The following is a 55,848-nucleotide window of genomic DNA, read 5'->3' as shown; positions in this document are numbered from 1 at the left end:
TGACGGTCGGCTATAAGCTCATCCGGGAAACCTTCACCAGCCAGGTGTTTCTCAACCCGGAAGAAAACATCATCGACGTGAAATATATCAACGGACCGTTCCGCTATCTCGACAATCGCTGGGCTTTCCGGCCCATTGGCGACGGCTCGTCCTGTGAGATAGAGTTCTTCATCGACTATGAGTTCAAGAGCCGTACGCTCAGCCTGCTGATGGGAACGATGTTCGACATCGCCTTCCGTAAGTTCTCAGAAGCCTTCGAACGACGCGCCGACGCGATTTATGGCTAGATCATCCGCCAGGCGGAAAATCTATTCGAGCGCCTCAAGCACCAGATCGAGCGCCGCAAGCACGGTCGCTTGGCGGATGCCGTCGCGTCCTATTTCGCCGAAACGGCATTCGCGATGAAGTGCAGCGCCGTTTTTGCGCGCTGCCGCAATATGCACGAGGCCAACGGGCTTTTCCGGAGAACCGCCGCCCGGCCCGGCAACGCCGGTGACCGCGACCGATATATCGGCGTTGGAATGGGAGAGTGCACCTTCGGCCATGGCAAGCGCCACCTCCTTCGATACCGCGCCGAGCCTCGCAATAAGCGGGGCGGGGACGCCGATCATCTCTTCCTTGGCTTCGTTGGAATAGGTGATGAAGCCGCGATCTACCACGTCGGACGATCCTGCGATATCGGTCAGCGCTGCTACGATCAGACCGCCCGTGCATGATTCCGCTGTTGCCAGCATGATGCCGGCCCGGCGGCAGGCATCGAGCACGGCGACGGCTTTTTCCTCGGCGATCTTGCCGCTCATTCCGGCACCTCGCCGGGGTAGATGACGGTTGCAGTGGCGATCGCGGCGATGCCTTCGCCGCGTCCGACGAAGCCGAGCTTCTCGTTGGTCGTCGCCTTGATCGAGACGCGCTCCGGCGCGATGCCCAGCATCTGCGACAGGACCGCAGTCATCGCCTCGCGGTGCGGACCTATCTTCGGCGCCTCACAGATCAGCGTGATATCCGCATTGGCGATGCGCCCGCCGGCCTGCCTGACGATGCTCGCTGCATGCTCGACGAAGATGCGGGAAGCCGCGCCCTTCCATTGCGGATCGGATGGCGGAAAATGCGTGCCGATATCGCCGGCGCCGCGCGTGGCGAGCAGCGCGTCCGTCAGCGCATGCAAGCCCACATCGGCATCCGAATGGCCTGATAGTTTCAATGTGTAGGGTATTTTCACGCCGCACAGCGTCACGTGATCGCCGGGCTCGAAGGCATGGACGTCATAGCCATTGCCGGTCCGGATATCGGGAAATCCGCCATGATCCTGCGCAAAACGCTTGTCGGCCATTTCGATATCCTTTGCCCAGGTCAGTTTCGTGTTGTCGGCCGAGCCTTCTACCACGCGCACGGCCAATCCGTGCCATTCGGCAATGGCTGCATCATCGGTGAAATCCGACCGCCCGGCGCGATAGGCGGCTTCATGGGCGTCGAGAATTGGTTCGAATGGAAAGGCCTGCGGGGTCTGTGCAGAATAAAGTCCGGCACGCGGCACCGTGGCAAGCACATGCGCATCGGGACCCGCCTGCTTCAGTGTGTCGGACACCGCGAGTGCCGGAAGCACGCTGATCGCGGGGTGGAGCGTCTGGATGATGCGCTGCAGCAGTTCCTGCGCGATAAAGGGTCGCACGCCGTCATGGATCAGGACGAAATCCGGCTGATGCTCGATCAGCGCCAGCAATCCGAGCCTGGTCGATTCCTGCCGCGTCGGGCCGCCGATGACGGTGATTGCCTTTGCGCCGAGCGCGCCGGTCGCCCGTTCATAGAGATGCCGGTCCTCCGGATGGATCACCGAAACGATCTGATCGACATGCGGGCAGTCGAGAAACGCCCGTAGCGTGCGCGAAAGCACGGCTTCGCCGCCGATCCACCGATATTGCTTCGGTCCTTCGGTGCTCTGTCCCGCCCGTTCCCCCCGGCCGGCTGCGACAATGACGGCTGCTACTCTTATGATCGTATTGCCTTCTGATTTGATGCTAGAGCGAGTTGCGATTAAAGCCTGTGGCGTCCAAACACCAGAAGGAATCAATAGCATCCATTGTCAACGCTGCTTTTCCTTGCGGAAAGCCCTCATCCTGTCTAAAGACTGTGCGACAGGAAAAATGCACATGAAACAGGCATAGTCGACGTGACCATTCTGGGTGAGGCTTTATACGTAGGCGATGTCCGTTTGCGCAACCGGGTGTTTTTGGCGCCGATGTCGGGTGTCTCGGATCTGCCTTTTCGCCGGCTTGCCTGGGCGGCGGGCGCCGGCATGGTGGTTTCGGAAATGGTGGCGAGCGCGGAACTCTGCTCGCGTGACCGGGAAAGCCTGATGCGCATGAAAGGCGAGGGGCTCGCCACGCACGTGGTGCAGATTGCCGGACGCGAGGCCTATTGGATGGGCGAGGCGGCCCGCATCGCCGAAGCCGAGGGTGCGCATATCATCGACATCAATATGGGCTGCCCCGCCAAGAAGGTTACGGGCGGCTATTCCGGATCGGCGCTGATGCGCGATCTCGACCATGCGATGACGCTGATCGAGGCGACGGTCGCGGCGGTTCACGTGCCCGTCACCTTGAAGATGCGGCTCGGCTGGGACGAACACAGCATCAACGCGCCGGAACTGGCCCGCCGGGCCGAGGATGCCGGCGTCCGGATGGTAGCGGTGCATGGGCGCACGCGCTGCCAGTTCTATGAAGGCAAGGCCGATTGGGATGCTATTCGAGCGGTGCGCCAGGCGATCAGCATTCCTCTCGTCGCCAATGGCGATGTTCTGTCTTCGGCGGATGCCGAGGAGATTCTTGAGCGATCCGGCGCGGACGGGGTGATGATCGGCAGGGGATGCTACGGCCAACCCTGGCTTGCCGGGATGATTGCCTGTGGATTGACCGAACAGACCGCAAAACCAGACACAATCTGCGACTATGTGATCGCGCATTATGAAGCAATGCTCAATCACTATGGCTCTTCCACCGGAACCCGTCACGCGCGCAAGCATCTCGGCTGGTATCTCGACCGCCATGCCGGTAGTGAGCTTTCCACCGCCGGACGCGCCGCAATCATGACGGAAGGCGATCCGGCCATTGTCATCAAGAAACTGGCGCAGGCCCTTTCCGGCGGCTCGCAACCAACCGAACTGAAGAAGGTGGCGTGATGACCGCACGCGGAAACTCCGTATTGCCCGACACGATGGCCTCGATCGTTCTCAATACGATCAGCCATCCTGTCATCATGGTCGACCCGGAAGGCTATATTTCTTTCGCCAATGCCGATGCGGAGCAGTTTTTCCGTTCGAGCTCGAACATTCTGGCGCGCAACAAACTGCAATCCTTCCTACCGTTCGGCAGTCCGCTTCAGGCACTCGTCGAGCAGGTGCGGGCTCATCCTTCACCGGTAAATGAGTACCGCGTCGATATTTCCTCACCGCGGCTCGGTACCGACCGTGTCGTCGATATCTATGTGACGCCGGTGAGTGAATTTCCGGGTTCCGTCGTTATCCTTTTCAAGGAAAAGTCGATGGCTGAGAAGCTCGACCGGCAGATGACCCATCGGGGTGCCGCGCGTTCGGTCACGGGGCTTGCCTCGATGCTGGCGCATGAAATCAAGAACCCGCTCTCGGGCATTCGTGGTGCGGCGCAGCTTCTCGAAAGCGTCGTCAGTGACGAGGATCGCTCGCTGACGACCCTGATCACCGACGAGACGGACAGGATCGTCTCCCTCGTCGATCGCATGGAAGTTTTTTCCGACGAGCGGCCCATCGATCGCGAGGCGGTCAATATCCATGTCGTTCTCGATCATGTGAAGGCGATCGCCCGCAACGGTTTCGCCAGCCATATCAGGTTCAATGAGGATTACGATCCATCGCTGCCGTCGGTTTATGCCAACCGCGATCAGCTGGTGCAGATATTCCTCAATCTGGTCAAGAATGCCGCCGAATCCATCGGCCATGAGGAGCCGGGCGAGATAACGCTTTCCACCGCCTATCGTCCGGGCATCCGGCTTTCGGTGCCTGGCGTGCGCGACCGGGTGGCGCTGCCGCTTGAGTTCTGCGTGCATGATACGGGGCCGGGCGTCCCATCAGATATAATGCCGCATCTTTTCGATCCGTTCGTCACGACCAAACCCAACGGTTCCGGGCTCGGCCTGGCCCTCGTCGCCAAGATCGTCGGTGATCATGGCGGCGTGATCGAGTGCGATTCACAGCCCCGGCGCACCACTTTGCGTATCCTCATGCCCGCATGGCGCGGACAGGACCCCGAAAGCGACGCCGGTACCTCTTCTCTCCTCAATACGACAGGAACTGACGAATGAGTCTTGGCAGCATACTTGTCGCCGATGATGATGCAGCGATCCGCACGGTCCTCAACCAGGCGCTGTCGCGTGCCGGTTACGACGTGCGCGTCACCTCCAATGCGGCTACGCTTTGGCGATGGATCTCCGGCGGTGATGGCGATCTGGTCGTTACCGACGTGGTCATGCCGGATGAAAACGCCTTCGATCTTTTACCGCGCATCAAGAAATCGCGTCCGGATCTGCCCGTCGTCGTCATGAGCGCGCAAAATACCTTCATGACCGCGATCAAGGCTTCCGAAGCCGGCGCCTACGAATATCTGCCGAAGCCGTTCGATCTGACGGAACTGGTCAGCATCGTTGGAAGGGCCCTGGCGGAGCCGAAGAAAAAGCCTGAAGCACGCAGTGCCGAAGAACAGAACGACACCATGCCGCTCGTCGGCCGCTCGCCTGCGATGCAGGATATCTACCGCGTCCTGGCGCGCATGATGCAGACCGACCTCACTGTCATGATCACCGGCGAATCCGGCACCGGCAAGGAACTCGTGGCCCGGGCGCTGCACGAATATGGCCGCCGCCGCAAGGGGCCGTTCGTCGCCATCAATATGGCGGCGATCCCGCGCGATCTCATCGAATCGGAACTTTTCGGCCATGAGAAGGGCGCCTTCACCGGCGCGCAGAATCGGTCGAGCGGACGGTTCGAGCAGGCAGATGGCGGCACGCTGTTCCTCGACGAGATCGGCGACATGCCGATGGAGGCTCAGACGCGGCTTTTGCGTGTGCTCCAGCAGGGCGAATATATGACGGTCGGCGGGCGCACCCCGATCAAGACCGACGTGCGCATCGTGGCGGCGACCAACAAGGATTTGCGCATCCTGATCAACCAGGGGCTATTCCGGGAAGACCTTTATTACCGCCTCAATGTGGTGCCGCTACGGCTGCCGCCGCTGCGTGAGCGCAGCGAGGACATTCCCGATCTCGTGCGGCATTTCTTCAAGCAGGCCGTGAAGGAGGGACTGCCGGAAAAACGCATTACTACGACGGGATTCGATTTGATGCGCCGTTATCCATGGCCGGGCAATGTCCGCGAACTGGAGAACATGGTGCGCCGTCTGGCGGCTCTTTACCCGCAGGAAGAAATCACGCCGGAAGTCATCGAAGCAGAGCTGAAATCGGATGTGCACGGGCCTGATCCTGTCAGCGGCGCGCTCGTTTCGGAAGATGTGACGATCGCACAGGCGGTCGAACTCAACATGCAGCGCTATTTCACGTCTTTCGGCGCCGACCTGCCGCCTCCGGGTCTCTACCAGCGCGTGCTGACCGAAGTCGAATATCCGTTGATCCTGGCCTGCCTTACCGCAACGCGCGGCAATCAGATCAAGGCAGCAGATCTCCTCGGGCTCAACCGCAATACGCTGCGCAAGAAAATCCGCGAACTGGGTGTGAATATCTATCGCGGTTCAAAGGCCAGTTAGGTTTAAGCTATTTCAGCTGTGAAAAAACACTGACGCCATCGAAAATGTTGCATTTTCGCCACATTACGTTGCATCAGTGCAACGCATTCGTTTAGCGTGGTGATCATGGCAGCATTTAACCCGGTGAGTCTCTTCGGACAGTTGAGCGCTGCCTCGCATAATGGCGAGGGGCGCAAGCTGTTGGCCTTGCCGGGCATCATCACCGTCGTCACGGCTCTGGTGACCGCCGCTGTCTCTTTCGTCATCCTTCTCGATCTTACGCCGATCACGCCCGACCGCAACGTCACGCTGGTGCTGACCACCATCAACGTGGCGTTGATCGTGTTCCTGATCCTGCTGATTTGCCGGGAAGTCTACCGCATCGTTCAGGCGAGGCGGCACGGCAAGGCTGCGGCAAGGTTACACGTACGCATCGTCGCGCTTTTCTGCCTGATAGCTGCGGTTCCGGCGATCATCGTGGCGATCGTCGCATCGGTGACGCTCAATCTCGGCCTCGACCGCTGGTTCGAGACAAACACCAGGACAATCATCGAATCCTCGCAGAGTCTCGCCGACGCCTATATCATCGAGGCGGCGCGCAACCTGCAGGGCTCGACCTATTCTATGCAGTATGATCTCGACGGGCAACGCGTCCTCTACAACCTCGACCGAGGCGGTTTCGCCCGGATGCTGTCGCTGCAGGCACGTGGGCGTGGGCTTCTCGGCGCCTTTCTGCTGCGCGACAATGGTGATGTCATAGTCAAGAGCAATCTCGGCACTGAGGATGGGCTACCGCCGCCACCACCGGGTACGCTCTATACGGCGAGGGACGGAATTCCCGTCATGATCCCGCCCGGCGACGCCGACGCCGGCCAGTTTGTCGGCGCAGTCATCAGGATGCGGCAAATACCCGACGCCTATCTCTATACGGTCCGGGCCATCGAACCGAAATACACCGATTCGATGAAATTGATGAAAGCCAATACGGAACTCTACCAGGAGATGGAGGCCAACCGCGTTCCCACGCAGGTTGCCTTCGCGCTGCTCTATTTCGGCCTGACGCTGGTGGTACTGCTTTCGGCGATCTGGACGGGCATTGCGGTTGCCGACCGATTGGTGCGTCCCATCCGCCTGTTGATTGGCGCAGCAGACGACGTGGCATTGGGCAATCTCGACATATCGGTGCCGGTCAAAAGCTCCGATGGCGATGTCGGCGCATTGTCGGGCACGTTCAACAATATGGTGGCGGAGCTGAAAAGCCAGCGAAACGAACTGATCTCGGCGAAAGACCAGATCGACGAACGCCGCCGTTTCTCTGAAGCCGTTCTCTCCGGCGTTACCGCCGGCGTCATCGGAATCGATACGGACGGGCTGGTCAGCATCGTCAACCCCTCCGCGGAGCAGATGTTCGGCATCAATCCCAATGAAGCCATTGGCAAGGATTTGACCGGCATCGTACCGGAGATCGGACAGGTGTTCGAGGTCACGCGGGCGACCCGGCGTTCCGTCCATCGCGAACAGGTTACGATGACACGCGGCGGCACCTCGCGGACATTCAACGTTCAAATCACCGTTGAAGACGCTGATTCTGATCAACATTCCTATGTTGTGACAGTGGATGACATCACCGATCTCGTCCAGGCGCAACGCTCCTCAGCCTGGGCGGATGTGGCGCGGCGCATCGCACACGAGATCAAGAATCCGCTTACGCCGATTCAGCTGTCGGCGGAGCGGATACGCCGGCGTTACGGCAAGGTCATCACCGAGGATCGCGAGGTGTTCGACCAATGCACCGAAACCATCATCCGCCAGGTGGGCGACATAGGCCGCATGGTCGACGAGTTCTCGGCTTTTGCGCGCATGCCGAAGCCTGAAATAAAGTCGATGGACCTGCGCGAGGCGCTGCGCGAGGCGTCTTTCCTGGTCGAGGTGAGCCGCAACGATATCCGTTTCGAACGCGATTTCAGCGACGAGCCGCTGATCGGCGAATTCGATACAAGGCTGCTTGGACAGGCGTTCGGCAATGTCATCAAGAACGCCAGCGAGGCGATCGATGCTGCCGCGAAGGAGGAGCGCGGTGTCGGTCATATCCTCGTGCGCGCGTTCCGCGAGCGCGATTCGCTCATCATCGATGTGATCGACAACGGCAAGGGCTTGCCGGGCGAGAACCGGCAACGACTCCTCGAGCCCTATATGACGACACGGGAGAAGGGGACCGGCCTTGGTCTCGCCATCGTCAAGAAGATCGTCGAGGAGCATGGCGGCCATATGGAATTGCACGACGCACCGTCGGATTTTCATGATGGCAAGGGAGCAATGATCCGCATGATCTTTCCGGCAGCGGAGGGAAGCAGTGAGAAAATCCATACGAAGGCAGGGCAGGTGAACTAATGGCGTCTGATATTCTGGTAGTGGACGACGAAGCGGATATCCGCGAACTTGTTGCTGGCATTTTGAGCGATGAAGGCCATGAAACGAGGACGGCCCACGATGCCGACAGCGCCCTGGCCGCAATCGACGACCGGGTGCCGCGGCTGGTGTTTCTCGATATATGGATGCAGGGCAGCCGACTCGACGGCTTGGCGTTGCTCGACGAGCTCAAGAACCGGCACCCCGAACTTCCGGTGGTGATGATTTCGGGCCACGGCAATATCGAAACGGCCGTTTCCGCCATCCGCCGTGGTGCCTATGACTTTATCGAAAAGCCATTCAAGGCGGATCGCCTCATCCTTATCGCCGAACGGGCGCTCGAAAACTCGAAGCTGAGGCGCCAGGTTTCGGACCTGCGCAAACGGAGCGGCGACAGCCTGGAACTGCACGGCAGTTCCCTTGCCATGAACCATCTGCGCCAGACCATAGAACGTGTTGCACCCACCAATAGCCGTGTGATGATTCTCGGACCTTCGGGCTCCGGCAAGGAAATGGTGGCGCGTGCCATCCACGCCCTTTCGAGTCGTATGCATGGCCCCTTCGTCACCGTGAACGCAGCGACCATCACACCGGAACGCATGGAGATCGAACTTTTCGGCACCGAGATGGATGGCGGCGAACGCAAGGTGGGAGCGCTCGAGGAGGCGCATGGCGGCATCCTTTATCTCGACGAGATCGCCGACATGCCGCGCGAGACGCAGAACAAGATCTTGCGCGTGCTCGTCGATCAGCAGTTCGAACGTGTCGGCGGCACCAAACGGGTCAAGGTCGACGTCCGAATCATTTCATCGACGGCTCAGAACCTGGAAGGCATGATCGCCGAGGGACGTTTCCGCGAGGATCTCTTTCACCGCCTTGCCGTCGTGCCGGTGATGGTTCCAGCGCTGGCGGCGCGGCGAGAGGACATTCCGGTTTTGGTCGATGTCTTCATGCAGCAGATAGCCGGACAGGCCGGCATCAAGCCGCGGCGTATCGGGCCCGATGCCATGGCCGTTCTTCAGGCTCATAGCTGGCCCGGCAATGTGCGCCAACTGCGCAATAATGTGGAACGCCTGATGATCCTGGCGCGCAGCGACGATCCCGATGCGCTGATCACGGCCGACCTTCTGCCCGCCGAAATCGGCGATGCGCTGCCGCGGGCGCCGACCGAATCCGATCAGCACATCATGGCGCTGCCGTTGCGCGAGGCGCGCGAACTGTTCGAAAAGGAATATCTGATCGCACAGATAAACCGCTTTGGCGGAAATATCTCGCGTACGGCGGAATTCGTTGGTATGGAACGCTCCGCATTGCATCGGAAGCTTAAATCCCTCGGGGTATAATATGCGGGTTATCATCTGCGGCGCGGGACAGGTCGGTTACGGCATCGCCGAACGTTTGGCCGCGGAGCAGAATCATGTCTCCGTGATCGACACGTCGGCCGACCTCGTTCAACGGATACATGACACGCTCGACGTGCGCGGCTTTGTCGGACATGGCTCCCAGCCTGACGTGCTGGCAGCTGCAGGTGCCGACGAGGCCGATATGATCATCGCCGTCACCCTTTACGACGAGGTCAATATGGTGGCCTGTCAGGTAGCCCACTCGCTTTTCAACGTGCCGACCAAGATTGCGCGTATCCGCGCCCAATCCTATCTTCAGGCTCATTACCAGGATCTGTTCTCGCGTGATCATATGCCGATCGATGTGGTCATTTCGCCGGAACTCGAAGTCGGCGAGATGGTGCTGCGCCGCATCTCGCTGCCCGGCGCCATGGACGTCCTGCGTTTTGCCGACGATAAGGTGGTGGTTCTTGCCATCGAGTGCCTGGAGGAATGCCCAGTCATCAACACGCCGCTTGCGCAGTTGAGTGATCTTTTCCCCGATCTGCCGTCAACGGTGGTCGGCGTGGTGCGCAATGATCAACTCTTCATCCCGCATTCCACCGATCAGCTTATCGCTGGCGATCTGGCTTATGTGGTGACGACACGCGAGCAGGTACGCCGTACGCTGGCGCTGTTCGGCCATGAAAAGCCCGAAGCGACCCGGATCCTGATTGCAGGCGGCGGCAATGTCGGTCTTTATGTCGCCAAAACCATCGAGGAGCGCCAACCGCGCGTCAAGGTGAAGATCATCGAGGCCGACCGCGGCCGCGCCATGGCCATCGCCGACCAACTGAACCGGACCATGGTGCTGCATGGCAGCGCGCTCGATCAGACCCTGCTGCGGGAGGCTGATGTTCAGGATGCCGATCTGATGGTGGCGCTCACCAACCAGGATCAAATCAATATTCTGGCGAGCATCATGGCCAAGAGTCTCGGCTGCAAGGCCAATCTGGCCCTCATCAACGATCCCGCCTACCAGGGGTTCACCCGCACGGTGGGGATCGACGCGTATATCAATCCGCGCACGGTGACGATCTCGCGCGTGCTGCAGCATGTGCGGCGCGGGCGTATCCGTGCCGTGCAGAGTGTTCACCGCGGGCTTGCCGAGGTCATCGAGGCGGAAGCGCTCGAAACATCACCGCTGGTCGGCCCCCCCATGCGTGATCTTCACCTGCCGGATGGTTTGCGTATCGGGGCCATATACCGTGACGGCAAGGTGTTGAAGCCCGACGGTTCGACGCGCATCAAGCCGAAGGACCGGGTGATCATCTTTGCGACATCCGAAGCCGTGCGGCATGTGGAGCAGATGTTCCGCGTGAGCTTGGAGTTTTTCTAGAAAATCAAATAGTTTATGCTGAAATATTGATATATTGCATGGTTGGGGTAGTCGCGGGGGCGATCAATGGACATATGCACGTTCTGGTATGGAGTGTCGTTGCGTGAGGTAGACAGGATTTGTCTTGCTTCCATGGTTGCGACAGGACAGAGGGTCAAGCTGTTCAGTTATGACGTGATCGGCGATGTTCCGGAAGGCGTGGAATTGCACGACGCCGAGCCAATCCTGCCGAGACGCATATTTTGCCGTCTCGATCCGAATTTCCCAGGCTTCAAGCCCAGCCGGACGATCGTGCAGTTCAGCGATCTGTTCCGCATCATGCTGATGAAGCATCGGCAGGGCGTATGGCTCGATACGGATGTGTATCTGCTGAAGCAGTTTCATCCGGCGCCGGATCGGCCTTATTTCGCACGCGAAAACCGCAGCCGTGTTGGCGTTTCAGCGCTTTATCTTCCTCCCGACAACCCCATCATCGGGGAATTCGAACTATATATCGAGGGAACGTGCGTGTTGCCGTCATGGCTGGGAGTGAGGCGCGGAATTCTTCGTCCAACATGGTTCCGGATGATGGGGCAAGAGGTGACACCTTCAAAAATCGGCATCACCGTTTTTGGGAATGACGGCATCTCGCGGCTCGCCAAGAAATACGGGTTCTTCCAGAACGCTGCTCCGAAGGAAAACTTCTACTATTGGACCGGCAAGGAGGCGCTTCGGATTTTCGACCCGGCTTATGGGCTGGAACCTACCCATCATCCGAATTGCATAGGGTTTCACATTCACAAGAAGCATCCGTCCGTTCTTGTCGCACGTGAGGGGAGTTTTTACGATTGGGCGGTGAAGCGCGTTTCGGTCCCGTCGTCATCTGCGGCGTGAGAGGTGTGGGCTGAAAGCAGGTTGTTGAGAATGAACATCTGTTCGGCAGCACTTTCACTGCACAAAGCATTTTTGAGATTGCAGAAAAAACGCCATCCTGTTAACCGGAATATCGTGGGTTAGATTTGGCGTCTCGCATATTTTGCCACTAGCCGGTCCGTCTGTCTGTCACGGTGCTTGATTTTAGCTAGGTACCATGAGTTACATGAACGTGTGAGTCAGTTGCTGATCGAATTAAAGGAATAAAAACAATGGCTGAGCGATCGCAAAATCTTCAGGATCTCTTTCTGAACTCTGTTCGGAAGCAAAAGATTTCATTGACGATCTTTCTCATCAACGGCGTCAAACTGACCGGAATCGTAACCTCCTTCGACAATTTCTGCGTGCTGCTCAGGCGGGACGGTCATTCGCAGCTGGTCTACAAGCATGCGATCTCGACCATCATGCCAAGCCAGCCGGTGCAGATGTTCGAAGGCGAAGAAGGGTAGCAATCGTCCGCATGCGCATTCGTTCGCATGCCTGATGGTCGAGCCCAGGGATTAGACATTGAGCAAATCGAAAGGGCGCACGACCCGTGAGGGAGATGCGGATACCGGCTTCGGTACGTCCGCAAAAGGCCCGACACGCGCCGTCGTTATCGTTCCGATCCTTCCCGAGCGTCTGCAGGATGCAGGGCAGGGAGATGATGCAAAACGCCCGCAATTCAGCCGCAGCAGCGAAGCGCGGCTAGAAGAGGCGGAAGGTCTGGCGCGGGCCATCGATCTCGATCTCGTTCATTGCGATATCGTCACCGTCTCCAATCCACGGCCTGCCACACTTCTAGGCTCAGGCAAGGTCGAGACGATCGGCGAAATCATTGGGGAAAAAGAGGCGGGGCTGGTCATCGTTGATCATGCGCTGACGCCGGTGCAGCAGCGCAATCTCGAGAAGGAATGGCATGTCAAGGTCATCGACCGGACAGGGCTGATTCTCGAAATCTTTGGGCGGCGGGCGCAAACCAAGGAAGGCTCGCTGCAGGTCGAACTGGCGCATCTGAATTATCAGAAGGGGCGCTTGGTCAGAAGCTGGACCCACCTTGAGCGCCAGCGCGGCGGCGGCGGCTTTCTCGGCGGTCCGGGTGAAACGCAGATCGAGGCCGACCGGCGTATGCTGCAGGAGAAGATCCTGCGCATCAAACGCGAGCTCGAAACGGTGGTGCGCACCCGCACGCTGCATCGCCAGAAGCGCAAGAAGGTGCCGCATCCGATCATCGCGCTTGTGGGCTACACCAATGCGGGCAAATCGACATTGTTCAACCGCCTGACCGGTGCGGAAGTGCTGGCGGAGGACATGCTGTTCGCCACGCTCGATCCCACACTGCGCCGCATCCGCCTGCCGCATGGCGAAACGGTGATCCTGTCGGATACGGTCGGTTTCATCTCCAACCTGCCAACCCATCTGGTGGCCGCCTTCCGGGCGACGCTCGAAGAAGTGGTGGAAGCGGATCTGATCCTCCATGTGCGCGATATTTCCGACCCCGACAATGCCGCACAGGCCGAGGATGTCGCGAGCATCCTTGAAAGCCTGGGCATCGAACGCGGCGACAACAGGCGCATACTGGAAGTCTGGAACAAGATCGACCTGCTTGATGAAACGGGGCGCGAGGCGGCGCTGCGGCTGAGCGCGGCAGATCCGGAAGATGCACGCCCGATCGCCATTTCCGCGGCGACAGGGGAGGGCATCGATGGTCTTCTGTCCGTTATCGAACGCCGTATTTCCGGTGCTCTTGAGCATATCGCGCTCGATCTGGCGCCCAATGATCTGCACATGCTCGACTGGATCTATCAGCATGCCAGCAATATCCGTCGCGACAATCTGGACGACGGATCGTTGCGGATCGAGGCGGATATGACCGCCACGGCGCGAAAGACCTTGCGCGAGCGCATGAAGGGCTCGAAGTAGAGGCTCTATTTCCTGGGCTTCTTGGCTCTTTGCCAGAGCTTTTCCATTTCATCGAGAGAAGCCTCGTCGAGCGAACGCTTTTGTTCTTCCAGCGATTTTTCGATGAAGTGAAAGCGCGAGCGGAATTTCTCGTTCGTCGCGCGCAGCGCGCTTTCCGGCTCGATATCGAGATGGCGGCCAAGATTGACGATGGCGAATAGCAGATCGCCATATTCCTCCGCGATATCGGACTTCCTGCCGCTTTGGAGAGCATCCCGCAACTCGACGGCTTCTTCAGCGATCTTGTCCAGAATGGGTTCGGATTCGGACCAGTCGAACCCGACTTTCGCAGCCTTTTGTTGAAGCTTGAGCGCCCGCATCAGCGCCGGCAGCGCTTGTGGCACATCGTCGAGGAAGCCGCTCTTCTCGCCGTCATCAAGTCCGAGTTCGGCGCGGCGCTGCGCGCGCTCGGTCTTTTCCTCGGCCTTGATGCGGTTCCAGGCGCCTTTTGCCATGCCCGCACCGCGTGCATCCTCATCCCCGAAAACGTGCGGGTGACGGCGGATCATCTTCGTCGTGATGGCATCGACGACGTCACCGAAATCGAAGGCTTTCTGCTCGTCAGCCATGCGCGCATGAAAAACGACCTGAAGCAGCAGATCGCCCAGTTCCTCCCTGAGATCGTCCATATCGTCGCGCTCAATCGCATCGATCACCTCGAAAGCTTCTTCGAGCGTATAAGGCGCGATGGAGCGGAAATCCTGTTCCAGATCCCACGGGCATCCGGTTACCGGCGTTCTGAGGGCGGCCATGATCTCGATCAGGCGGTCGATGTCGCGGGAAGGCTTCATGGCGGAAATCCGTGATTGGCGTGAGGCAGAACGTTAGCTGATTCTCGGATATGCTGCAGTGCGGGCTTGCGGCACGCGGGACATTTTGCATAAGTCGCATCGGTCTAATGGATGCTGCTGACATTGTAGCGAAAGGCAGAATTTAATGGCGATTCTCGTGACCGGCGGTGCCGGCTATATCGGCTCTCATACCTGTGTCGAACTGCTGAAAGCCGGCCATGATGTGGTCGTTATCGACAATTTCGACAACAGTCATCCGGAAGCTTTGAACCGCATCGCTAAAATCGCGGGCAGGGCGCCGGCAAGCGAGGCCGGCGATATTCGTGATCAGGCCTTTCTCGAAGATGTGTTGCGGCGCCATGACTGCACCTCGGTCATCCATTTCGCCGGGCTGAAGGCAGTCGGCGAATCCGGCGAAAAGCCATTGCTTTATTATGATTACAACGTCGTCGGCACCCTGCGCCTACTGCAGGCCATGCAAGCCGCCAATGTGCGCAAACTCGTCTTCAGCTCCTCCGCCACAGTCTATGGCGAACCGCAGAAGCTGCCCTTGGAAGAAGATCATCCGCTATCGGCCACCAACCCCTACGGCCGGACCAAGCTGGTGATCGAGGATATGCTGCGCGATTTTCATAGGAGCGACCCGTCATGGCATATCGCGATCCTGCGCTATTTCAATCCTGTCGGCGCGCATGAAAGCGGGCTCATCGGAGAAGACCCGAAAGGCATCCCCAACAATCTGATGCCGATCATCGCGCAGGTCGCCAGCGGGCGGCGCGAGAAGCTCAATGTGTGGGGGAACGATTATCCGACACCCGACGGCACCGGCATCCGCGACTATATCCACGTGGTCGACCTTGCGAAGGGACATCTGAAGGCATTGGACAAGCTGGATCAGCCGCAGTGCTTTGCCGTCAATCTGGGAACAGGGCAGGGCTATAGCGTCATGGAGGTGATCAAGGCTTTCGAGCATGTCTCGAACCGCGAGATCAATTATGAGGTGGCGCCGCGCCGTCCGGGCGATGTGGCGTCATGTTATTCCGATCCGTCGCATGCCAAGGGATTCCTCGGCTGGTCCGCCACCAAGAACCTGCGTGATATGTGCCAGGATATGTGGAACTGGCAGGTCAAGAACCCGAACGGTTACGAATAATCCGCTGGCGCACCAGCCCGAAAACTGGAATGGTTTTCGGAAAGCACGATGCGCCGATTCAATGCTCTACAGCCCCATGCGTCCTAGAGGACGCATGGGGCTGTAGACCCGTTTCATTTTATTTCCGGTAGCTGTTACATCATCATGCGGTTTCTCCCCGACAAATTCACCACTGCGCTTATCGCTGCAATCATCATATCGTCGTTCCTGCCGGTGAGGGGGCAATATGCCGAGTGGTTCGGCATCGCCACGAAGATCGCGGTCGGATTGCTGTTCTTTCTGCACGGAGCGCGATTGTCTCGCGATGCGGTCGTGGCGGGGCTGGTGCATTGGCGGCTGCATCTTTTCGTGCTCGCCTCGACCTTCGTGCTCTTCCCGATTCTGGGGCTGGCTGCGGGATGGCTCGTGCCGGGGCTGGCGGCTTCCGCATTCTATACCGGCATCCTGTTCCTATGCGTGCTGCCGTCGACGGTGCAGTCCTCCATCGCATTCACCGCGCTGGCTGGCGGCAATGTTTCCGCTGCCGTCGTTTCGGCTTCCGCCTCGAACATATTGGGCATGTTCCTGACGCCGGCTCTGGTCGGTCTTTTATTCGCCGTGCGGGGCAATGGCGTATCGCTCGACGCGCTCGAGTCGATCCTTCTGCAATTGCTGGCGCCTTTCATCCTGGGACAATTGCTGCAGCCATTGATCGGCAATTTCATGCGCCGCCACCAAAAGCCTCTGAGCCTCGTCGACAGGGGCTCCATCCTGATGGTGGTGTATCTCGCCTTCAGCGAGGCGGTCGTCGCGGGATTGTGGCACTCCGTGTCCTGGCACGATCTCGCCATGATGATCTCGGTCGATGTGGTCCTGTTGGCGCTCGTCCTGCTGATCACCGCCTATGGCAGCAAATGGCTCGGCTTTTCGCATGAGGATCAGATCACCATCATGTTCTGCGGATCGAAGAAGAGCCTGGCCAGCGGCGCGCCCATGGCGAATGCCATTTTCGCCGGTCAGAATGTCGGCAGCATCGTCCTGCCATTGATGCTGTTCCACCAGATACAGCTCATGGTCTGCGCTGTCCTGGCACGAAAATATGCCGACAGGAAGCTCAAGCTCGAAGCAGCCGAGGCCACAAAGGTAACGGTATAGATTATCGTGAAATATCAATGCGATGGAAAGTTTTCTTGAATTGAGACGGTATTTTGAAAGCCCGTATTGAAGATTTCGACGTCGTGGTGCTTGGCGCCGGGGCAGCCGGCATGATGTGCGCGATCGAAGCCGGCAAACGGGGAAGGTCCGTGCTGATCGTCGACCATGCGAAGGCGCCGGGCGAGAAAATCCGCATTTCCGGAGGAGGGCGCTGCAATTTCACCAATCTGAATGCCGCCCCGGAAAACTTCCTTTCCACCAATCCACGGTTCTGTATCTCGGCCCTGCGGCGCTATACACAGCGCGATTTCATCCGGCTGGTCGAACGCCACGGCATCGCCTATCATGAAAGGACGCTGGGACAGCTGTTCTGCGATGGCTCTTCGCGCCAGATCATCGACATGCTTGTCAAGGAGATGCGCGAGGCCGATGTGACCTTGCGGCTCGCGACGCAGGTCGGAAAAGTCGACAGAGCCGGAGAGGGGTTCTCCGTCAGTCTGACGACGGGCAGCCTTGCAACGGGCGATATCCGTTGCCGTTCGCTTGTGGTGGCGACCGGCGGAAAATCCATTCCCAAAATGGGCGCGACGGGGTTCGGCTACGAGCTTGCGGCGAAATTCGGTCTGCCACTCGTGGAAACACGCCCGGCGCTGGTGCCGCTGACATTCGAGGCGAGGACGCTGGAACGGCTGAAGGAACTCTCGGGCATCGCGGTCGATGCGGTGGTCGGCTGCGGCAAGACGCGCTTTTCCGAAGCGGTTCTGTTCACCCATCGCGGCTTAAGCGGCCCGGCCATCCTGCAGATATCGTCCTATTGGCGTGAGGGGCAGGAAATCTCTGTCTCGATGCTGCCCGGCATCGATGTTTTCGAGCGCCTGAAGGCGGCGCGCGCGCAAAACGGACGGCAGGCTTTGCAGACCGCGCTATCGGCATATCTGCCGAAGCGCCTGGCGCAGCATATTGCCGAGCAGGAGAATGGCGCCGGAAATCTCGCTGATTTTTCCGACAAGGATTTGCGAGGCATAGCGGCGGCCGTCAATGAGTGGCGCATCAAGCCGGCGGGATCGGAAGGCTACCGTACCGCGGAGGTGACGCTTGGTGGCGTCGATACGCAGGCGCTCGATTCCCGGACGATGCAGGCAAGGACGATTCCCGGGCTTTACTTCATCGGCGAAGTCGTGGATGTCACGGGCTGGCTGGGCGGCTATAATTTCCAGTGGGCCTGGTCATCCGGCTGGAGCGCCGGGCAGGCGGCCTGAAAAGACGCTTTATGCTGATGGTGTAAGTTATTGAATATGCTTATAAAGAGCGCCAGTAGGAAACGATATAGATGACCGACTTCGATGAGAAAGCGCTGGAAAAAGCCTATAACCGTGCGCTGAATCTCGAAAAATCCGGCGATCTCGAAGGCGCAGCGCTCGCTTATACCGAGGTGCTGAAGATCGACCCCGACGATCATGGCGGCGCAGCAGTCAGGCTCGCCAGCATAGGCCATGGCGCGGTGCCGCCGAAGGCGCCGGACGCCTATGTGCAAACCCTGTTCGACCAGCACGCCGAAATGTTCGACAGCATTCTCGTCGACCAGCTCGGCTATGACGTGCCACTGCAATTGCGCGACATGCTGCTGACGCGCGATTCCTCCGTGCATTTCACGCGAATGCTCGATCTCGGCTGCGGCACGGGACTGTCGGCCGACGCGCTGGATGACATGGCCGATCACAAGACCGGCGTCGATATCTCGGAGAACATGGTCGAGATCGCCTATGAAAAGGGTGATTACGACGTCCTGTTCGTCGGCGAAGCCGTCCGCTTCCTGCAGACGGCGGAAGGCCCGGCCTGGGACCTGATCGTGGCAACGGACGTGCTGCCCTATATGGGAGAGCTCGACGCTTTCTTCGCGGGCGTCGGCAAGCATCTCATCCGCGGCGGAACATTCGCGTTCTCAAGCGAAACGCTGAGCGACGAGATTTTCAAAGGACGGCCGTTCGTGGTCGGCCCATATCAGCGCTTTGCCCATTCAGCGGCTTACGTGCGCCAGATGCTTGAGCGCAACGGCATGGAATGTGTCGAATGCATGGATATCGTGGTGCGCTATGAACAAGGCCAACCGGTGCCTGGGCATCTTATGCTTGCGATGAAACGGTTGTGATGAGCTCTCAGGGTAACGGACTAATCAATTGATTTCACAGAGAAATGACTTTTCACGGATACTCATCTGCCGTCACTGCGGATGGCAGTTCATTGCTGCATTAGTTCCATAATCTATCTTATGTGATCGATTGATGAAGCTGGGGTGCGGTCAGGTATGATGATCCCCGCGCCGGCCCTGAAGCCGTATCGCCCAGCGCTATATCTAACCAGCCTTATCGATTTTGGACACATCCACCTCGAAACGCATTCCGTCATAGGCGGGTTCGATATGATCAGGCGTCTCGCGCAGAACCGTCTCATAGTCGAGCGGCACATGCATATGCGTCAAAATCGCGCGCTTCGGCGCGAGGCGCTCGATCCATTCCAGCGCTTCGCCTAGTGAGAAATGGCTCGGATGCCGACGATATTGCAGCGCGTCGATGATGAGCACCTCCAGGCCATGAAGACGCTCGACGGTCTTCTCCGGAAAAGCGCTGACATCGGAACAATAAGCGACATCGCCGATGCGGAAGCCGAGGGACATGATGTCGCCATGGACCTGCGGCAGCGGCAGGAACGGAATGGTGCCGCCGGCGCCCGTGATCTTGAACGGCGTGTCCTCATCGATCTGGTGCGCCTGCACGATCGGCGGATATTTCGATCCGGGCGGCGTTTCGAAGCAATAGCTAAACGCTTCGTCCATGCGCGACAGGGTCACGCGATCGGCATAGATGTCCATCAGCCGCCGCTTCTCGACGACATAGGTTCGCAGGTCGTCGAGGCCATGAATATGGTCGGCATGGGCGTGGGTATAGACCGCCGCGTCGAGCAACCCTGCCCCCGCATCGATCATCTGCGCCCGGAAGTCCGGGCCTGTGTCGATGATGACGGTGGTCGTTGCGCCGTTTTCGGCGATACGCTCGACCAGCATTGCCGCGCGGCGACGTTTGTTCCTTGGGTTCTTCGGGTCGCAATTTCCCCAGTCGCCGGTGATCCGCGGCACACCGGGCGAAGATCCGCAGCCGAGAATGGTGAAGCGGAAACGGTCAGCCATTTTCGGCATTCGCCGGATTCGGCATCCTGGAAAACAGCCGGAAGACGTTTTCCGTCGTAATCCCGGCCAGTTCCTCCGGCTCGACACCGATGGTTTCGGCCAGAACGGCGGCCGTATGGCGGACGAAGGACGGTTCGTTGCGTTTTCCTCGATACGGCACCGGCGCCAGATAGGGCGCGTCGGTTTCGACGAGCAGGCGATCGCGCGGCACGATGCGTGCGATGTCCCGCAACTCGACCGAGTTCTTGAACGTCAGAATGCCTGAGAAGGAGACATAGCCGCCAAGGGCGATCCCCGTTTCGGCCAGCGTCTTGCCTGAGGAAAAGCAATGCAGGATAAAGGGGAATGCGCCCTTCCCCGTCTCCTCGGTCAAGATGGCGGCCATATCCGCATCCGCACTGCGCGCGTGGATGACCAGCGGCAATCCCGTCTGGCGTGCAGCCTCGATATGAGCGCGAAAGCTCTTGGCCTGCACGTCGGGCGGGGCATAATCGTAGTGATAGTCGAGACCAGCTTCGCCGATCGCCACCACCTTTGGATGCTCGGACAGCCGAATCAGTTCCTCGGCAGTGACATCGGGCTCCTCATGCGCATTGTTGGGATGTGTGCCGACGGAGCAATAGACCTGATCGTAATTTTCGGCGATTTCGAGGATCTGGGCAAACCGGCGGACGCGGGTGGAGATGGTGATCATGCGGCGAACGCCGGCATCGAGGGCGCGCTGCACGATGGCATCGCGCTCCTCGGCGAAATCCGGAAAGTCCAGATGGCAATGGCTGTCGACAAGCATCGCCATGCCCAATCAATCCTGCCCGTTGGCCTGCTTCTCGGCTTCCACATAGCGTGGAAAGATCGCCTGCGGCGCCGGCAGTGGTGCGCCGCCGGCAAGCTCCCCGCCCCTGAGATCGGCAAAATTGCGCCGGTCTGCGGGAACTGCCAGAATATCGAGCATCTTCGCGGCAGAGCCGGGAATGAAGGGCTGCGCAAGAATAGCGACGCGCCGCAGCACCTCGGCCGTGACATAAAGCACCGTCGCCATGCGCTCCGGATCGGTCTTGCGCAGAGCCCAGGGTTCCTGGCCGGCAAAATAACGGTTCGCCTCGGCGACGACCGCGAAGATGGCGGCAAGCGCGTGGTGGAGCGCCTGCTCGGCTATTGCCTTGCGCGCCGTTTCCAAAGCCGTACTTGCCTGGTTCAGAATGGCGTTGTCCGCATCCGTGAATGCGCCCGGCTGTGGCACCTTGCCATCGCAATTCTTGGCGATCATCGAGAGCGAGCGCTGCGCCAGATTGCCGAGATCATTGGCGAGATCGGCATTGGTGCGGTTGACGATCGCGTCGTGGCTATAGCTGCCGTCCTGTCCGAACGGCACTTCGCGCAGGAAGAAATAGCGCACCTGGTCGAGCCCGTAATGTTCGACCATAGTGAAGGGATCGATGACATTGCCGACCGATTTCGACATCTTCTCGCCGCGGTTGAACAGAAAGCCATGCGCAAAGACGCGGCTCGGCAGTTCCAGGCCTGCCGACATCAGGAAAGCCGGCCAATAGACGGCATGAAACCGGACGATGTCCTTGCCGATGATATGGGTCGCGGGCCAGTAGCCCCACTTTTCCGAATTGGTATCGGGATAGCCGGCGGCGGTGAGGTAATTGGTGAGCGCGTCGACCCACACATACATCACATGCTTTTCGTCTCCAGGAACGGGAACGCCCCAGTTGAAGGTCGTCCGCGAGATCGAGAGATCACGCAGGCCGGATTTCACGAAGCTGATCACCTCGTTGCGCCGTTCGGCCGGGCCGACGAAATCCGGATTGCTCTCATAAAACGCGAGCAGCCGGTCCTGATAAGCGGATAGACGGAAGAAGTAGGTTTCCTCCTCGTTCCATTCGACCGGCGACCCCAGGGGCTCGCGCCGGATGCCATCTTCGCCGACAGTCGTCTCGCTCTCGTCGAAATAGGCTTCCTGGCGCACCGAATACCAGCCGGCATAGCGATCGAGATAGATGTCGCCGTTGGCGGCCATGCGCTGCCAGATCGCCTGACAGGCCTTGTAGTGGCGCTCTTCGGTGGTCCGGATGAAATCGTCGTTCGAACAGCCAAGCGATTTGAGCATATTCTGGAATATCGCCGAATTGCGGTCCGCCAGCTCCTTTGGAGCCAATCCTTCCTTTTCGGCTGTCTGCTGCATCTTCAGGCCATGCTCGTCGGTGCCTGACAGGAAGAAGACATCCTTATCGTCCAGCCGCTGGAAGCGGGCCAGCGCATCCGTTGCGATGACGGTATAGGCGTGGCCGATATGCGGCTTGCCGTTCGGATAGAAAATCGGCGTGGTGATATAGAATTTTTCGCGGCTCATGCTTGACCTAACTGGCGGGACCTGACTTCAGTCGATTTTTCCGTTTGGAGCGGCTGACATACCGCATGTCGGCTGCGAATGCTACGGTCGTACAGAATTGTGACGGCCTGAAATCTAAGCGGGAACACCGTTCTGAAAGGCGCGGTGGGTCTTTTCGAGCAGGATGAGAACAGCCTGCTTCTTGTCGAGATTAAAGGCCTGCGTCTCCATACCGTTCTGACGAACCCGATTCCAGAAGGCCGACCATGCATTGGCCGGCACTATGGCACCCTCGCCCGCATGCAGGCGTGCGCGATCGGCTATGCGCTGGAGAATATGATCGAAAAACAGATCGTACTGGATTTCCGCCTCGCGCCCTCCGATGGCAGCGGCAAGCGCCTGCGCCTTCGGCAGATCGAAACTCCCCTTTTCGAGGATCGCATCCGCCGCTTGCGCTATCTCGAGACCGCCATGGGCGATGAGCAGCGCCGCCTTGCGCACGCTGCCTTCCGAGCGTTCGATCAGCGCGGTCGTCCCCTCCCCGTCAGCCGCATCGAAACCGACACTGGGACCGATCGCGGCCAGAGCCTTTTGCATCGATACTCTGTCCAGCGATTTGAACTGCAGCGTCTGGCAGCGTGAGCGGATCGTCGGCAGCAGACGGCCGGCGGAATGGGATATCAGAATGAAAAGCGCACGGGCCGGCGGTTCTTCCAGCGTCTTCAACAGAGCGTTGGCCGCGTTCCGGTTCATGTCGTCGGCCGGATCGACGATGACGATGCGCCAGGCGCCGTCATGCGAGGTGCGGGTCAGGAAATGCGTCACCTTGCGGATTTCCTCCACCGTGATGCCTGTCTTGAACTTGGCGGTCTTCTGGTCCAGCGGACGATCTACATGCAGGATGGCCGGATGGATGCCGCCGGCGATCTGGCGGAAAAGCGGTTTCTCGAAATCCGGAAAGGCAATGTCCGCCGGCGCTTGGCCGCTGTCGGCATGGCTGAGCATATGCCCGGCCAGATGATATGCGAGTGTTGCCTTTCCTACTCCGCGCGGCCCTTCGAACAGGAGCGCGTGGTGCATTTTTCCCGATCGGTAGGCGCGGGCGAGAAAGGCGCGGATTTCCTCATGCCCCGCCAGAAAGGCGTTAGCCGACGGAGCCGGCACACCGTCGATGGTGTCATGCGTTTCCTGTGTGGCCAATTCATGGATCATGTTGGCTTCACTAACGCTTTTCTGGCTTCCGGCAAAGTTCCGGTGCGGCTTTCAATCAGCTTGTCGACAATTGCAATGATCTCGGCGCTCACCTCTTCCTCCGGCCGGTCCGCATCGACGATCCGGCAGCGCTCAGGCTCCGCCGCTGCGATAGCGAGGAAGGCCTGGCGGCGCGCCTCATGGGTGGCGAGCGTCTCTTTCTCGAACCGGTCGGCGGCTTCGTCCCCTCGCCTGCGCGTGGCTCGCGCCAGTCCCTTTTCGGCCGGCAGGTCGAGAATGATGGTCAGATCGGGCACGGTTCCGTCGATTGCCACGCGTTCAAGCGCCTGCATGAAGGACGGATCGAGGCTGCCGGTCACCCCTTGATAGACCCGGCTCGAATCGATGAAGCGGTCGCAGAGCACCGTTTTGCCCGCCATGATCGACGGGCGGATGAGCTGAGCCACATGATCGCTGCGCGCGGCGGCAAAGAGCACAGCCTCCATCGCCGGCCCAAAAGGTTCGGCGGCACCGCTCAAGATGACATGGCGCACCGCCTCGGCGCCCGGAGAGCCGCCCGGCTCGCGGGTGACCAGCGTGTCGATATCCACGGTGGCAAGATAGGCGGCAAGACGTTTGATCTGGGTCGACTTTCCCGCCCCTTCACCGCCCTCGAACGTGATAAACAATCCTGCCACGGAACGCGCGTTCTCCTTCATTCAACAGCGCTGTTCTATCCATCTGCAAGCCAAAGGTCGAGGCAGGATTTCAGCGATATTTCCTGATCCAGCCGGTGGAGAGCTCGAGCGCCGCATCAAACGCTCTCTTGCCGATCCCACCCTCCTTCACCGCCTCGGCGGTGAAGACCGGCTTTTCCTGAACCAGGGCATCGCCCATCCAGATCTTCAACGATCCGACCGGTTTGCCTGCCTCTACAGGCGCTATCAACGGGCCGTTATAGACGATGCGGGCTTTCAGAGGCGGTCTATCCTGTTTCGGTAAAAGCAGTTCGATCGCCTTTCCCGTCCGCAGCTTAACCTCTGAATGTTCGCCTCCATAGACGCTTGCCTCCCCCACAACGCCGTTATCGGGAAACAGCAATACGTCCTCGAAACCGTCCATTCCCCATTCAATGAGTTTGCGGGCCTCCTCGGCGCGCTCCTTGTCGCTGGCAAGGCCGCTCATGCCGAGAAACAGCCTGCGCCCGTTGCGCTCGGCGGATGCGATCAGCGCATATCCGGATTCCTGCGTATAGCCGGTGCTCAATCCGTCCGCGCCGATATTCAGCCGCAAAAGCGGGTTGCGATTGCGCTGGAAGATATTGTTCCAGGTGAAGCTTTCCTGCGCATAATATTTGTAGAACTGCGGATAGGTCCGGCGAATGTGGCGGGCAAGCGCCACCAATTCCTCGATGGATACCTTCTGGCCCGGCGCGGGCAGGCCGGTGGCGTTGACGAAAACCGATTTTTCGAGCCCCAACCGACGGGCGCGCTCGGTCATGCGTCGCGCGAACCGCTCCTCACTGCCTGCCATGCCTTCGGCGAGAACAATGCAGCCGTCATTCGCCGATTGGACGATGACGCCCTGGATGAGATCTTCCACGCGTGGCGTCGATTTGATCTTGGCGAACATGGTCGAGGTGCCGGACGGTGCGCCGCCGGTGCGCCAGGCATATTCGCTGACCGGAAACGTCTGGTTGAGCGACAACTCGCCCTTGGTCAGCGCGTCGAAAACAACTTCCATCGTCATCAGTTTCGCCAATGACGCCGGTGGAATGAGTTCACCGGGATCTTTTGAAAAAAGGACCGTACCGGTCGCATCATCGATCAACAAGGCTTGTCGAGCCTTGGTTTCGAAAGGCTGGGCCAGACAAACGGATGAGGCGATGGCGCTACCTATCAGCCCGCATAGAACAACCACCGCATATTTGATCGACGGCATGTCAGCCCCTGCCCTGCCTGCGCATCGTGCCTTGTGCGCCCTAAAAGGCGCACGGCGTTGCAACGCTTATTCCCATCTGAATTTATCCAAATCCAGATCATGCGCCAATATCGCCGCTCAGCATAGAGCGCTGCGCAGATATATACCTATTGCGCACGGACTACGAAAGCATCGGCAGCACCTGCCGCCCATGCGGCTTTGAGCAGAGAATCGCTGCTGCCCACGACCGTAACGCCGTAGAGTTCACCGTTTTCGGTCGGCACATGGGTACGGCGAACCTTGCCGTAAGCGGAAAGTGCGACGGCGATACGGTCGGCCTCGCTCTTATCTCCGAAAAATCCGGCGTCGACATATTCGGTGCTGACAGCATTTGCGTTATCCGCACCAAGCTTCTTCCAGGCATCGGAAATCGCCGATGGCGTCAGCACGCTTGCATAGGCCATAGCCTCGACACCGTTGGCGGCAGCGATACGCGCGTCTGCATATCCGGCAAGCGTGGATGTGACCGCCGCGCCGGGAACGTGGGCGATGCCCATGGAGATGCCGGGCCTTTCGGTCACGATCGGTCCGATGGCCGGTAAGACCGGATCACCCGCACCCAGACCATCGAGAACGCCCGGCGGGGATGGCGGCTGCAGTACATTTTTCTGCGGCATTGCCGCGGCGCTTGCCATGGCCGGCAGCACAGCGGGCGATGGCCGCGCTCCCGGCATGGCCGCGGTGGGCGTCGGTCCGTTCATCGCGATCATGACGCCGCTCGCAGGCTGACCGATTGGATCGGAGCCGCTCCGGAACGAGGCCATCAGGAAGGCATCATCACGGCCTTCCAACGGCGCACGGCCGACATATTCGACCTTCACATTCGCCGTTCCATGATGCTTGTAATCAAGCATTTCCGCGGCACGCTGCGACAGGTCGATGACACGGCCATGGGCATAGGGGCCGCGATCGTTCACGCGAACGATAACCGAGCTGCCGTTCGAAAGATTGGTGACGCGCGCATAGCTCGGCAAGGGCATCGTCGGATGGGCGGCGCTGAGGTGACGCATGTCGTAGACTTCGCCGTTTGCCGTCAGTCGTCCATGGAAGGCAGAGCCATACCACGAGGCCTTGCCGACGCGCTTATAGCCAGGTTCTTCCTTGGGATAATACCACTTGCCTTTCACCTGGTAGGGCTTGCCGACCTGGTCTCGCCCGCCTCCGCGCGGCATCTTTGAGACATTACTGGAAATGACTCGCGGGCTTGCCTTCACGCCATATTCGGATTCGGCAAAATACTCCTTGGAGCGATGTTTGCCTTTTGACTTGGGCTGCGGTGTGGCGCATGCCGCAACGAATGCGCCGAGAATGACGACACCGGCTACGCGAAGATCGAAACGCTTAGTCCAATATCTGACCAATGAATGATTTTCAGCCGTCAATTGGCCGTCCCCGTCTTTAAATTCGTTACAGTAACCGCATCCACGCAATGCAGCGATCGGCGGCGCATACGAGCCCACTAGAAACTCTTGCCATCGATTCGTTGACACGACATTAAAAGAATGTGACCTTCCGGCGGCAAGAACATGACACTGCCGGGTGGCAGTTTTGTATGACCGGCGGGGGCATTGCAAGGCTTGCATCTGCATTTTTCATAAAACGATTGAAACAGCCCGCCTTTCCCGTTGTGACAAATGCCTTTTTGTAAATCGCATGCCGGTATGCCGTTGCGATTGCTTTGCATGCGCTGGACAGGGTGAATTCGATTATGGTTACCCAGATAAAGCAAAACGATCTGTTCGGAGAGCAAAGCGGGGTCGGAGGAAAGCGCCTGCTGCAGATCGAAGCAATATACGACCGGGTTCCGGTGGGGCTGTGCTTCGTCAATCGCAGCGGCATTCTACTGACGGTGAACGATTGTCTGTGCGATATATTCGGCGGCGAGATCCAGGGCATCGATCGCACGACCATCGAAGGCCGCAAGCTCGACAGTCTTCTGCCCCACGATCGTCTTCCGCTCAATCAGGATGGCGCGCAACGGCTTGCCGCCCGGATTCTCTCTGCCACCGGTTCATGCGAACTCGAACATGGCGGCGGCCCGCTGGCAAGAATTTCCGTCAGCATCGGTTTTTCCGTATCGGCGGCTGGCACCGGTGACGCTCTGACATCCGCTGGCGATTTGCTGAAGCTCGCGGACAAGGCGCTCTACCGTTCCAAACTGCAGGGAAGAAACAGGATCTGTTGCGAGTTGCCATCGTGGAGCGAATTTAACGTTTGAATCCCATTAGCCGGACGCGCGCGTATCTTGCCCCTCGACGACGCATCTGCTGGCGCGGCACGCGTCACCCCATTAATTGCACGCGCGCGTATCTTGCCCCGCCTTTGATCCCCGCCGCTCGACCTCGATGCGCCCCATTAGTTGCACGCGCGCGTATCTTGCCCCTGCCCTCAAATGCTCCGCGCTTTATCGTTTCCCGTTCCGGTGGATCAGTCGACCGAAGACGTTGACGCGGCTATCCCGCAGGCTGTAAACAGGCGGCGATGGCGAGTGGCCGCAAATCAGCGAAAATGGCTGATAAGGCGAATCATCCAGTCAAGTCATTCGGTTGGAGGGGTGGCCGAGCGGTTTAAGGCACCGGTCTTGAAATTCGGTTAGAGCCGTATTCGCCCGTCCTTCCTTGTCCCAACAAATACCGAAATATCAACCAGATAGCCGGACAATCTAACCTTTTCGTTCTTCCTTTTACCCTTCTGTGCTACCGAATTCGGTAGCAAAATGGTAGCAAGATGTTCTCTAGGTGTTCACGGCGCTTGCCCTTCGCCCTTGGGTTGCGCATATTGCGGCCTGTATCAATGGGGAGGCGAGCGATATGGCCGAAGAACACCTCAAGGCACTGGATGAAGCGCTGGAGCAGATGCGTGACCATCGCCGGAAACTGGCCGCGAATTTGGCTGGTGCCTATGCGCGCGGCACCACAGAGGGTTGGCGCGAACAGTTCGTGCAGATCCAGGAAGTTATTGAATCGATCCAGCGAGCTATCGCGGACGAAAAGGACGCCGCCCCGAAGAAGTATCAAACTCTTGATGTGGGCGGTCCAATCACGGGAGGTTTCCGCGGCTAGCTTCCAGCGTGCGGGTGCGAATGGAAACGGCCTAATGTTTGCACCGAGCGCAAACATTTCTGTATCCCCTCGCGCGCGCCGGGATGTCGTCAAGGTATCTTCGCGGTGAAGATACCTTCGGCCAATCGGCCAATCGCGAGCATGCACGGATGTCATCACCGGTAAGCGCCACACTGTGTGGCGGCTCGTCAGACCGCTCGTCGCAAGGCGATCTATCTGGAGATGCATCCGGAAACGAAACAGGGTGGATCGCCTGGGCTTCCCGGGGGCGGCAAAGCGAAGGCGGACAACTTGTCCAGCTTCGCCGAAGCTACAGCTGCTGTCACTGGAGCCGATGCCCGCACAGTTCGGCGCGATGCTGAACGCGGTGAAAAGGTCATCCCCGAAGTCATGGACATGATCCGTAGCACCAAGCTCGACACCGGCACATATCTCGACAAGATCAAGAAGCTGTCTCCCCCTCTTACCTGGCGCGCACGGGGAATCAGTTGAGTATCGGTGCCGGTACTCAAATCCCTAGCGCTCGTGCACGACGGATTTGCGGCGGCCGATTGAGCCCAAGAAAGCCGAAGAACAGCCCTGAAACGCAAAAAAGAGCCGCCGCCCGGTGAAGGGACGGCGGCGATATTGGTTTCGTTTGTCGTGTGGCTCGGAGTGTCTTCGATATAGATCCTTTCATGCGGCCCTGATTGAGGAAAGCCCCTTATCCGGCAGGCCAACCGGCAGCGCTCGGCGAACCGTTATCCCGTCATCGCAGCGATAATTTTTCCCCATAGCCACGCGGCGACTGCGCCGACAGAACCGGCAATGAACGTGGTAAGAAGAGCCATTCCAATAAAGCGCTCGCGCCACCGTGAGAACTCGGCAACCGGCACTTCGATCTTGTCTAGCCGCTGTTCTGTGGTTCCGATGCGCCGGTCTGCGCCGTCGAGCTTCCGCGATAGCTCGTCCATCTTCTCGTAGGTCTGCTTACGAGCACCGGCGGCCCGTTGCTGCTCGGCAAGCATCAGATCCATTTTACCCTCAAGGCGACCGATGGACTTGTCCCGGCTCTCTTCGCTCATTGGAATTCCTCGACGGTGCTATCGTAAAATCCCGCACAGCGCCCTACACGAGCGTTGGCACTGTCCAGAGCGTTCCGCTCTCGTTTGAGGATCGATCTCACCTCAGCGCCAACTGTGAGTGCGGCATGGGGTTCCTGCGCCCGGCAGTCGCTTGGGAGGGCAGGAAGCACCACGCGTGCCTGCGCCGTCCCTTGGATTTCCGACGCCCGGTCGAGCCGGCGATCAAGGCTTGAGCAAGAACTCACGATCGTCAGGCCCAAGAGCGCAGGCGCGGCCAGCAGCCGAGAGCTTTGCTTCATAGTCGGTGATCTCCTGTTCGATCCGTTCTGCCTTTACCGCATCGGCAGCAACCGCATTTCTTAACTGCGCCTGGTAGGCGTCGATGACGATCTGGCCGGCTTTGAGTTGTCGGTCGCGCTCGGCAATCTGGCTTTCGAGCGCCTTCACTTCAGCGCCGGCGACCAAATCCTTGACAGCCGACGTCACCGCGTAGTTGATCGCGCGGCCCTGCTCGATCTGGGAAAATGCCCACCATGCGAGGCAGGCAAGGATGAGTGGACCGATAGGGAGAGGCAGGCGCCAGAAGAAGACGTTCCAGAAAATGGCGGCCATCACTTCAGGCCTGCGAGGCAAAGCACCCGCTCTTTCTTCCGCCTGTTGGTGAGCCCGGGAAAGACGATGCCAGCCGCCCTATTCCATTTCAGGAGAGCATCACAACCCTGCCGCGTCCGCCCCTGATTGATGAGGCGAACCACGCTGGACTTGCAGGCAGCGCCGGGGCCGACGTTATAGGCAAACGAGACGAGCGCCACATAGCGAGCATCGGGCAATGGAGCGGTCACACAACGCTCTATGCCGTTGGCGTAAATCTCAAGGTCTTTAACCAGCATTGCCTTGCACTCGGCAAGAGAATGGCTGTCTCCCCTCTTCACGCCATGCGTTGAGCCATAGCATACCGTCCATGGCGGTCCTTTGGTGGCCGGATCGGGATAGGCATTGAGCCTAAGCCCCTCGAAGCCGCCGACGGCAGCGACAACCATAGCGGCCAATGCACTGTTCTTTTTCAATCTTGACTTGTTCATTATGTTTCACCCTTCTATTGTGTGGACTCACACAACAATGCGAGATGCACAGATGGCGGAATGGCGAGAGATTGAAGTCAGGGGATATCCAATTCGCGTTAGCGAGGATGGCGATATCCATATCCCCGAAAAGACGACGACCTACTCTTTTGTGAGGTTGGGGAGGCCGAGCACAAAGACTGCCGTCTTCAAAGAACGGATGCTGAGGCAGTCAATCAATCATTTGGGATACAGGGAGGTCAGCTTCTCTCATAAACGGAAAGTCTTCAGGCATCCCGTTCATCGACTGGTAGCAATGGCGTTTGTTCCGGGGTTCAGAAGTGAACTAGTCGTCAATCACAAAGACGGGAACAAGCTCAACAACTCGCCTTCGAATCTCGAGTGGGTTACCAAAGGCAGAAACTCGCAACATGCGTGGGAGAACGGGTTAATTCCTCTTATCGGGGAAGGTCAGCCCACATCAAAGCTCACAGAAAAGCAGGTTCGATATATTCGCAGATTGCTTAGCCATGGCGTCTCCGCCAATTCCTTGGCTATCGTTGCCGGCGTTTCAATGCGTCTCATCTGCCTTATCAGGGATGGAAAAAGGTGGAAGCACCTGAAGTGACTGACTTACTCATCGGATAGTCCTTTCTGCGCGCACACACGCGCCACGAAAGCCGCTGCGACCGTGAGGCCAGACAGAGCGGCGAAAACACCGGGTGGAATGGGGAGGAGACCGTCGAGCAGAGGGAGTGCCACTTCGACGCCGGACAGGATAGCGGCGATGATCATCAGCCGAATGGAATAGGCTCGACGCAAAACGTCACGCCAGTTTTTGACTAGCATGTTGATTCCTCTTAGTTTTTATCGCTGGTTTGCGCTACAAAAAAGCGAACGCGCCGAAGGCTGGCAGGCCCACGACGCGAATTCCCATCATGATTTTAGGAACAATGCCACATGTAAGCGGTTAAGAACGCGCCGATGCACTACCCTCCCCGTTGCCGGGCCATTATTCTATCGGCGGCCATTCAAATGCGGGCAACTCCTCAACGAAAGCTTCAACGGTCGGCTGATCCCGCTCGCCGGATTTCACCTTCTCAAGTTCCGCCGTCACATAGGTCCAGACATCCGACCGCCAGTCGAATAGCGCTTGACCCTCGGCAGCGTATTGCGGGTTTTTATCGCCGCGATATGTGGTCGCCCGCTCGATGTCGTCATAGTCCCGCTCACGAGCGGTTGCATCGAGGTGGGCTTGGATAGCTGCCGAGAATGTCGCCTGCAAAGAGGCCAGTTGCGCCGCAGCCTTATGCTCTGCGGTCACAAGCTGAGATAGATCGATCGTCGCCATGGTCATTCCTCCGGTTCCGTTACGTCCGTCAGAGCGGGTTCGGGTTCCGGCTCCGGTTCGGGATCGCGGGGAATTTGAAGCGGCCCGTCTGGCACGTCCGCCAAGGGTGCAGGAAAAGCGACAGCCTGCGACGGGTTCGGGCCGTGCGGCAACAGCAGCGTCAAATGTAGCTCGCCAGAGATGCGCTCAACCTCGCCGACGACGAATTCATTGCTGACTGCATCTGCCGCCAGTGTCGCCCCATCTGGGATGCCGGACAGATCAACAGGATCGCCGTTGATGGTGAGGATGTCGCCGCTCTTGGTGACCGTGAGTGAGCTTTCGCAGCGCTGGGGACAGAAAGAAATACGCATCAGAACCACCTCCCGCTCGCATAGTAGGTGACAAGTTTTGAGGGGCCGGCAGTAATCGACGCTGATGACCACGGGTACATATTTGCCCCACTCGTTATGACGTTGCGCACGGTGACACCTCGAGCCTCATTCCCAGACCGTGACGTGGACCCCACAACAAAAGGCGATCCATCTGAGAATGCAGCTGGAAAGGTCCAGAAGTAGAGCGGGCCGATGAACAAACCACCACTTGCTACATTCCAGTTCTCTGAGGACTGATCGCGGACAAATATGCATTCCTGAGTACCGTCTGCATATCTCGTATAGGTGCCGTTCGCGTTGCTCCCTCTCTCTATGAGCGCGCCGGTAGGCACTCCTCCAGACTGGGATACCGTCCCGATAATGCTGGCTTGCGTGAATACGCTGACCCATGCGGACCATGATGTCGCATTGTAGAAGCGGTACTGGATACCATTGGCAAGGTTGTCGTTGGACCGGCTGATTGCCAACTGGGCATGGACTGTTGTTACTCTGGCCATATGAAGAACGACCCAGTTACCGGCGTCTCCAGGACGATTCAATGTGCCACCATCCGCACCGTAGAAGCCGCTTTCTGTGATGGCATTGAGATCGGCGGCACCCGGAGTGATGGTGCCAATCCTTGGAGGAATCTGCGCACCTGGAACCTCTCCCAGCGCCGAATATGCATCACCGCCGTTCGACGCCCCTATCAATGATCGCCCAAACGCCGTCAGCGCCGTCAAATCCATAGCCCCAGGGCCGGTGAAATAGGGCAGCGTGTCGGCAGCACCGACCAAGGCCGCAAGTGCTTCAAGATTTCCGCTATCCAGAAGGTCGGCGACGATCCGATAAGCAGCCTGGAACCGGCTGCCGTCCGGCTGAAAGCGAATGCGGAGCGGCATATTTGTGCCGGCCGCAGCGGCGGGGCACGGGAGGAACAAGACGCCGGCATTCTGTTGGGTTGGAGTAGCCCCGATGATCAGCGCATTGCCGCTTGGCGTTATGATCATATCGCCTGCTTCTACGCCAGCCGTCAGCAGCGCCGAGCCTGACGTTGTGAAGGCAGTTTGTCCGGCCGTCAGCGTGATCGTGCCGACATCCCAATCTGGACGGATTGCCATGGCTATTTCCCCTCCGCCTTCCGGGCTTCATGCGCTTCCTCGGCGGCCGCAACTGCAGCGCCATCGAGTTCTTGCTCCTCCTTCTCCGCTTGCTGCGCTTCGATATATCGCCTCATGCGGACAACCTCGTTGGCAAGAACCAAATTGCGCTGCTTGAGATAGTCGGCCATGGCGAGCGCTTCGTTGGCGATCGCTTCGAGGTCTATGGTCTGCTGATTTGATGGATCAGACATTGGGGCTCCTTCCCGCGATGGCGGGTTCTGGTTGACTGGTGCTTTGAGGCTTTCGGCTAGATCGGAATGGCGAACACGTAATAGCGGATGCCGAGTGGATCGGGCTCGTCGCGGACGATACCGCCGGTAGAGTTGTAGGTCGAAGGATTGCCCGGAGAGAGGTGAAATTTCGCGAAGGTATCCTCGACGCGGCACACCGAGCTTTGGTTCGTCGGACGCCCGTCATACTCCCCTGCCGGAGCGGCTCCCCCCGCATAGTAATAAAGCTGCGCCATGTAGGGAGGCCGGATCCTGTTATCAAAAATCGTCGTGTATTTTACGAAGGGATAAAATCCATCGTTCGGAAAGTTGATGATCTTCGCCACATTGCCGAAAGCCGCGCCGTCCGAAGCGTCAGTGAACTGGCTTGCGGGGATATAGGCCTGACTGATGATCGGCACGATCGGAAAGCGCGTGTCGAGCAGGATGTCGCCAAGCCGCGTCGCCGTGTCGCTTGAGCCGGGAATCTTGATCTGACCAAAGCCCGGTCCGGTGAACATGACGCGGCTCCCGCCGCTCGACCTGCCGTTGAGATCAACGCCGGTGACGAGGTAGCGAATGACTGTCGCATCGTCTGAGGTATTGTAAAGCGTGATAGAGCGCTGGTTGACGATATAGGAGAAACCGAATTGGCGATCGCGCGAAAGGCCGGTCGGCACATATCCAGGCAGATAGAACGGCTGTCCGTCGCGCTTGATCATGAAATCAACAATGACATTCGCCGTCAGATCGACCGGCGAATTGCCGACCGTCACCGAACCGCCGGCGGGAATGACAGGCGACTGGCCGGCCATGACGATCAGCGTCGCCGGCCGTTGACTGTCGATGAGCATATTTCGGCCAGAAGCCGTCTCCGCGTTATGACCTCCCCTCGCTAGCCGGAAGGTATCGGGGCGTATCATCAGCGCCTTGGTGCCGGGGACCGGTGTGATGTTGTTATCTGGGATCGCGCTTGGATCGGCTGGCAAATCCCAGAATGCGCTGATCACATCGCTTTCTGCTCGGACACTCGCGGTAGTTGTTCCGTAGGTCTGACTTCCGGATGCACATGCAATCCAATTTCCGAGACCGTAGCCATAGCGGGAATGAATATTGCCAGGGCGCGCCCACCATCCCGCGTCCCGGATTTCGATGACTTTCTGCAGATCACCCCCGAAATTTGAGAAAATGTATAGCCCGACTTCTGGCAATTGCCCCGGCGAAGCGCCGCTGATCCATGATAGAAAGGAGTTCGCACCGGTCACGCGACCTGTGGCGCGATTGCGGACACGGCTTTCGAACATCGGCACGAAATCGCCGGGATACATCCGGCTGACGAGATATTTAGGATAGTAGTTCGGAGGGTTTGAACCGCCATTGCCCTGAGCCACGAGCGTCCGGCTACCCGTTGTCGCACTTCCATCCAGATCGTAATAAAGCGCCGCGCCGGCCTGGGGCGGCCCCGGATAGGTCGCGGCTGTGCACGCGAGCAGATACGGATCCTTGATATAGCCGAGCTTGTCGTTCTCCGAGTTGAAAATGAACTTGTTATAGGCCGTGTTAGCGACCACCCAAGGCGCATCCGAATTGCTCTTGGTGATCTTGAGCACCGGCTTGCCGTTGATCGTTCCTGCGAATAGCCGTGGCATCAGTATATGACCTCCAGCCCCTCGACGCCGGGCGCTAGGATCCCGAAGTTCGTTTTCCCGGAGAATGTCGAAAGCTTCTCGACAATCGCAGTTCGGATGCGCGCCACCTGAAGCGCGAGTTCGCCGTTGATGAATGTGAGCGGTGCCTGACTATCTGAGCCATTCGTGACGATGAACTGGTCGACGTTGAAGACAGCGCGCGATGTGCCACCGTTTACGTCTATGAAGAATACACCGCTCGACCACGTATTGTCGGAGCCGGTCTTTACCTGCACACCCCATCTTGCCCAGCCGCCGCCAGGCGAAGCTTCGGCCTGCCCGCGAATGTTGACGCTGGCGGAGACTTCCCCAACCGTCGCGCTCAATGCGGTGATCGCCTGCGCGTTCGCCGTCACCTTTCCATTGACAGTAGAGATTTCCGTCGAGAGCAAATCAACCGCCTGGGCGATGTCATTATTGACCTGCACCTCCAGTTGCTCAATGCGCGAAACGATGGCCGAGCCGGGGCCAACTGCTGCGAGGATCTGCAGCGTGTAATCAGCCCGGAGGCCTGCGGCCGTCGCCGACACTTCGGTGCGGAGTTGCCTCTTATCGAGCGTTTTCGAGGCGTCTTGCTCAGTCGCGAGCTTGCCGATCCGGTCGAGCTCCTCCTGCACGTACCGCAACGAGTTGCCGAGCCATTCCGTGACCTTCGTGACGTCGCCGTTTAGCTGCCCGATGTTGATCGGATAGATATCGAGCGGACCAAACAGGATGTTGTCGGTCTTGACCGGGAGCCACGCCGATGGCGTCGATGGACCGCCGCCGCGCATGATGTACTGGCCGGATGCTTCATAGTTTGAATCGGGCAGCAGGAGAGCGTTGAGTGTGACAGAATATGACTGGTTGAGCGGCGCGACATAGGGAAGCTCGCCATCGAAGGCGATTTTCTTGACGCCCCATGCTTCCCGCACCTGCACCCGGATTGCCCGGACATTGGTCATGCCGCCGGCATAGGCGATCCCGATCGACGGGCGCCGGGTGTTGCCGTTGGCATCAAGATACTGCGCAGGGAATGCCTGCCAGCCATACATAGGCTGAGGCGTCGGATAACCAACGACAACAGGATTGACCGGGACCGGGATATAATCGGTATCGGGGTTCCAGTCATAGTCAGCCGGATCGACCTCGACCAGCACCAACCCGATATTGAGATCAGCCTGGTCAGTCACTGCATCAACGCGGAACAGCTTTGAAATGTAGCCGTTGCGCTCTGACGTCCAGGCGACGATGTCGTTCGGCTCCAGTATCCACGCCCATGGGCCGGCGACGACTGTATGCTTGCGGAACCGGCGCGCCTCGTGGAGCGCCGACAGCATCAGGCGCTGGACCTGTTCCTTGTAGGGCACGAGATCATATGAGACGTCGGCCGCAAGTCGGCGGTCACCGTCAGCCGCTTCAAGATCGGCATCATATCGTGCCGGCGCATCCTTTGGCGCGTATCCCTCTTCAGGTTCCGGATAGGTCGCGGCGATACCGTTGATCGTTGCCTCGATTGATGGGAACGGATCAAGAAGCTGAGGATCGGTCGATTCCAGCATTTCATCATCGAACGCGACAACGGCGGCATTCGCCGCGCCGACGCTCAACTTGTAGACGCCGCCGATCTCCGCCAGGCGACCATTGCAAGCGGTGAGAAGCGCCTGCACCGCATCGTAGACCTTGGTGTTGACAGATATCTCGCCGCCGCAACGATACTGCGTTTCAGTGCCGCCGCCGGCTTTCGGAACCTGCAAATCGCATTCGTTCATGGCCGCGAACCATGAGCCGTTCGGCAGCCGCGAAGCTACAAGCGCCTGAAGGCCATAGAACCACTTCCCCCCGAAATAGAGACCGCGCAGGATATTGTAGAGGATGACCGCCGGATTATCCGTGTACGTCCAGGTGCTCGGATCATTCCAGCGCTGCGGACCGGAGCCGCCGTTCGTGGTGTCGAGGCGCGGATCGTACCAAAGCCCTCCCTCGATCTCGAATTTGAACACGGGATAGCCGCTGAAAAGCTCCGTGTTGTATTGCGTGGTAACCACGGCATAGGCGACGCCGAAGCCGACCATATCCGCCGTATAGGGATAGTTCGGATCCGAACCGAACTTCTCGATAAGGAAGGGGTCGGCGACGGTCTGCGTCCCGTCATAGAATTTGACCCACATCCGGTTGTCGCTGCCATCGGCATAAGCCGGTACCGGAAAACCCTGATCGCCGTAGGAGGTGTTGCTGTAATCGATCTCCACCTTGGCATCGTCGACATAGAGGCCGACGAGGCCTTTGACGCGAATGTCTGAAACCGGAATGACTTCCGTCAGATAGGCGTTCGGCGTTTTTCCGGATTTCCCCCAGGTGCCGGCGTAGGACAGCGATCCCGCCGTGGCGGACCGGCCAACGATGAATGACCGTGGAACAATGCCGCCGAGCTGTAGCGTACCGCTCATGCCGCCGACGGCGCTGTCCTGCTTTTTGCCGAGAAGCGCCTGGGACGCATAGCTAATCCCGACGCCGATCGCGAAATTGAGCACGCTGACCGTTGCCGAGAAGACGAATGTTCCCTGCGCGGCCGCGCCGAGCAGACCGGTGGCGATGACCGTCGAGACAGGGTCCGCTTGCGCAGCCGTCATCGTCGCCAGGACGAACCAAGCGGTCAAAAACAGGACAGTGAACATCGATTATCCTACCCGGTATGCTTTCACGGCATCGGTGACGGGAACGGACCCCAAGCCTTCGGGGCCAATGAAGACGATGCGCTCGCCAATGACGACGCCGAGCGCCCAGCCTGTTGCATCAGAACGGATCGCGGCCAGATCGCCGGCACTCGCCAATGAGGGCGCAATCTCTTCGAAATGCGCCGCGGCGAGTTGCGTCAGATCATCGAAGCCGGCACGCTTCAGCGTGGAGAGTGCCCCTTTAGCCGTCCGGTACCTTGTCGAATATGCGGCGGTAGTATCCTTGCCGGTGACGGCCAGAACACAACGCGCAGCGAACGTGCAGCAGTCATTCGTTCCCCACGCGAACGGCATCATACGGGACCGGTCGAGTTCCGCATTGAGGCGCGTGCGCCATCCGAATTCCCGGCTCACTTGATCGCCTCTTTCTTCTGACCCCAGAACTGCTTTCTGGACGCCATCGCAGACGTGTACTGATAAAAACGATCCCCGGCGTTCCGAAGCTTCTGGCTTTCGTCGGAGCGCTTGTCCGTCGATGCCCTGTCAAGTTCCTGCGCATGGTTCCGACAGCGCAGCGTCAGCGTGCTTTCCTCACCTTCCGCGCCAGTTATGATCGGCTGCTCATCGACGCGCCCGACAAAGCGGATTGCAGCCGGTTCGATGAGGTTCATCGTGTCGGGGTCATAAGTGCCCCGCCATATCTGGATTTCCGCCTGACGGGCATCGTAGAGACGCACTGCCTGCTCAACGGCGGGGTGAAGCTGTGTCATCTTGACGTCAACGGTGCGATACATGACGTCGTTCACCATGGCGATGTCGCTGATATCGATCAGCGAAACCGCACCGGTGAAGATGCGAACGACCGTCACGCCGGTAATGCCGTCGACCACGGGCGCGTTGATCGTGCCGACGTCCGACCAGAAGCCGGCGGACTCCTGCGCGCCGGTATCGCGGCGCTTGCCGACCAGCCATAGGAAATCACGGTCCTCGACCACGCGCGCCGAGCGCGCGGCCTGAACCTGCGGTGAGATATTGCGCATCAGAGTACCTGCAGCCCTTGAAACGAAACGGTGCCCCGCCCGGTGTTGAGATCAGCCGGCGCAGAGACAGAGCCGGGAACGATCATCATCAGGCATCGAGGGCGAACGAGGCGGACGGCAGTGCCGACGACGGCGCCAGGCCGGATATGCGGCCTCACCTCAAACTCTGGCGTCACGCCGCCGGCGCTGGCCGTCACGGTCTCCTCGATGCGGTGAAGCGCATAGCTCGGATCGGGACCGTACTGGAAAGACAGCATGTCGCCTTCGGACGGCTTATACCCTTCAGGCACTCCGGCCAGCGTCATCGCCTTGTTATTGGCGTTGAGCGTGTTGATCGTGGCCGTCAGCCCGTTGAAAGCGGGACCGGTCGGCCAGGAGCCATTCGGATAGAGGATCGGATAGCACCGGGACATCGAATAGCCCCAGAACAGCCGCGATGCATCCTCGAGCGCCTCCATGCGCGCCCGCCAGCGGTCCAGATCGTTCGGGCGCAGTGAGATCGTCTGCGCCGTCAGCGTCCATAGCGGAGTGTTGCGCCGCTTGACGATCGTCGATCCGCCCTGACTGCGCGCCGTCTGATCCCGGCGCATCAGCCGGAAATCGGTGGTCCATCCCGGAAAGCCGTCGAGGATGTCGACAATGTCGGAAAGAGCCATCATCGCTGCCTCTTTCCGGCGTACTGGTTGACGAGGGTCGGAAGCGCTTTAACGTTGTTCTGCGCGACGGCCGCCGATGCCTGCCGATCGCTGACCGAAACGACGAACGGCATGAGATTGCCGGATTTGTCGACATCGACGCCGACCGTGACATGGACATTCGAGCGATTGGCATTCGCCGCGGCGAGCGACTTCATCGACGGCACATTGGGGAGAACCTGGCTTCCACCGGGGAGCTTGATCAGTTCCGGCCCACGCTCACCCACAAGCGACAAGCCGCCCTTTGCGAAGCCGGTGCCATTGGCGTACATGCCGCCGCCGCTCGCGAAGCTCTTGGCCAACTGCCCACTATTCGAGAAGGCAGATCCTCCTCCGCCAAAAAGCGACCCGAAGATTCCAAGCATCCCGGAGTTTGAAAGGCTCGCGAAGAAATCAGAGTACGCACCCTTGCCGGTCAAGGCGGACTTGACGATCTCGATGGCCAGCTTCTTGAAGGCGTCGGCGGCGTCTTCGGTTCCGGCGATGACATTTCCCATTGCGTCAAGCGCATCAGAGCTCAACTGATCAATTCCATCGTTGAAATCCTGTTGCGCCTTATTGAGTTTCTTCTGGCTTTCCTCGAGCTCTGCATTTCTCGTTGCAAGGGCCGCGATTTCCTGGCCTGCTTTGCTGTTGATGTCGACGCCGGCCCGTTTCAACTCGTTATAAACGCGCTGCACTACGGCAGAGCGCGCGAGCTGTTCCTGCTCGAATTTCAGGCTGGCAATGACATCATCAATTGCCTTCTTTTCCTTCTCCGCATCAGTGAGCTTCGTGCGCGTGGATTTTGGCTTTTCCGGTGCGATGCTTTCGCGGTTGGGCTTTTCTCCCGGAACCGGCATCTGTGATGCCCGAATGCGGCCGAGCGCCTTCTGCAACTCATTGGCGGCCTTGATGCGGTTTTCCATGCTGCCATCGTTCCGGACGGCTTCGTCATAGGCCTTATAGGCGCGTTCGCTGTCGCCAAGTGCAGGTACAGCAATCCCGGCTAGCTCCTCCAGCGCCTTCTTGACGGCATTGATCTTCCCCACCTGTTCAGACGCGATGTCGCCAAGCAATCCAAGTGCCGCATTGACGCCTGGAATTGCTCTTGCCGCCTTCACCGATGCATCGTCCAATTCGCTGATAGCCTTGGCTTCATCGCGAATGTTCTGAGGGATGGAAGTATCGTTTGCGATCTTTGACATCGCCTCCCGGAATGCCAATAGGTCAGGTTTTCCCTGACGTATCGAAGCATTGAGATCCGAGAATGCATGCTGCATATCCCTCGCAGCAGCAGGGAAATCCTTAAAGCTTGGCGCCAGTTCAGTCAGCAGCCCTGGGCCGAAGGATGCAACCCGCGATGCCTCCTCTCCGGCCACCTGATAAAATTCAGAAAGTTGATCCTTAAGCGCCCGAATTTGAGACGCGGCATCCTCAGTTCTGAAGGACTGAATGAGGTTCCCGAAGTCGCCGTATTGCTGCTTGACCAGTGCGATGCTTTCGGCGTGCTGCTGGAAGAGGACGGTAAGGTCTTTGGTTTTCTTGCCGGTTGCTATGTACTGGTACAGCGCCGCACCAGCTGCGACCACACCTATCGTGACAAGAGAGACTGGATTGACAATGGATGCGAAGGCCGCGCCGATACCCGCAATCACCTCGCGGCCCTTTCCCATCTGGTTGAAGACGGCGGATAGCTGCGTTCCCTGCTGCAGTGCGATTTGAACCGGCGACATCCCCATGGCGGACGTAACGGCGATATCTTGAAATTGAGCGGCAATGTTCGACGTATTGAAGTTGCTCCCGCCAAGCGCCGGTGAGCGCCTGGCCGATAACACTGCGGAATTTCGCTGCTTAATCGCAGAGATGCTTTCCAGTGTCGCCCTACGCTCGCGCTGGATCGCTGACGTCATTTCGTCGGCAGAAATGGCCCCCACACGGTGGGCCTGCTGAATGCTAACGACAGACGCCTTATATTCGTTGATGGCGGCAAACACCGGATTGTACTTTGCCCGGAGCTTTTCCAACTCCGCGCCCTGCCCCGCCAGTACGCCGTTCCATTCCTTGGCGGATTTTGTCCCGATACCGACCATCGCATTGATGCGGGACTGCATCGAGGTTGTGATCGACCGGTCAATACCTTTTCCGGCATTATCGAACTGCTTCTGGATTTCATTGGAGGAAGTGGCGATAGCGCCTTCCACCTTCTTCAAGCTTCGGCGGAGCGCCGCAACGTCGGCGCTGATGCTCAGCACCAGATCGTCAGTCTTGTCTGCCATGGGTTGTCATCCTATAAGGAACCCCGCGCGAAGAGGGATTTGGGGGACAGTGATGAATGCTTTGAAGACGACGAAACGCCTTACAGACACGGGAAAATTTGGCGCTGCCCTGCTAATTGCTTGCCCGGTCATTGGCTGGTCTGCATGGCGGATCGCTGCTCATGTCGTACATGCAGGCGCGCGAGGCGCTGAAAACCGGCTAATTGTTGCTGAAGTTGTGGTTGGCCTAATGATAGCTGCCACGCTGGCCGGCATCATTATGCTTTGCGTCGGTCTTCAGACGGTCTCACACGGAAGCAGGGAGGAGGGTTAGGCACCCTCATCCATATTTTGCCAGCAGTGCATCAATTTCATCTTTAGACGGCGCTGCCGCCTTTGACTTCTCGATGCCTTTGGCTTCGCAATATCCGTCTATCGCAATAACCAGTTCACTGAGCGTTGAACGCCAGAATACGTCCGGCGTCCATCTCAGTGCGCCGTAGGCAATCTCCTGCCACTGCCGCCAAGGGAGGAGATCTATTTTTTCCCCTCGGCGGCCCCGGCGTTTCCCTCGTCATCCTCAAAATGATGGGATAGCGCCCTGGCAAACGCTTCTGCGATGGCCGCAAAATGCTTCAGCTTTAACTTTTCCAGCGCTTTCGCGGGTTCGCCCCGCACGGTCAATGAGGGGATCGCTGCACGGGTTGCGGCAACCTCCGCGCCTGATAGCCTCGTAAAGAGATCCTGAATGGATTTGCACTCAAGCCGCGTCGATAGGACCGACAGCCCCTCCATCTCAGCGGCAATGACAAGCGGGACATCGCCCACCCATAGAGCAACCTCACCACGCGCCCCGTTTACTGGCAGCGGGAATTCGCGTTCTTTCTCAGCCATCGCTTAAACCTCCGCCGTGAAGGCCAGCGGGCCGGCTGCGCCGAAAGTTGCGCTGAACTCCATATTGCCCTCCATCTCGCCGGAGAACTCGAATTCGGAGACCATCCACGACCCGGCATATTCACCGTCCCCTGGCACGATCACCTCGGCATTGAAAACGGTTCCACCGCGGACGTGCCCCATCAGGATTGCTTGGGTACCGCCACTGACGAATGCACCCGTCCCGGAGAACGTCCGGTTGACAATACCCGGCTCAATGGTTCGCTGAACTGCATCGCCGGGGCTGAGGCAATTCGGAATGGTCGTATCGACTTCCGAAGCAGACAGGTTGAAAGTCTGCGTTTTGAACCCGCAAAGATTTGCGAACACCTCGGTTTCAGCGCCGTCACCAATCTTGATGAGCAGCAAGCGGCCTTTCTGTTGGGGCATGAGAACGTCCTTTCATGACAAGAAACCCCGCTGAAGGCGAGGTGTTGGAAGGCAGGAATGTGAGCGCAGTTATTCGTTGATGAACGCGACGAACCGAACGACGCTGTGCGTGGTCAGTCCGTCCGGATCAAAGAACGTCGGGGTATCGAGGTGCTGGAACCCGGTCATCACGAAGGACGGGAGGGCTCCAGGCCAATTATGCAACGACTTGGTGATCGCATAGGTCACGTTGTGGGCTTCTGGCTTGCCGACCGCGCGCGACCAGACATCGAGGTCGACATGGATTTCATAGCCGCTGATGCACTGAGCATCATCGCGGATGATATCGAAATTGCCGAACGCCACATACGGAAACTCGGCATTCTCCGGAACACGGTCATACACGCGATCCGCGATCAGCACCGACACTGTGGCATCTGACAAAAGCCTGGCGTAGATCGCCTCTTGCAATTCGAGTGATGGCGACATTACCAATTCGCGTCCTTGACCACTTGGTTGATGACCCTCCGCATCTTGCGGAGCGCCTTGGGCTTGAACGCTCGCCAGGTCGGAAAGATGTGTGGCAGTCGCGGCCCTAAGCCGTTATAGCGCCCGGTCGTTTTCTGTGTTCTCGGCCCCGTGCCGAACTCCAGCCAGCGCCAAATGTATTCGGCGAAAATCCCGGTCGCATTGGTGTCCTTAGACGCGCGCTGCCCGAAGACGGATTTCTTTTGGCGGTTGGAGAGTTTGTCCCCCTGAATGCTCGCCTTGTAATCGCCATCCCCAGGGGCGCGGGCCGCAATCCGGCGCGCCCCTTCTTGGGCAAGCTCTAGCTGAACTTTTTCGAGCTTGACTTCCAAGTTCGGGACGAGCGCATTCAGCCGGCGCGTGACGGCCTCACGCCCGAGTACTTTTGTTTTCAGTGCCATTGATCGTCCTCGGGCGTTGGGTTCTCTCCGCCTTCCCTGCCTCGACAGCAGCGTTGGCACACCGGGTTGGGACAAGTCCGACATACCCGGCCGGGAAAACCTTGGTCCATGTGTTGTTGAACTCCGGGGGAGACCAGCGAAACCGTTCTATAAATCGCACCCAAGGCATCCCATCACCCCGTCGCCACGCCGCTCTCACAAAGCAGCGATATGAAGGCGCGATCGACTTCTTGCGTGACGTCGCGCACGTTGAAGGACTTTCCGGCATGAACATCCCGAAGCTGCCAGCCCGCGGTTATTTGCCGGGTGAGAGAAGTTTCCCGAACGATGACGACTTGCAGGTGTTTTCCCGTCAGGCGACTTGCCATGACGCTTTCGCCGCCGCGCAGATGCCGGTACGCGGCGCGGCACTGAAACTGTTCGACAAATTTGCCGATCGTGTTCCCGGCCCCGTCATTGGCGTTCTCGCGCTTGTCGAGAGCTACCCGGTAATAGAGATCCCCGGCACTGATTTGTTTGGTCATGTGGGTGCGCTCCCCGTTAGCTCGCTACAAGGCCGGTAATGACGCCATCGGCGTTCACCTGCGGCGTGACTTTCGTGTCGTAGGTCCCTGTCAATGGAATGGTCAGACCAACGCCGTCCTGCACGATGCCGACGTTTGCGGGGAGCTTCGCCGGCTGAAGCGCGCCCTGGTCGACATGGAGGGTGCCGCTTATGGAAACCTCGCCTCCCGCCGTCTCGATCGAAACCGAAAGCCCATCGGCAATAACGCGCAGCGTAGGCGAATTAAGCTCGATTATCAGGATGTTGTTGCCGACGCGGGCGAGCGTATTGAATGCTCCATCGCCGTTCCACTGATTGAGCAGCAGCGTATCTTGATCTTTCACGATCGTTGACAACCCGCTGAGGGAAATCCCCTTTAGCTCGTTCGTGTCAGCGGCAACCAATGACTTGCCGGTGTCCAGCGTGCCTTCGGTATTGTTGAGCAGGTTGACATCAGCACCATTTCCGAGAACGTCGAACAGCGCATCCAACACGGTGCCGGCGAGGATCCCGTTGGAGACTGCAGATGATCCGCTTGCCCTGCTGACGTTGCTCGCATTGTAGACGGATACAGGGGTTTGCCCGTCAGTCGCCATCGCGACGGCAGGAGGGAGCCCGACAGTCACATCCTTCGTGACTGGATCAACCGAGACAAGCGCCGGATATGTCGGCTCGTTGGCATTTGCCGTGACGGTGACGATATCGCCAGTCGCGATGATCTCGCCATCGGAAGGCACCCCACCCAGATTGGAAACAGCCTTGACGCCCATGGTTCAGGTCCCCTTGCCGGTGGTCGCGTAGACAGTCGATGTGCCGGCGCTGATCGCCGCCATGTGCGTATGAGCGGCGGTCACGCTGAAAACAACAGATGTTCCCGGATTGACCGGCGTTCCAGTCGTCACGGTCGCGGCAACGGTCCCGTCCCCGAACTCGATAAAGGAAAGATCGCCGCCGGCGCCGTTCGTCACCATCACCTGACCATCTTGCACCGAGGAGAGAGCCACGTTCGCCGAGGCGTTGGTTGCAGCGATGTTCACCGTTCCGGATGCATTGGGCGCGAATGGGGCGCCCCCCGCGATCTCGACGGGAATTGGGTTCGCATCGCTGGCGATCGTCGATCCATCCTTGCCGGAGATCGGCAGGCTGTCCGTGACGGTATTGCCGCCGACCTCAGTTATATTGCTGGCGCCAGCGCCACCGCCTCCGGCGGTTTCTGTGGCGACGACCTCGGCGTGTGTGCCATCGCCCATATCCTTGAGCAGCTTGAAGACGCCATTGGCGACGGCATATTTCTGATCAGCCATTTCGGCCTCCTGAAGAATGATTGACCCAGCTAAGCGGCAACGTGCGCGCGCCGGTATTCCTGAAGAATGTATTCGACGCCGAACGGCAGATCGGAAACCGTGCCCTCGATCACCGCATCTCGGTTCTTGAACCGGTGCGCCACGATTAGGCAGACGACATCGACCAGATCAGGCGGGACATCTGCGACTTCGGTGCCGAGCTCGTAATCAACTTTGACAGCGCCGATGACACCACGGGTTGACGGCCACGATTTGCTATAGGCCGGCTCGACGCGGACAGGCTCGCTGTCGAGATCGGCGTGATAGTCCGTCGCAGGAAGCGTTTGTGAAAAGCCGTCGGCGTCGATGTAGGAAATCGACTTTATGCCCTTGATCGGAGCGCCTGGCAGGATAATGCGACATGGGAAGCAGTCCATGGACTTCCGCCACGTCTGGGGCAGCATGGCGTATCCGACGCCGGAAGGTCCGTCGATACGCGCGATTGCGCCCAAGACCAAAGCCGGGAGAAGGTTGTCATCATCCGGAGCGTCGATGCGCACCCTTGCCTTGATCTGCTCGAGAGTGAGCAATTCGGCTGTCGGCTTGGCAATGACGGATACGCCTTGCCACATTATTTCACCGCCTTTTCGGCGTCATCGCGCTTGGTCGCAGTCTCGCGCGGCTCGTTCCGCACTAGGCTGGCGCGCTTGGTCTTGACGAGGATATCAGCCTCCTCGACAGGCACGCTGCGCACATCACCACTCAAATGCAGCTTAACTTTCACGAATTTCGACATTTCACTTCTCCTTTGGTTCATAGAGCGGGCGACCGAAGCCGCCCGCCTTGATGAGCCAAACGATTAGGGCTGGATCAGATGCTTGACGGCGCGACCGTCGAGGAGTTCGCCGTCGAGGCGCAGGAAGGCGATAAAGCCAACCTGAAGGCTATCCATGTAGCGTTCGCGCAGGGTGATCATCTGCATCTGGCCGACGCGGCGAACCACATACTTGTTGTGGTCCCCGAAAATGACCGTCTTGTTACCGGTCGCGATGTCGGCCATCGCCTGGTTGATCTTGTAAGGCTTGCCGAGCAGCGTATCGGGCGCGCCCGTCTTCACATCGCCCATCTGCCAGAGATAGTTGCCGTCGCCATCCTTCAGCTTGCGAACCGATCCAAGCGTCTTGTCGTTGAACTGCCAGAAGCACCGCGGCGAGGACCGGTAGGCAGGATCAACGGAGTGCTGCAGATCGATAAGCTCATCGCACGTTATCGCGGCAGCGCCGGCGGCTGTGATGCCCAACGATGATGCGGTGACAATCCCATTCGGCTTATTGGTGCCGTCGCCGACCGTCAGAACATCGTTGCCGGTGCGGCCGAGGCGTTCGCCGAAAAGTTCGTTCAGCAAGCTGCCAAAATCGAAGAAGCTATCCTCCAGAAGTTCGATCGATACCTTCACGACGCCGGAGTCATAAAGATACGCGTTGAGCATTTTTTGCCCGAGCGCCACATCCTTACTTCCATCGTCGAGAACAGCACCGTTTTCGGTATGCTCCTCGCCACGCTGCGCCGTATCATCCGTAGTCGGCCAAGGGATCGGATTTCCGCTGGCCGTCCGATACTGTCGGGCGACATTCTCATCGAGCATGGGGCCCCAGGCGGCAAGCGCCTTGTCGATCTCGCCGGAAAATCCCTCCGGGATTGTGTAGCCGCCAGCAGTCCCCGGCGCAGTTGCCTGGGCGCGACGATCGATGTCCTTATCACTGCTGCGATTGTCCTTGAGGATATTGCGCTCCTCGATGGACAGTTCCGCCACGCCATAGCGCATCGCCTTGACGAAGACGTCCTTGTATTCAACGGACGGCTCGTCTTCGTTGCGGTTTTCACTGTTCGCACCCTTGGGGCGCCGGGAATCTCCCTCGTTGGCGCGCGCTTCCGCTTCCTCAAGTTTCTGGACGCGATCCATCCGCTCGCCGATCTTGTCGTGCTCGGCCATCATCGCATCAAATTCGCGCTCAATCTCCTCGCCGCGCTCCTCTGGCGTGTCATCCTTGATTTCATCGAGTTTCGCGCGGGCGTTGGTCGCAATACGCGCCTGCTGCTCACGCAGCTCTTTGAGCTGTTGTGCCATGGTATTTCTCCAATTTTCGGGAAGGTTGATAGGCAGCAGCAGGCGCTACTTGCCGTTCTCTCGCTCTTTCAGGGCGAGGTTCATTCGCATGCGGAGCCGCGTTTGCGCCGCATGGAAGTTTTGGGCCTTGCGCGTGGCGCGGTAGGCTTCGAGGCCGCGCAGGCCGATCTCTGTGCCGGAATATGCCGGGTCGGTGACGACTGACACGTCAAAGAGGTCGAGTTCATAGACGTGACGGATAGGGATTTCCCCGGTTTCGTCCCACTCTTGCCGGGTGGCGCGGAAAGCGAAAGACATCTTGTCGAGGTCGCCGCGCTTCATCTTCGGCACAATGCGCATGACGTCCGGATCCTGCGCGTCGAGCGTGGTGTCGATCTTCAACCCATGATCATCCTCAGAGAGAACAAGTGTTCCCTTGCCGGAGCGTGACCGTGCCAGCGGAAGGCCGGCATGGTTGATCAGAAACGACACATCGTCGCGCGTGATCGCCGCCCGGAAAGCGCCCGGATGGATAATCTCGCGGAAGTAATCGCCGATGTCGGCAGCCTGATTGAACACGGCCGCATAGCCTGAGACCTTCACCGTGTCCTCTTCGGCACGGATTTCAGCGGGCAAGCCGCCGCGAATTTCACGCTGCATTTTTGTTGTCTCCAGTGTCGTCATCGTCTTCGAGAGGCGGACCGCCATTATCGCCGATCCCGCGAGCCGGCATCTGCCCGAGCTTGTCGATCGGCAGCATCGCGCCCTGCATATGCAAGAGATCAGCGCCGCCGCCCTTCTTTGGCCTGTTCTCCATTTCGCGGGATTCGTCCGGCGTCATCTGGCCGGTGGAGATGGCGCGGGCATAGCCTTCCATGCGGGTCTTGAAGTCGCCGCGAAGCAGGCCGTCGACGTTCATCTCGACATACATGCGGTTGTTCGAACGCCCGAACAGCTTGAGGTTCAGTTCCTGCTCAAACTGCGTCACCCAGCGCCGGATGGTGTGCTTGACCAGGTGGAGATCCTGCTGCTCCGTATTGGAGAACGTCCCGTGGGTGAGGTCCTGCAGAAAGGTCGGCGGCATTGAATAGATCCGCGCGAACTGCTCGATAAGGAAGCGCTGCAGCTCCACCAATTGCATCTTCTCGGGGTCGGTGCCGAGTTGCTTGATCGTATGCCCCTCCGGGATGGAGAGAGCGAGCCGCTTTTCCTTTGCGGCCTTCTGGACAGCGCCGGCCAGATCATCGGCGGCGCGCTGCATTCCCCCAGGCGACTTGAAGGGTCCTTCAATTGCAAAGGGCGGAACGCCACCGTTCTGGAATATTTTCGAGCCGTATTTCGTCACCGCCTGCGCAAGCCCGATTACGTCCTTGTTGGTCGAGATGGGCGAGCGATGCCTTAGCCGATCGGACTTCAGCATGAATGGGATATCGATGATTTCCGCCGCTTCGTAGCGGTGAACCTTCTTTCCCCCATCCCTGTAATCGTAGAATGTGCGGCCCTCGATGCGCTTGACGGTCATCTGGCCTGGATCGAGCGGCCATATATTGATGACCTTTCTCAAGGCGTTGCGCTCGATGAAGGAATAGGCGCGGCCGCCCGTCAAAACCTGTTCGAAGGTGTATTTTCGCCAGTCGAACGAGGACGTTTCGTCGTTTGCGGCGTCGTGAAGGATCGGCCCTATCCCGCTTTTGATCCTTTTGCGGCCGTCGGTGGTCTTGGTGTAGGCGTGAAGCGGCAAACCGGCCAATGTTCCAGCGAGGAAATTGACCGCGGCCCAGATCGCCGGTACCCCAAGCGCGCTTTCGATAGTGACGATCTCACCGGATGCGGACGCTCCAAACGACCAGCCAAGCACATCGCTAACGTTCGATGCCGAAAGCGGGACCTTTGGGTCCTCAAGGGAGGTCCTATTTTCCCGGCGAAAACGATCAAAAAGGCCCATTATGCCACCGCAAATTTGAATTCAGGATCTTCCCAAGGCGAGGTAGGCTGTACCTTCGGCTGAGGGTTCCGGCTCATCATCGTGACCGCATCGAACAGCGCCATCACGACATCAATCTTCGCGTCACCGGCATTCTGTTTTGTGGCGCGGATGGCCGTAGCGGTCGGTTCGATCTTTAGATTGCCGACGCACCAGGCCATCAACTTCGATCCGCTATGCCGAAGCGTTTTCCGTGTCAGCCGACGCTCTGTCGTCTTGATGGCGTTCATCATCTGATAGCCTTGGGGCACGCCATCTAGGTTTCCGATCTCTTGATTGACGCCTATCCCGTCCAGTGCGTCGACCAGCTCGCCGAGGCCGGCCGGGTCAACGGCGACGGTCGCCAGCAATCCGCGCTGATTGATGTCTTCGACGATGTCAATGATTGCTGAGACGTCCTTCAGTTCGTCATCGACGATCGTCAGTTCGCCATCTTTCGCAAAGTCCTGCAGGGTGCTCGCTATCGACTGTCGGCGCTCCAGAACTCCCTTGTGGCACCACGCATGGCACCAGCAGAGCCATTCTTTGGTCACCCGGTGACGGCCGAGAACGACGAGACCGAACAGATCATCAAGGCCGCCGCCGTCAGCGCCAACCACGACCACCTCGCATTGCTCTAAAAGGCTATCCAGCGTCAGCTTCGGATCGGCGCGAGCGCCCCAGAAGTCAGCGCCCGGCCAGCGGTTCGCCCGAAGGTTCATGCCGATTTCGATATTCAGATGCTTGGCAAGGAAGGTCTGGGTTGTGTCCCCTTCTTCGTCCTGGCCGTTGTTGACCGCCGCCAGCTTTCGCTCCAGCCATTCCTTACGAACAGAACGCCCCATGTTCGGATTGGTCACATAGAAATTCTCGGCCCGAAGATACGCCTTCGTCTTGATCATATTTTCCGGATACTCGTAGAGCACCGGGAGAAACCTCGGATCCTCAATCTCGCCGTCACGTACTTTCCTGGCGTATTCCAGCTTCTCCTTAAACACCCCAGAGGGAAACGTATCCGACTGTGTCGTGACATAGATCACGAAGCCTTCAGGCCGGGAGATCAATCCGCCTGTGGCCTCTTGCAGCATCGCGGCTGCATTCGCCTTCTTGCCAAACAGCCACAACTCTTCGACCAGCACGAATGCAGCCTTCTTGCCGGCCGAAGTCGTGGAATCGGCAGACACGACCTTGAGAACCGCCATCGTCAGGCGGTGCGTGATCTGCTTTAGGTTGTCTTGGACGTGCAGTAGGTCGACCAGATCGGGGTCAGCCCTGACCATGTCCGCGGCTGGCTTGAATGAGTTATCCGCCACCTCCCGCGTCGGCGCCAGGATCAGCAGTTCTGCCGAATGTCGCCAATTCCTGATCAACGCTGTCAGCATGATGCCGGCGACGATGGTCGACTTGCCGTTCTTCTTGCTGATGAGGAGAAAGAACTCCTCTATCAGCCTTGTAGCGTTTTGAGCGTCATACGATCCAAAAACGGCGCGCACGAAGTCGAGCACGAAATCTTCGCTGACCTCCCCGAACGTCGGGTGTCTGGTTTCGCCGGTTTCCGGGTCGATGATTTGCGCCAGATCAACGACCTGAAGCGACTTGAATACCTCTAGTGCCGCCTCTGCTTCATCAGGAAACAACGGAGCGAACGGGATCAAAGACTGGCGGGCGACGATCCGCTCGCGCCAGTCAATGCATGCCGTCGACCATTGCATCAACGGTTATCAACAACCAGCTTCGGGGGCGTCGGAGGAGCGAACTTGCCGCCAACGGCCTTTGCTGCCGCCTTTTGCTCTTCCTTCTTGCCCAGCTTCGGAGCCCTTGTCTCACGCTGCTTCACGGATGCCGCGCCGCCGGCAGCCCGGCCCATCTCCTCGAGCTTCTTCAGGGCAGCGACGTTGCCGTCCCGGGCCGATCTGAACAGCAGACCGATAACTTCCTTCCGACGTTGAGCGTGACCATCGGCCAATTCGTCAGGGAAGTGCTTACGAAGGGTATCCGGGTCGATCCTAAGTGAACGAGCGATCGAGTTGTCGCTTTCGCCCACAAACTTCAACTCCTCGACGGTCTGACGGTCTTCAATTGAGGGGCGATACGGCGGCCGCCCTCCCCTGGAAGGGCTTTTCGGTTTTTCGGTCATATCAACCTTCCATCCGGAAATTTCGAACCGGGAAAAAAATTGTGTTCGTGGGAAGGACGCGGGTCTAGCGCCTCACCCCCTCTCTGCTTCGACCCCTCCCCCTCCCCTTTTGCCATCCGGTTGCCATCCAAAGGGGCGGTGCAGGGCCATGGAGAGACTTCCCCTCATCGAGAGGCCTTCAGCATTGATGCAGCTGTACGGGCTCCTATGGCCGAATGGTGGGCTGGGCTGGTCTCACCCTATCCTCACCCAAACGTTGCACTCTGTCCGATCAAGCATCATCGGCGCCTTGCCCACCATCTGAAGGGTCTTGCGCGTCTCGGACTTGGTGCACTGCCAGCGGTCTTTGCGGAGGTGGAAGGTATCGGCCGTCATCCGGTCATAGACGGCGATGACGAGAAACATGACGGCAGCGGCCAGTAAGGCGGCGAGGAGCCAGCCCAGCGAATAGATGATGGCGTCGATCACTCGCTACTCTCCGCAAGTGCGGAGTCGATCTGGACCGCGACATTCGCACCGCTAACCCATCCGGCAAGCTTGAATATCCATGTAGCCAGCGTCATCCGGAGGCCGAACATGCGAGGCATCCGCACACCGATGCGGATACTCGATAGCAGTTCAGCCCCGTCGATAATGATCTCATCCTTGGCCATGGGCGCTTCTCCGGTCGCCGTGGTCACTTGACGGGCGCGGCTAGATCGGCACCGTTGCCGTTGCTGTTGTCGAGCACGATGATGGGCGCGTCCTGCAGAGTAAGCCGCTGCTCATCAAACCATCGCGATTCCTTGCCCTCCTTCGGAGCAACGAGATACTGATCACAGCCGGTTATGTACGTGGCGCGGCCTGTCACAACGCCTGAAAGTCCGGTGATGATATCGCTGACGGTAGATCCTAATCTGATCATGGGGAGCGCCTTCCTTCTCTCTGTTTCACGTGTCTTGGTTTCGTGGGGGAGCGCCGGGCTGAATTCGATCCGCACTTCAAATGCATTCGGCCCACGCTGCATGTGCGTCACAAATGCCGTTACTTGAAGCGCATCAGGAACGATGTCTCCCTCGACTATGAGGGACAGGCAGCTGTCGCTATGCCTCGTGCCAACGATGGACACGTCAGCCGTAGCGAACAATGGGAGCAGGTAGGCCAGCACCTCTGGGTTTACGTCTAGTCGCGAACGCATGTGCGCCTCTCCATTCGCTGCTTGTCTCTGTCGTGGCACGGCTTGCATAAGGTCTGGAACGGACCGGACCAGAACAGCTCTTCGTCGCCGCGGTGCGGGGTTACGTGGTCGCATACGAGTTGCGAGCTATTCGGCTCCAGCAGCCAGCACATCTGGCAAGTGAAGCGGTCGCGCACGAGGATCGACATCCGGAGCTTCTGCCAACGTGCCGTCTTGTACCAGGCGCGCCATGCCTGGGTTTGATCCCGGAACCGTGAACGGTCGGCTTCGTCTACCGGTGCCCGGCGAAGCATCGGGGCGACCGTCCGCACCGATGGCTTGACAACCTTGATCTTAGCCACTGGTCGCGCTGGCGAGGATGTCGGCTTTGAGGCGCGCCACCTCGTCGCTCAGCGCTTGAATGCGATCGGCGGCAGCCTTGAACATCGCAGCATACGCATGCTCTGGAGTGTCGAACCCTTCACATTCACCGGAGAACGGGTTGAAGAAGTGATATCGCGACGCCGACGTGCCCACGTTGATAAATGTGACGTTTTCGGCATGCGATGCTGACGCAGTTTCTCTCGGTTTCATGTTCAATCCTCACACCTCACCACAGTCAGCACGTCATCCCCGAACAGATATACCTGCGAATAGCACCGCTTGGTTTTGACGCGGATAGGGATTGGCTGGAGGGTGAGCGGGCGCTCTGCTGAAAGCGTTATGGGCCGGTCGGGGTGCGGCACGGCGGCTTGAGCCATTGAGGCGATGCAGATCGCGGCGATGAATGCGGCGAGAGCGAGTAGCTTAGCGGTCATGCTGATTACCCCTAGTTTCTGGATAGCCAATGCTGCGGCGGAGCCAACGGCCCCAACGAGGCCCGCAACCACGATGACCAAATGCCACCCGTCACCGGTCAGTTCGTACAGCTTGGCATTCGCAAGGATCGACGACATGAAGGCGAACATCGCCGCCATGGCGGAAAGCTTCGCGCTCATGCGACCCCCCTCAACTGGCGCGCCGTGGCGGCGTAGATTTCGCTGGTATACCGCGCGGTGACTTCCTCGCTGATTTTGGTGAGTTCCGCCCGAAGTTCGGTGGTATCAACCTGCAGTGAGACGGTGCAGGCTCTTCCCTGCGTCGAGACCGGAGCGGTCATGCGGAACGTATCTGCTACTGCAACAGCCGGAACCACAGCAGCGAGAGGCGCGGCGCCGAGAAGTCCGAGAAATGTGCGTCTTTTCATGATGTTTCTACCCATTGGTGTATAAACCCCGTGGTCGGCGGCATATTTTGCGGGCTAATTCAACCGGAAGTAATGGCGCCGTTGATCGTGATATCCCCTGATTGAACAGTGATCACGGACGTACCGTCTGATAAGCGGTCTATCCGGCTGCCGGGCAGTCAAAGGCATCGACTTCTACGCTGCCAAGACGATTGATCAGATCTCGGGTTCCCCCATTGATCCAGTCTTGAAAGTCGTCGACGCGCGGATCATAGAGCGGAATACCCTTGATCCCGTCGAACTCACCGAACACCATGGGCTCACCTGGATTTGGGAGCACCGCGGCAACTGCCGGCACAGCAGCCGCGACGGGTGCAAGGCCGAGCATGCGAAGGAAGTATCTGCGTTTCATGACGATCTCCGATGACTAAACGATCTTGACGTGGTTCACGATGAAATAGATCAGCCACGCCAGACCACCGATGAGGCATGCAACGGCGCTGATCAGGCCAAAGATGGCGAGATAAAAGAGCATCGACAGGTCTGGCAGATTCCACATTGCGGGCCTCTCTCATTCGTTGATGTCGTTGAAGCTCTTGACGCGCGGAGCCTGGTCGTGTGCCCCATTGGCGAACACAACCACATCGCAATTCGCTATTTCCCGCTGCGCTCTCAGATCCCAGCCGCGATGGATGAAATCAGGAAGGCCGAAGGCTTTGACGGCAGAGTGGTATTCCTCACCACGGAAGCCTACGAAGTGGGTGCAAGGACGAAGTGTCAGGCGTCACCGCGCCAGATCGCATCAAGCACTTTGAGATCGTGTGGATTTGGAATGCCAAGCCCGATCCCATAAGAACCCCATTGGCGCGCCCAGCTATGAACTCGCCATGAGTGGCAGAGATATCGAAGATGGCGGATACCCCAGAGGCGCTTGATAAATCTCATGCACGGCTCCCATGGCGAATTGTTTTCGTGATACACAAAATGATTTATGTAGCACTTTTATTCTTGCATTCCGCACTTAATGTGATACATATAATCCCATGAAGATCACGTGGGATGAACCGAAGCGGCTGACAAACCTTACCAAGCACCGCTTGGAT

General features: G+C 58.8%; 65 protein-coding genes (1 of these 65 only partly in view). 18 read left to right on the top strand and 47 right to left on the bottom strand.

Going from position 1 to position 55,848, the window contains the following annotated elements:
* On the top strand, nt 1-287 hold the 3' portion of the coding sequence (locus C5748_RS17300) for a type II toxin-antitoxin system RatA family toxin (RefSeq protein ID WP_105743184.1). Its footprint begins 163 nt before the window's first position; 287 of the gene's 450 nt are visible here — the last part of the coding sequence; its start codon lies off the left edge, out of view; its stop codon occupies nt 285-287.
* Between the two features lie 21 nt (nt 288-308).
* Here the strand turns inward: C5748_RS17300 and C5748_RS17295 are convergent, their stop codons facing one another.
* Both C5748_RS17295 and C5748_RS17290 read right to left on the bottom strand, forming a co-directional pair.
* A complete protein-coding gene (locus C5748_RS17295; RefSeq protein WP_105743183.1) occupies nt 309-800 on the bottom strand; it encodes a CinA family protein in 492 nt (163 codons plus the stop codon).
* On the bottom strand, nt 797-2,014 hold the full coding sequence (locus C5748_RS17290) for a bifunctional 2-C-methyl-D-erythritol 4-phosphate cytidylyltransferase/2-C-methyl-D-erythritol 2,4-cyclodiphosphate synthase (protein WP_425350273.1): 1,218 nt from the start codon (nt 2,012-2,014) through the stop codon (nt 797-799). The genes C5748_RS17295 and C5748_RS17290 overlap by 4 nt, the downstream gene beginning before the upstream one ends.
* A gap of 153 nt (nt 2,015-2,167) precedes the next feature.
* Between C5748_RS17290 and dusB the strand changes: the two genes are divergently transcribed.
* The 9 genes from dusB (at nt 2,168) to hflX (ending at nt 13,709) form a co-directional block, all read left to right on the top strand.
* Nucleotides 2,168-3,175, top strand: a complete 1,008-nt coding sequence (dusB, locus tag C5748_RS17285; RefSeq protein WP_280953489.1) for a tRNA dihydrouridine synthase DusB — start codon at nt 2,168-2,170, stop codon at nt 3,173-3,175.
* Complete coding sequence (locus tag C5748_RS17280) at nt 3,175-4,332, top strand: two-component system sensor histidine kinase NtrB (protein WP_105743180.1); 1,158 nt, start codon at nt 3,175-3,177, stop codon at nt 4,330-4,332. Before dusB ends, C5748_RS17280 begins: the two co-directional genes overlap by 1 nt.
* On the top strand, nt 4,329-5,786 hold the full coding sequence (gene ntrC / locus C5748_RS17275; protein WP_105743179.1) for a nitrogen regulation protein NR(I): 1,458 nt from the start codon (nt 4,329-4,331) through the stop codon (nt 5,784-5,786). The genes C5748_RS17280 and ntrC overlap by 4 nt, the downstream gene beginning before the upstream one ends.
* A gap of 105 nt (nt 5,787-5,891) precedes the next feature.
* A complete protein-coding gene (locus C5748_RS17270; protein ID WP_105743178.1) occupies nt 5,892-8,156 on the top strand; it encodes a sensor histidine kinase NtrY-like in 2,265 nt (754 codons plus the stop codon).
* Entirely contained in the window at nt 8,156-9,517 is a 1,362-nt protein-coding gene (ntrX, locus tag C5748_RS17265; protein ID WP_105743177.1) for a nitrogen assimilation response regulator NtrX, read from the top strand. Before C5748_RS17270 ends, ntrX begins: the two co-directional genes overlap by 1 nt.
* 1 nt (nt 9,518) lies before the next feature.
* Nucleotides 9,519-10,895 (top strand): Trk system potassium transporter TrkA, encoded by a 1,377-nt coding sequence (gene trkA, locus C5748_RS17260; RefSeq protein WP_105743176.1) that lies wholly within the window; start codon nt 9,519-9,521, stop codon nt 10,893-10,895.
* Between the two features lie 66 nt (nt 10,896-10,961).
* Nucleotides 10,962-11,768 carry a glycosyltransferase family 32 protein gene (locus C5748_RS17255; protein ID WP_105743175.1) on the top strand — a complete coding sequence of 269 codons (807 nt, stop codon included), beginning with the start codon at nt 10,962-10,964 and terminating at the stop codon, nt 11,766-11,768.
* Between the two features lie 251 nt (nt 11,769-12,019).
* A complete protein-coding gene (gene hfq / locus C5748_RS17250) occupies nt 12,020-12,256 on the top strand; it encodes an RNA chaperone Hfq (RefSeq protein WP_105743174.1) in 237 nt (78 codons plus the stop codon).
* Between the two features lie 58 nt (nt 12,257-12,314).
* Complete coding sequence (gene hflX / locus C5748_RS17245) at nt 12,315-13,709, top strand: GTPase HflX (protein ID WP_105743173.1); 1,395 nt, start codon at nt 12,315-12,317, stop codon at nt 13,707-13,709.
* 5 nt (nt 13,710-13,714) lie between these two features.
* On the opposite strand, the gene mazG is transcribed toward hflX, so the two are convergent.
* Nucleotides 13,715-14,539, bottom strand: coding sequence for a nucleoside triphosphate pyrophosphohydrolase (gene mazG / locus C5748_RS17240; protein WP_105743172.1), 825 nt, complete (start codon nt 14,537-14,539; stop codon nt 13,715-13,717).
* A 145-nt stretch (nt 14,540-14,684) separates the two neighbouring features.
* Here mazG and galE point away from each other — a divergent pair, with 145 nt between their 5' ends.
* From galE to C5748_RS17220, 4 genes are all read left to right on the top strand, one after another.
* Entirely contained in the window at nt 14,685-15,692 is a 1,008-nt protein-coding gene (gene galE, locus C5748_RS17235) for a UDP-glucose 4-epimerase GalE (RefSeq protein ID WP_105743171.1), read from the top strand.
* Between the two features lie 144 nt (nt 15,693-15,836).
* On the top strand, nt 15,837-16,826 hold the full coding sequence (locus C5748_RS17230) for a bile acid:sodium symporter family protein (RefSeq protein ID WP_105743170.1): 990 nt from the start codon (nt 15,837-15,839) through the stop codon (nt 16,824-16,826).
* Between the two features lie 65 nt (nt 16,827-16,891).
* Nucleotides 16,892-18,085, top strand: a complete 1,194-nt coding sequence (locus tag C5748_RS17225; RefSeq protein WP_105743274.1) for a BaiN/RdsA family NAD(P)/FAD-dependent oxidoreductase — start codon at nt 16,892-16,894, stop codon at nt 18,083-18,085.
* Nucleotides 18,086-18,156: 71 nt separating this feature from the next.
* Nucleotides 18,157-18,975: a methyltransferase gene (locus tag C5748_RS17220; protein WP_105743169.1), complete on the top strand. Its 819-nt coding sequence runs from the start codon at nt 18,157-18,159 to the stop codon at nt 18,973-18,975.
* A 204-nt stretch (nt 18,976-19,179) separates the two neighbouring features.
* On the opposite strand, the gene C5748_RS17215 is transcribed toward C5748_RS17220, so the two are convergent.
* From C5748_RS17215 to C5748_RS17185, 7 genes are all read right to left on the bottom strand, one after another.
* Nucleotides 19,180-20,010 carry an MBL fold metallo-hydrolase gene (locus C5748_RS17215; protein ID WP_105743168.1) on the bottom strand — a complete coding sequence of 277 codons (831 nt, stop codon included), beginning with the start codon at nt 20,008-20,010 and terminating at the stop codon, nt 19,180-19,182.
* Nucleotides 20,003-20,800: a TatD family hydrolase gene (locus C5748_RS17210; protein WP_105743273.1), complete on the bottom strand. Its 798-nt coding sequence runs from the start codon at nt 20,798-20,800 to the stop codon at nt 20,003-20,005. Before C5748_RS17210 ends, C5748_RS17215 begins: the two co-directional genes overlap by 8 nt.
* A 12-nt stretch (nt 20,801-20,812) precedes the next feature.
* Nucleotides 20,813-22,369: a methionine--tRNA ligase gene (gene metG, locus C5748_RS17205; RefSeq protein WP_105743167.1), complete on the bottom strand. Its 1,557-nt coding sequence runs from the start codon at nt 22,367-22,369 to the stop codon at nt 20,813-20,815.
* A 114-nt stretch (nt 22,370-22,483) separates the two neighbouring features.
* Nucleotides 22,484-23,560, bottom strand: a complete 1,077-nt coding sequence (locus C5748_RS17200; protein ID WP_105743166.1) for a DNA polymerase III subunit delta' — start codon at nt 23,558-23,560, stop codon at nt 22,484-22,486.
* Nucleotides 23,557-24,237, bottom strand: a complete 681-nt coding sequence (tmk, locus tag C5748_RS17195; protein ID WP_199194823.1) for a dTMP kinase — start codon at nt 24,235-24,237, stop codon at nt 23,557-23,559. The genes C5748_RS17200 and tmk overlap by 4 nt, the downstream gene beginning before the upstream one ends.
* A gap of 70 nt (nt 24,238-24,307) precedes the next feature.
* The gene (locus tag C5748_RS17190; RefSeq protein ID WP_105743164.1) at nt 24,308-25,480 is read right to left on the bottom strand and encodes a D-alanyl-D-alanine carboxypeptidase family protein; all 1,173 of its coding nucleotides are present in this window, start codon (nt 25,478-25,480) and stop codon (nt 24,308-24,310) included.
* A 146-nt stretch (nt 25,481-25,626) separates the two neighbouring features.
* Nucleotides 25,627-26,901 carry a septal ring lytic transglycosylase RlpA family protein gene (locus C5748_RS17185; protein WP_425350271.1) on the bottom strand — a complete coding sequence of 425 codons (1,275 nt, stop codon included), beginning with the start codon at nt 26,899-26,901 and terminating at the stop codon, nt 25,627-25,629.
* Between the two features lie 326 nt (nt 26,902-27,227).
* Between C5748_RS17185 and C5748_RS17180 the strand changes: the two genes are divergently transcribed.
* The 3 genes from C5748_RS17180 (at nt 27,228) to C5748_RS27960 (ending at nt 29,073) form a co-directional block, all read left to right on the top strand.
* The gene (locus C5748_RS17180; RefSeq protein ID WP_105743162.1) at nt 27,228-27,737 is read left to right on the top strand and encodes a GGDEF domain-containing protein; all 510 of its coding nucleotides are present in this window, start codon (nt 27,228-27,230) and stop codon (nt 27,735-27,737) included.
* A 592-nt stretch (nt 27,738-28,329) separates the two neighbouring features.
* Nucleotides 28,330-28,581 carry a hypothetical protein gene (locus C5748_RS17175; RefSeq protein WP_146119555.1) on the top strand — a complete coding sequence of 84 codons (252 nt, stop codon included), beginning with the start codon at nt 28,330-28,332 and terminating at the stop codon, nt 28,579-28,581.
* A gap of 291 nt (nt 28,582-28,872) precedes the next feature.
* Nucleotides 28,873-29,073, top strand: coding sequence for a hypothetical protein (locus C5748_RS27960; protein ID WP_146119554.1), 201 nt, complete (start codon nt 28,873-28,875; stop codon nt 29,071-29,073).
* Nucleotides 29,074-29,321: 248 nt separating this feature from the next.
* On the opposite strand, the gene C5748_RS17165 is transcribed toward C5748_RS27960, so the two are convergent.
* From C5748_RS17165 to C5748_RS17150, 3 genes are all read right to left on the bottom strand, one after another.
* Nucleotides 29,322-29,645 (bottom strand): hypothetical protein, encoded by a 324-nt coding sequence (locus C5748_RS17165; RefSeq protein ID WP_105743159.1) that lies wholly within the window; start codon nt 29,643-29,645, stop codon nt 29,322-29,324.
* 222 nt (nt 29,646-29,867) lie between these two features.
* Complete coding sequence (locus C5748_RS17155; RefSeq protein WP_105743158.1) at nt 29,868-30,257, bottom strand: hypothetical protein; 390 nt, start codon at nt 30,255-30,257, stop codon at nt 29,868-29,870.
* Nucleotides 30,257-30,727 (bottom strand): lysozyme, encoded by a 471-nt coding sequence (locus tag C5748_RS17150; protein ID WP_105743157.1) that lies wholly within the window; start codon nt 30,725-30,727, stop codon nt 30,257-30,259. The genes C5748_RS17155 and C5748_RS17150 overlap by 1 nt, the downstream gene beginning before the upstream one ends.
* Nucleotides 30,728-30,779: 52 nt before the next feature.
* Here C5748_RS17150 and C5748_RS17145 point away from each other — a divergent pair, with 52 nt between their 5' ends.
* The gene (locus C5748_RS17145) at nt 30,780-31,334 is read left to right on the top strand and encodes an HNH endonuclease (protein ID WP_158259882.1); all 555 of its coding nucleotides are present in this window, start codon (nt 30,780-30,782) and stop codon (nt 31,332-31,334) included.
* A gap of 5 nt (nt 31,335-31,339) precedes the next feature.
* Here the strand turns inward: C5748_RS17145 and C5748_RS17140 are convergent, their stop codons facing one another.
* The 34 genes from C5748_RS17140 to C5748_RS29235 form a co-directional block, all read right to left on the bottom strand.
* The gene (locus C5748_RS17140) at nt 31,340-31,555 is read right to left on the bottom strand and encodes a DUF7940 domain-containing protein (protein ID WP_105743155.1); all 216 of its coding nucleotides are present in this window, start codon (nt 31,553-31,555) and stop codon (nt 31,340-31,342) included.
* Nucleotides 31,556-31,718: 163 nt separating this feature from the next.
* Nucleotides 31,719-32,057, bottom strand: coding sequence for a hypothetical protein (locus tag C5748_RS17135; RefSeq protein ID WP_105743154.1), 339 nt, complete (start codon nt 32,055-32,057; stop codon nt 31,719-31,721).
* Between the two features lie 2 nt (nt 32,058-32,059).
* A complete protein-coding gene (locus C5748_RS17130; RefSeq protein WP_105743153.1) occupies nt 32,060-32,410 on the bottom strand; it encodes a hypothetical protein in 351 nt (116 codons plus the stop codon).
* Nucleotides 32,410-33,531 (bottom strand): pyocin knob domain-containing protein, encoded by a 1,122-nt coding sequence (locus C5748_RS17125; RefSeq protein WP_105743152.1) that lies wholly within the window; start codon nt 33,529-33,531, stop codon nt 32,410-32,412. The genes C5748_RS17130 and C5748_RS17125 overlap by 1 nt, the downstream gene beginning before the upstream one ends.
* 2 nt (nt 33,532-33,533) lie before the next feature.
* The gene (locus C5748_RS17120; RefSeq protein ID WP_105743151.1) at nt 33,534-33,764 is read right to left on the bottom strand and encodes a hypothetical protein; all 231 of its coding nucleotides are present in this window, start codon (nt 33,762-33,764) and stop codon (nt 33,534-33,536) included.
* A gap of 56 nt (nt 33,765-33,820) precedes the next feature.
* Nucleotides 33,821-35,431, bottom strand: coding sequence for a hypothetical protein (locus tag C5748_RS17115; protein ID WP_105743150.1), 1,611 nt, complete (start codon nt 35,429-35,431; stop codon nt 33,821-33,823).
* A complete protein-coding gene (locus C5748_RS17110; RefSeq protein ID WP_105743149.1) occupies nt 35,431-38,127 on the bottom strand; it encodes a phage tail protein in 2,697 nt (898 codons plus the stop codon). Before C5748_RS17110 ends, C5748_RS17115 begins: the two co-directional genes overlap by 1 nt.
* Before the next feature lie 3 nt (nt 38,128-38,130).
* Nucleotides 38,131-38,541, bottom strand: a complete 411-nt coding sequence (locus C5748_RS17105) for a DUF6950 family protein (protein WP_105743148.1) — start codon at nt 38,539-38,541, stop codon at nt 38,131-38,133.
* Nucleotides 38,538-39,167, bottom strand: coding sequence for a hypothetical protein (locus C5748_RS17100; protein WP_105743147.1), 630 nt, complete (start codon nt 39,165-39,167; stop codon nt 38,538-38,540). The genes C5748_RS17105 and C5748_RS17100 overlap by 4 nt, the downstream gene beginning before the upstream one ends.
* Nucleotides 39,167-39,826: a hypothetical protein gene (locus tag C5748_RS17095; protein WP_105743146.1), complete on the bottom strand. Its 660-nt coding sequence runs from the start codon at nt 39,824-39,826 to the stop codon at nt 39,167-39,169. Before C5748_RS17095 ends, C5748_RS17100 begins: the two co-directional genes overlap by 1 nt.
* Nucleotides 39,823-42,096, bottom strand: a complete 2,274-nt coding sequence (locus tag C5748_RS17090; protein WP_158259881.1) for a phage tail length tape measure family protein — start codon at nt 42,094-42,096, stop codon at nt 39,823-39,825. Before C5748_RS17090 ends, C5748_RS17095 begins: the two co-directional genes overlap by 4 nt.
* Before the next feature lie 343 nt (nt 42,097-42,439).
* Complete coding sequence (locus tag C5748_RS17085) at nt 42,440-42,640, bottom strand: phage tail assembly chaperone (RefSeq protein ID WP_105743271.1); 201 nt, start codon at nt 42,638-42,640, stop codon at nt 42,440-42,442.
* Nucleotides 42,637-42,993 (bottom strand): hypothetical protein, encoded by a 357-nt coding sequence (locus tag C5748_RS17080; RefSeq protein ID WP_105743144.1) that lies wholly within the window; start codon nt 42,991-42,993, stop codon nt 42,637-42,639. The genes C5748_RS17085 and C5748_RS17080 overlap by 4 nt, the downstream gene beginning before the upstream one ends.
* Before the next feature lie 3 nt (nt 42,994-42,996).
* On the bottom strand, nt 42,997-43,401 hold the full coding sequence (locus C5748_RS17075) for a phage tail tube protein (RefSeq protein ID WP_342588368.1): 405 nt from the start codon (nt 43,399-43,401) through the stop codon (nt 42,997-42,999).
* A gap of 90 nt (nt 43,402-43,491) precedes the next feature.
* A complete protein-coding gene (locus C5748_RS17070) occupies nt 43,492-43,890 on the bottom strand; it encodes a DUF3168 domain-containing protein (RefSeq protein WP_105743142.1) in 399 nt (132 codons plus the stop codon).
* Nucleotides 43,890-44,330, bottom strand: coding sequence for an HK97 gp10 family phage protein (locus tag C5748_RS17065; protein ID WP_158259880.1), 441 nt, complete (start codon nt 44,328-44,330; stop codon nt 43,890-43,892). Before C5748_RS17065 ends, C5748_RS17070 begins: the two co-directional genes overlap by 1 nt.
* A 173-nt stretch (nt 44,331-44,503) precedes the next feature.
* Entirely contained in the window at nt 44,504-44,854 is a 351-nt protein-coding gene (locus C5748_RS17055; protein WP_105743139.1) for a phage head closure protein, read from the bottom strand.
* Between the two features lie 16 nt (nt 44,855-44,870).
* Nucleotides 44,871-45,644 (bottom strand): hypothetical protein, encoded by a 774-nt coding sequence (locus C5748_RS17050; RefSeq protein WP_105743138.1) that lies wholly within the window; start codon nt 45,642-45,644, stop codon nt 44,871-44,873.
* A 3-nt stretch (nt 45,645-45,647) separates the two neighbouring features.
* Complete coding sequence (locus tag C5748_RS17045; RefSeq protein ID WP_105743137.1) at nt 45,648-46,178, bottom strand: hypothetical protein; 531 nt, start codon at nt 46,176-46,178, stop codon at nt 45,648-45,650.
* Between the two features lie 29 nt (nt 46,179-46,207).
* Entirely contained in the window at nt 46,208-46,789 is a 582-nt protein-coding gene (locus C5748_RS17040; RefSeq protein WP_105743136.1) for a head-tail connector protein, read from the bottom strand.
* Nucleotides 46,789-46,953: a hypothetical protein gene (locus C5748_RS28240; RefSeq protein WP_158259879.1), complete on the bottom strand. Its 165-nt coding sequence runs from the start codon at nt 46,951-46,953 to the stop codon at nt 46,789-46,791. The genes C5748_RS17040 and C5748_RS28240 overlap by 1 nt, the downstream gene beginning before the upstream one ends.
* 63 nt (nt 46,954-47,016) lie before the next feature.
* The gene (locus C5748_RS17035; protein WP_105743135.1) at nt 47,017-48,285 is read right to left on the bottom strand and encodes a phage major capsid protein; all 1,269 of its coding nucleotides are present in this window, start codon (nt 48,283-48,285) and stop codon (nt 47,017-47,019) included.
* Between the two features lie 45 nt (nt 48,286-48,330).
* Entirely contained in the window at nt 48,331-48,924 is a 594-nt protein-coding gene (locus C5748_RS17030) for an HK97 family phage prohead protease (RefSeq protein ID WP_158259878.1), read from the bottom strand.
* Nucleotides 48,914-50,122: a phage portal protein gene (locus C5748_RS17025; protein ID WP_158259877.1), complete on the bottom strand. Its 1,209-nt coding sequence runs from the start codon at nt 50,120-50,122 to the stop codon at nt 48,914-48,916. Before C5748_RS17025 ends, C5748_RS17030 begins: the two co-directional genes overlap by 11 nt.
* An 86-nt stretch (nt 50,123-50,208) precedes the next feature.
* Nucleotides 50,209-51,939, bottom strand: a complete 1,731-nt coding sequence (locus C5748_RS17020; RefSeq protein WP_105743132.1) for a terminase large subunit — start codon at nt 51,937-51,939, stop codon at nt 50,209-50,211.
* Nucleotides 51,939-52,364 (bottom strand): hypothetical protein, encoded by a 426-nt coding sequence (locus C5748_RS17015; RefSeq protein ID WP_105743131.1) that lies wholly within the window; start codon nt 52,362-52,364, stop codon nt 51,939-51,941. Before C5748_RS17015 ends, C5748_RS17020 begins: the two co-directional genes overlap by 1 nt.
* 234 nt (nt 52,365-52,598) lie before the next feature.
* The gene (locus C5748_RS17010; protein WP_105743130.1) at nt 52,599-52,832 is read right to left on the bottom strand and encodes a hypothetical protein; all 234 of its coding nucleotides are present in this window, start codon (nt 52,830-52,832) and stop codon (nt 52,599-52,601) included.
* Nucleotides 52,829-53,017, bottom strand: coding sequence for a hypothetical protein (locus tag C5748_RS17005; protein ID WP_105743129.1), 189 nt, complete (start codon nt 53,015-53,017; stop codon nt 52,829-52,831). Before C5748_RS17005 ends, C5748_RS17010 begins: the two co-directional genes overlap by 4 nt.
* Nucleotides 53,018-53,040: 23 nt before the next feature.
* A complete protein-coding gene (locus C5748_RS28950; RefSeq protein WP_245581842.1) occupies nt 53,041-53,541 on the bottom strand; it encodes a hypothetical protein in 501 nt (166 codons plus the stop codon).
* Between the two features lie 333 nt (nt 53,542-53,874).
* Complete coding sequence (locus tag C5748_RS16990; protein ID WP_105743127.1) at nt 53,875-54,114, bottom strand: hypothetical protein; 240 nt, start codon at nt 54,112-54,114, stop codon at nt 53,875-53,877.
* A 2-nt stretch (nt 54,115-54,116) separates the two neighbouring features.
* A complete protein-coding gene (locus tag C5748_RS16985; RefSeq protein WP_105743126.1) occupies nt 54,117-54,518 on the bottom strand; it encodes a hypothetical protein in 402 nt (133 codons plus the stop codon).
* On the bottom strand, nt 54,515-54,766 hold the full coding sequence (locus C5748_RS16980; RefSeq protein ID WP_146119552.1) for a hypothetical protein: 252 nt from the start codon (nt 54,764-54,766) through the stop codon (nt 54,515-54,517). The genes C5748_RS16985 and C5748_RS16980 overlap by 4 nt, the downstream gene beginning before the upstream one ends.
* Before the next feature lie 139 nt (nt 54,767-54,905).
* Nucleotides 54,906-55,157 (bottom strand): hypothetical protein, encoded by a 252-nt coding sequence (locus C5748_RS16975; protein ID WP_105743124.1) that lies wholly within the window; start codon nt 55,155-55,157, stop codon nt 54,906-54,908.
* Between the two features lie 15 nt (nt 55,158-55,172).
* A complete protein-coding gene (locus C5748_RS29235) occupies nt 55,173-55,304 on the bottom strand; it encodes a hypothetical protein (protein WP_280953488.1) in 132 nt (43 codons plus the stop codon).
* Nucleotides 55,305-55,848: the final 544 nt, after the last annotated feature.

Source organism: Phyllobacterium phragmitis, assembly GCF_002980495.1.
Lineage (GTDB): Bacteria > Pseudomonadota > Alphaproteobacteria > Rhizobiales > Rhizobiaceae > Paramesorhizobium > Paramesorhizobium phragmitis.
The sequence above is the reverse complement of the archived record's forward strand: the minus strand, read 5'-3'. Positions and strand labels throughout refer to the sequence as shown.

Excerpts from the sequence above, each read along its gene's own strand:
- C5748_RS17295 (WP_105743183.1), bottom strand. The coding sequence starts at position 800 with ATGAGCGGCAAGATCGCCGAGGAAAAAGCCGTCGCCGTGCTCGATGCC.
- C5748_RS17280 (WP_105743180.1), top strand. The coding sequence starts at position 3,175 with ATGACCGCACGCGGAAACTCCGTATTGCCCGACACGATGGCCTCGATC.
- ntrC (WP_105743179.1), top strand. The coding sequence starts at position 4,329 with ATGAGTCTTGGCAGCATACTTGTCGCCGATGATGATGCAGCGATCCGC.
- C5748_RS17270 (WP_105743178.1), top strand. The coding sequence starts at position 5,892 with ATGGCAGCATTTAACCCGGTGAGTCTCTTCGGACAGTTGAGCGCTGCC.
- ntrX (WP_105743177.1), top strand. The coding sequence starts at position 8,156 with ATGGCGTCTGATATTCTGGTAGTGGACGACGAAGCGGATATCCGCGAA.
- trkA (WP_105743176.1), top strand. The coding sequence starts at position 9,519 with ATGCGGGTTATCATCTGCGGCGCGGGACAGGTCGGTTACGGCATCGCC.
- C5748_RS17255 (WP_105743175.1), top strand. The coding sequence starts at position 10,962 with ATGGACATATGCACGTTCTGGTATGGAGTGTCGTTGCGTGAGGTAGAC.
- hfq (WP_105743174.1), top strand. The coding sequence starts at position 12,020 with ATGGCTGAGCGATCGCAAAATCTTCAGGATCTCTTTCTGAACTCTGTT.
- mazG (WP_105743172.1), bottom strand. The coding sequence starts at position 14,539 with ATGAAGCCTTCCCGCGACATCGACCGCCTGATCGAGATCATGGCCGCC.
- galE (WP_105743171.1), top strand. The coding sequence starts at position 14,685 with ATGGCGATTCTCGTGACCGGCGGTGCCGGCTATATCGGCTCTCATACC.
- C5748_RS17230 (WP_105743170.1), top strand. The coding sequence starts at position 15,837 with ATGCGGTTTCTCCCCGACAAATTCACCACTGCGCTTATCGCTGCAATC.
- C5748_RS17220 (WP_105743169.1), top strand. The coding sequence starts at position 18,157 with ATGACCGACTTCGATGAGAAAGCGCTGGAAAAAGCCTATAACCGTGCG.
- C5748_RS17215 (WP_105743168.1), bottom strand. The coding sequence starts at position 20,010 with ATGGCTGACCGTTTCCGCTTCACCATTCTCGGCTGCGGATCTTCGCCC.
- C5748_RS17210 (WP_105743273.1), bottom strand. The coding sequence starts at position 20,800 with ATGCTTGTCGACAGCCATTGCCATCTGGACTTTCCGGATTTCGCCGAG.
- metG (WP_105743167.1), bottom strand. The coding sequence starts at position 22,369 with ATGAGCCGCGAAAAATTCTATATCACCACGCCGATTTTCTATCCGAAC.
- C5748_RS17200 (WP_105743166.1), bottom strand. The coding sequence starts at position 23,560 with ATGATCCATGAATTGGCCACACAGGAAACGCATGACACCATCGACGGT.
- C5748_RS17190 (WP_105743164.1), bottom strand. The coding sequence starts at position 25,480 with ATGCCGTCGATCAAATATGCGGTGGTTGTTCTATGCGGGCTGATAGGT.
- C5748_RS17180 (WP_105743162.1), top strand. The coding sequence starts at position 27,228 with ATGGTTACCCAGATAAAGCAAAACGATCTGTTCGGAGAGCAAAGCGGG.
- C5748_RS17175 (WP_146119555.1), top strand. The coding sequence starts at position 28,330 with ATGGCCGAAGAACACCTCAAGGCACTGGATGAAGCGCTGGAGCAGATG.
- C5748_RS17165 (WP_105743159.1), bottom strand. The coding sequence starts at position 29,645 with ATGAGCGAAGAGAGCCGGGACAAGTCCATCGGTCGCCTTGAGGGTAAA.
- C5748_RS17155 (WP_105743158.1), bottom strand. The coding sequence starts at position 30,257 with ATGGCCGCCATTTTCTGGAACGTCTTCTTCTGGCGCCTGCCTCTCCCT.
- C5748_RS17150 (WP_105743157.1), bottom strand. The coding sequence starts at position 30,727 with ATGAACAAGTCAAGATTGAAAAAGAACAGTGCATTGGCCGCTATGGTT.
- C5748_RS17145 (WP_158259882.1), top strand. The coding sequence starts at position 30,780 with ATGGCGGAATGGCGAGAGATTGAAGTCAGGGGATATCCAATTCGCGTT.
- C5748_RS17140 (WP_105743155.1), bottom strand. The coding sequence starts at position 31,555 with ATGCTAGTCAAAAACTGGCGTGACGTTTTGCGTCGAGCCTATTCCATT.
- C5748_RS17135 (WP_105743154.1), bottom strand. The coding sequence starts at position 32,057 with ATGGCGACGATCGATCTATCTCAGCTTGTGACCGCAGAGCATAAGGCT.
- C5748_RS17130 (WP_105743153.1), bottom strand. The coding sequence starts at position 32,410 with ATGCGTATTTCTTTCTGTCCCCAGCGCTGCGAAAGCTCACTCACGGTC.
- C5748_RS17125 (WP_105743152.1), bottom strand. The coding sequence starts at position 33,531 with ATGGCAATCCGTCCAGATTGGGATGTCGGCACGATCACGCTGACGGCC.
- C5748_RS17120 (WP_105743151.1), bottom strand. The coding sequence starts at position 33,764 with ATGTCTGATCCATCAAATCAGCAGACCATAGACCTCGAAGCGATCGCC.
- C5748_RS17115 (WP_105743150.1), bottom strand. The coding sequence starts at position 35,431 with ATGCCACGGCTATTCGCAGGAACGATCAACGGCAAGCCGGTGCTCAAG.
- C5748_RS17110 (WP_105743149.1), bottom strand. The coding sequence starts at position 38,127 with ATGTTCACTGTCCTGTTTTTGACCGCTTGGTTCGTCCTGGCGACGATG.
- C5748_RS17100 (WP_105743147.1), bottom strand. The coding sequence starts at position 39,167 with ATGCGCAATATCTCACCGCAGGTTCAGGCCGCGCGCTCGGCGCGCGTG.
- C5748_RS17095 (WP_105743146.1), bottom strand. The coding sequence starts at position 39,826 with ATGATGGCTCTTTCCGACATTGTCGACATCCTCGACGGCTTTCCGGGA.
- C5748_RS17080 (WP_105743144.1), bottom strand. The coding sequence starts at position 42,993 with ATGGCTGAGAAAGAACGCGAATTCCCGCTGCCAGTAAACGGGGCGCGT.
- C5748_RS17070 (WP_105743142.1), bottom strand. The coding sequence starts at position 43,890 with ATGTCGCCATCACTCGAATTGCAAGAGGCGATCTACGCCAGGCTTTTG.
- C5748_RS17065 (WP_158259880.1), bottom strand. The coding sequence starts at position 44,330 with ATGGCACTGAAAACAAAAGTACTCGGGCGTGAGGCCGTCACGCGCCGG.
- C5748_RS17055 (WP_105743139.1), bottom strand. The coding sequence starts at position 44,854 with ATGACCAAACAAATCAGTGCCGGGGATCTCTATTACCGGGTAGCTCTC.
- C5748_RS17050 (WP_105743138.1), bottom strand. The coding sequence starts at position 45,644 with ATGGGCGTCAAGGCTGTTTCCAATCTGGGTGGGGTGCCTTCCGATGGC.
- C5748_RS17045 (WP_105743137.1), bottom strand. The coding sequence starts at position 46,178 with ATGGCTGATCAGAAATATGCCGTCGCCAATGGCGTCTTCAAGCTGCTC.
- C5748_RS17040 (WP_105743136.1), bottom strand. The coding sequence starts at position 46,789 with ATGTGGCAAGGCGTATCCGTCATTGCCAAGCCGACAGCCGAATTGCTC.
- C5748_RS28240 (WP_158259879.1), bottom strand. The coding sequence starts at position 46,953 with ATGTCGAAATTCGTGAAAGTTAAGCTGCATTTGAGTGGTGATGTGCGC.
- C5748_RS17035 (WP_105743135.1), bottom strand. The coding sequence starts at position 48,285 with ATGGCACAACAGCTCAAAGAGCTGCGTGAGCAGCAGGCGCGTATTGCG.
- C5748_RS17030 (WP_158259878.1), bottom strand. The coding sequence starts at position 48,924 with ATGCAGCGTGAAATTCGCGGCGGCTTGCCCGCTGAAATCCGTGCCGAA.
- C5748_RS17020 (WP_105743132.1), bottom strand. The coding sequence starts at position 51,939 with ATGCAATGGTCGACGGCATGCATTGACTGGCGCGAGCGGATCGTCGCC.
- C5748_RS17015 (WP_105743131.1), bottom strand. The coding sequence starts at position 52,364 with ATGACCGAAAAACCGAAAAGCCCTTCCAGGGGAGGGCGGCCGCCGTAT.
- C5748_RS17005 (WP_105743129.1), bottom strand. The coding sequence starts at position 53,017 with ATGGCCAAGGATGAGATCATTATCGACGGGGCTGAACTGCTATCGAGT.
- C5748_RS28950 (WP_245581842.1), bottom strand. The coding sequence starts at position 53,541 with ATGCGTTCGCGACTAGACGTAAACCCAGAGGTGCTGGCCTACCTGCTC.
- C5748_RS16990 (WP_105743127.1), bottom strand. The coding sequence starts at position 54,114 with ATGAAACCGAGAGAAACTGCGTCAGCATCGCATGCCGAAAACGTCACA.
- C5748_RS16985 (WP_105743126.1), bottom strand. The coding sequence starts at position 54,518 with ATGAGCGCGAAGCTTTCCGCCATGGCGGCGATGTTCGCCTTCATGTCG.
- C5748_RS16980 (WP_146119552.1), bottom strand. The coding sequence starts at position 54,766 with ATGAAAAGACGCACATTTCTCGGACTTCTCGGCGCCGCGCCTCTCGCT.
- C5748_RS16975 (WP_105743124.1), bottom strand. The coding sequence starts at position 55,157 with ATGAAACGCAGATACTTCCTTCGCATGCTCGGCCTTGCACCCGTCGCG.
- C5748_RS29235 (WP_280953488.1), bottom strand. The coding sequence starts at position 55,304 with ATGTGGAATCTGCCAGACCTGTCGATGCTCTTTTATCTCGCCATCTTT.